Raw genomic sequence first — 57,671 nt, forward strand, 5'->3', positions numbered from 1 at the left:
CCTCAAGATGAGATATCCCATTCGAAAGAAGTAAGACCCCTTGAAGACGACGAGGTAGATAGGGCAGAGGTGGAAGTGCAGTAATGTATGGAGCTGACTGTTACTAATCGGTCGAGGGTTTGACCTGGAACGGTCGATCGCAAAGCAGTAGGAAGAAGGATGTTACGTGTGTGCAGTTTTGAAGGTACATGATCAGATGGCCCAGTGGCTCAGTTGGTTAGAGCGCCGCCCTGTCACGGCGGAGGTCACGGGTTCGAGTCCCGTCTGGGTCGTTCACACAAAGCATGAACGACCAGTGGTTCAAGAATTGCAGAGTGTGTCAAAAATAATGGGATCTTAGCTCAGCTGGGAGAGCATCTGCCTTACAAGCAGAGGGTCACAGGTTCGAGCCCTGTAGGTCCCATTTTTTTAAGCCGATGTGGCTCAATTGGCAGAGCAGCTGATTTGTAATCAGCAGGTTATCGGTTCGAGTCCGATCATCGGCTTTGTATTGAGAAATCAATACAATATCGTACAATTGAATATGCGATATTTTGGATGGATTCCCGAGTGGCCAAAGGGGACAGACTGTAAATCTGCTGCAAATTGCTTCGGTGGTTCGAATCCACCTCCATCCATTATCACTTAAAGGTGATGTTAATACTATCGCGGGATGGAGCAGTCTGGAAGCTCGTCGGGCTCATAACCCGAAGGTCGCAGGTTCAAATCCTGCTCCCGCAATCTTGCCCAGATAGCTCAGTTGGTAGAGCAGAGGACTGAAAATCCTCGTGTCACTGGTTCGATTCCGGTTCTGGGCATATGGGGTATTAGCTCAGTTGGTAGAGCACTTGACTTTTAATCAAGTTGTCCGGGGTTCGAATCCCCGATGCCTCATTTTCAACCGTTTTCATATTATATGAAAACGGTTTTTTTGTATTTAATAGCAATAATTGGTTCAGCGGACCAATTCTGATTTACGCGACAGTCGCCAAGATCTCATGGTTTGGCGACTGTCGCAATAACGAGTAACATTCGCGAAGTGCATTTAAAAAGATGTCAGTGTTAATTAAAGGTTTGCTCGATATCACGCATCCCGAAAGTTTCTTTTGTGGATCCATTCAAATTTATAATCTGAAAGGGTGTATAGATTTGTAGATCCTGTACATTTATTATGCAGGAACATACGAAAAAAGCCCTCCCGATCGACAGATATGACGGGAGGGACTTCTTTTCTGCATGAAAGGAAGAATCAGGTTAAAGAGATTTCATCGATCTTTTTCAGTTCTTCTTCTGTAAATGGTGCGGCATCCATTAAATTGTCTGTAAAAGTAATGGGTCTGCAGGAGAGATGATAAAAGATGAAAAAAATGATATCAGAACAAACAGAAAAAACATATTCTATCCGGGAGATTTCAAAGATGTTTGATCTTCCGGTTTCAACGTTGCGATATTATGAGGATGAAGGAATATTAACAAAAGTTGGAAGGACGAAAGGAAATCAGAGAGTCTATTATGAGATGCACATAAATCGTCTGGCAACTATCTGCTGTTTTAAGCGGGCAGGGATGACAATCGGAGATTTGCAGAAGTTTTTTCAGTATGAGGAGACAGAGGACGAATCTATCGATGATATTGTGAAATTGCTGGAAGAACGAAAAAAGTCTGTGGAACAACAGCTGAATGAACTGGAAAAAGATTATATGCATGTACAGAAAAAATTGCATTTTTATTCGGATATCCGGGACGCATTGAAAAAGGGTGAAGAAAAACCACGGTGGGAAGAATATAAATAAAAAATAATCGTTAAAAATACTTTGAAAATCAAAAAAGAATTCATTGACAAAACACTGTTTGTGTATTATACTTTGAAAGTCAAAACATTGGAAACTAAAATTATTGATAATAAGAAACATGTGTAAAGGAGAATAACGATGTTAGAAGAAATGAAAGAGATGATCGCGGAACAGTTGAACTGTGAGGAGAGCAGTATTACAGAAACAACTTCATTTAAGGATGACCTGGGTGCAGATTCTCTAGATCTGTTTGAACTGGTGATGGCACTGGAAGAAAAATATGAAGTTGAGATCCCGTCTGAAGAACTGGCTGAACTGACAACAGTTGGAGCAGTTATGGAATATCTGAAGAATAAAGGTGTGGAGGCATAATCCACACCTTTTCTGAAAGCAGGGAAGGAGACAGAAGCAGATGAAGACGAAAGTAACAGAACTTTTACAGATTGAGTATCCGATTATTCAGGGGGGTATGGCCTGGGTGGCAGAACATCATCTGGCGGCGGCAGTATCTGAGGCAGGCGGATTTGGTCTGATCGGTGCGGCAAGTGCACCTCCGGAAATTGTGAGGGAAGAGATCAGAAAGGCAAAAGAACTGACTGATAAACCATTTGGTGTAAATATTATGCTTCTGAACCCGAATGCTGATGAAGTGGCAAAAATCGTAGTAGAAGAAGGAATTCAGGCGGTCACCACAGGTGCCGGAAATCCGGAGAAATATATGCCGATGTGGAAGGAAGCTGGTGTTAAGGTGATTCCGGTTGTTGCATCAGTAGCTATGGCAAAGAGAATGGAACGATATGGTGCGGATGCGGTAGTAGCAGAGGGCATGGAAGCCGGAGGTCACATTGGAAATCAGACAACGATGGCGTTAATTCCACAGATTGTGGATGCGGTAAATATTCCGGTAATTGCTGCAGGTGGAATTGGAGACGGACGCGGTGTTGCTGCTTCTTTTATGCTCGGAGCAGAGGGAGTGCAGATGGGAACCCGTTTTGTAGTGGCAGACGAATCGATTGTTCATGATAACTATAAAGACAGAATCGTGAAAGCAAAAGATATTGATTCTGTAGTAACCGGTCAGAGTACAGGACATCCGGTTCGGTGTCTGAGAAATCAGATGACGAAGGAATATATCAAAAAGGAACAGGAAGGTGTACCGTTTGAGGAACTGGAACGGATGACACTTGGTTCTCTTCGGAAAGCAGTTATGGACGGGGACATTTTAAACGGTACAGTGATGGCAGGGCAGATTGCAGGTCTGGTGAGTAAGAGACAGAGCTGTAAGGAGATTCTGCAGGAAATTATGACTGAAGCTGAGAAATTGTTGCATTGCTAAAATGAAAAACAGGAAAGTATCGTTATCGTGGCACTCATCAAAGTTCCGTGCGAACACGGCCTTTGACTCGTTGCTTGAGTAAATTACTTTCGGTGATGGCATTTTGCTTTGTATATCTTGGAACCCTGGTATCATAAAATAAGAAAAATAAAAAGTGGCGATAGAAATAACAGGTATGGGAATCTGATTTTGTCGCCACAAAAATTTAAATAAATACTTTGAAAATCAAATTATAGAAGGAGACATTCATGGGTAAACTGGCATTTGTTTTTCCGGGACAGGGCGCGCAGTATGTGGGAATGGGTAAGGAGTTTTACGAACAGATTTCTGTATCCAGGAAGGTGTATACAATTGCGTCAGAAGTGACCGGATTGAACCTTCCGGGACTTTGTTTTGAAAAAAATGAGCAGATTGATATTACAGAATATACGCAGATTGCCATGTTAACGACGGAAGCGGCAATTCTGGCAGCTTTACAGGAAAAGGGTGTGAAGGCAGATGTAGCTGCCGGGTTAAGCCTTGGAGAGTATGGAGCGATTCTGACTGCAGGAGCCATGTCTTTGGAGGATGTGTTCCGTGTAGTAAGACAGAGAGGCATCCTGATGCAGGAAGCAGTGCCTACAGGTGGTGCTATGTGTGCAGTTCTTGGAATGGACGGAGAAAAGATTGCGAAAATCTGCGACGAGACGGAAGGCATCGTTTCGGTAGCCAATTATAACTGTCCGGGACAGATTGTGATTACCGGAGAGGAAGGTGCAGTGGCAGTGGCGGCTGAGAAGCTGAAAGAGGCGGGGGCGCGAAGATGTATCCCGTTAAATGTCAGCGGGCCGTTTCACTCAGCAATGTTAAAAGAAGCCGGGGAGAAACTTGGAAAAGTGTTGGAGCAGGTGGAACTGAGAGCATTTTCCACACCGTATGTCACAAATGTGACAGCAGAATATGTGACAGAGCCTTCTGAGATCAAGGAACTGCTTGGCAGACAGGTGTATTCTTCTGTGAAGTGGCAGCAGAGTGTGGAACGGATGATTGCGGATGGTGTGGATACGTTTATCGAGATCGGACCGGGAAGAACACTGACGGGATTTTTGAAGAAAATCAATAAAAATGTAACTGGATTACACATTGAAAAAGTAGAAGATCTGGACGCGGTTGTAAAGATGTTGGGTGAAAAACAGTAAGTAACTGTTCAGTACCCTCACAGTTAACTGCTGAACAGGTACAAATAATCAAAGTTTACAGGAAATATGAAAAATGAACTTTCGGTGAAAGGAGCAGCGATGGAGAAAAAAGTAGCACTGGTGACAGGAGCAAGTCGGGGGATAGGAAGACAGATCAGTCTCACTTTGGCAAAAGAAGGAATGTTTGTAGTTGTCAATTACTGCGGATCGGAAGCGAGGGCAAAGAATGTGCTGGAAGAAATCCGGAAAAATGGTGGCGACGGCGTTCTTTATCAGTGTGATGTGGCGGATTATCAGCAGACAGAAGCAATGGCAAAGGAGCTGATAAAAAGTTACGGGCATGTAGATGTGCTGGTAAATAATGCGGGAATTACCAGAGATAATCTGATCCTGCGAATGAGTGAAGAAGAGTTTGATGCGGTCGTGGAAACCAACCTGAAGGGATGTTTTCATACAATCCGCCATCTGTCGCGGTATTTCCTGAAACAGAAAAGTGGGAAAATCATCAACATTGCATCAGTGTCCGGTGTGTTGGGAAATGCAGGACAGGCAAATTATGCAGCATCGAAGGCAGGAATTATCGGACTTACAAAGACGGTGGCGAGGGAACTGGCAAGCAGAGGCATTACGGTCAATGCGGTAGCCCCGGGATTTGTTCATACGGAGATGACAGAAGTACTTTCAAGTCAGGTGAAAGAGGCAGCAGTAGCACAGATTCCACTGGGAAGATTCGGAGAGACACAGGATATTGCCAATACGGTGGCATTTCTTGCGTCTGAAAAAGCAGATTATATTACCGGACAGGTTATCTGTGTAGATGGCGGTATGGCGATGTAAAGAAAGGAGAGACTATGAGACGAGTTGTGGTGACCGGAATGGGTGCTGTGACACCGATTGGGATCGGTGTGGATACGTTCTGGGAAAATGTTAAGAAAAAGACACTGGGATTTGGTGAGATTACCCGGTTTGATACGACGGATTATAAAGTACATATTGCTGCGGAAGTGAAAGACTTTGCAGGGAAAGACTATATGGACTTTAAGGCAGCAAAGAGAATGGAGTTGTTCTGCCAGTATGCGGTGGCTGCAGCAAAGGAGGCGTTTGAACAGGCGGGACTGGATATGGAAAAAGAAGATCCGTTTCGCGTGGGATGTTCCATCGGATCGGGAATCGGAAGTCTGCAGGCAGCAGAGACGGCATGCCTAAAAATTGCGGAGAAAGGACCTTCCAGAGTAAATCCACTTCTGGTTCCACTGATGATCTCCAACATGGCAGCAGGGAATGTTTCGATTCAACTGGGACTGAAAGGAAAAAGTCTGAATGTGGTAACCGCGTGTGCAACGGGAACACATTCCATCGGAGAGGCATATCGCAGTATCCAATGTGGAGATGCGGATGTGATGCTGGCGGGCGGTACGGAAGCAAGTATCTGCCCGGTCGGTGTGGCTGGTTTTACCGCATTGACAGCACTTTCTACGGTAGACGATCCGGAGAAGTGTTCACTTCCATTTGACAAAAACAGAAGTGGATTTGTCATGGGAGAGGGATCCGGAGTGGTTGTTCTGGAAGAATTGGAGCATGCGAAACAGCGTGGCGCGAAGATTCTTGCGGAGGTTGTCGGATATGGTGCAACCAGTGATGCGTATCATATTACTTCGCCGGCAGAGGACGGTTCCGGGGCTGCGAAAGCGATGGAACTGGCACTGGAAGAAGCGGGAGTGAAAAAAGAGGAACTGATGTATATCAATGCACATGGAACTGCGACACATCACAATGATCTGTTCGAGACGAGAGCAATCAAAAAACTGTTCGGAGAGCATGCGTACGAGATGAAGGTGAATTCTACCAAGTCTATGGTAGGCCATTTGCTGGGCGCTGCAGGGGCTGTGGAATTTATTACCTGCGTGAAAGAGATTCAGGACAGATTTATTCATGCAACGGCGGGATATACGACACCGGACGAGGAAATGGACTTGAATTATGTGGCAGGTGACGGTGTGGAAGAAGATCTGGAATATGCACTTTCGAATTCGCTGGGATTCGGTGGACATAACGCGAGCATTCTTGTGAAAAAGTGGGGAGAGTAAAAAATGGAATTTGAAAATCTTCTGACATTGATAAAAACGGTTTCCGAGTCAGAATTGACTTCCTTTACCATGAAAGACGGCGATCTGAAGATCTCCATGGGAAAAGAAAAACAGGTGGTCGTGGAGCAGACCGGGATGCAGGTGATGCCTGCAGTGGCAGGAAACGCAGATACAGTATCGACCGGTTCTGGCAGTTTTAATGGGAAACAGGAGCAGCAGGAGGAATGCCAGCCGGAAGGAAAGACAGTAAAGGCTCCTCTGGTGGGAACCTTTTATGCGGCTTCGGCACCGGATGCGGAAGCATTTGTCAGCGTGGGTGATACAGTGAAAAAGGGACAGACTCTGGGAATCATCGAGGCGATGAAGCTGATGAATGAGATTGAGAGTGAGTACGACGGAGTGGTAAGAGAGATTCTGATTGAGAACGGACAGATGGCAGAGTATGGACAGCCTTTATTTGTTATCGGGTAATGACTGAAAATACATGAAAACCATATGTTTGTGTGCAGGAGGTAACAGAGTTTATGTCAGTGTTAACAACAAAAGAAATCATGGATATTATCCCACACCGGCATCCGTTTCTTCTGGTGGATACCATAGAAGAACTGGTACCGGGGGTACGGGCAGCAGGAAAAAAATGTGTGACATATGATGAGTATTATTTCCGTGGACACTTTCCACAGGAGCCGGTGATGCCGGGAGTGCTGATCATTGAGGCACTGGCGCAGGTGGGTGCGGTATGTATCTTAAGCTGTGAGAAGTTCAAAGGAAAGACTGCTTATTTTGGTGGGATTAACAACTGTCGATTTAAGAAAAAGGTGGTTCCGGGGGATGTTTTGATGCTGGAGACGGAACTGATCAAACAGAAGGGACCGGTTGCGATTGCAAAAGCAACAGCTACGGTAGATGGAAAAGTGGCAGCAACGGCAGAACTTACGGTAGCCATTGGATAGGAGAACAAACATGTTTCGGAAAATATTGATTGCAAACAGAGGAGAGATCGCAGTGCGGATCATCCGTGCCTGCAGAGAGATAGGAATCGCTACGGTAGCAGTTTATTCGGAGGCAGACCGGGAAGCACTGCATACCCAGCTGGCAGATGAGGCTGTTTGTATCGGACCGGCAGCGGCGACAGACAGTTATCTGAATATGGAGCAGATTCTGAGTGCATGTATCGCAACAAAAGCGGATGCGATACATCCTGGATTTGGTTTTTTGTCAGAGAACAGCCGGTTTGTGGAAATGTGTGAAAAATGTAATATTACGTTCATCGGACCGACTGCGGAGATGATGGACAAGATGGGAAATAAATCGCAGGCAAGGTTGACAATGATAGAAGCTGGTGTTCCGGTGGTTCCGGGAACAAAAGAACCGGTCTATGACGCAAAACGGGGAGCAGCTATGGCAGAAGACATAGGATACCCGGTGATGATCAAGGCATCTTCCGGAGGCGGTGGAAAAGGGATGCGGATTGCCTTTGGACCGGACGACTTTGAGGAGAACTTTCAGGTAGCCCAGTTAGAGTCAGTACGTGGATTCGGAGATAACACCATGTATATCGAAAAATATGTGCAGGAACCGAGACATATAGAGTTTCAGATCATGGCAGATAAGTTTGGAAATGTTGTGCAGTTCGGAGAACGGGACTGTTCGATCCAGAGAAATCATCAGAAGATGATCGAAGAATCTCCCAGTGTGGCACTGACACCGGAACTTCGCAGACAGATGGGTGATGCGGCAGTGCGTGCAGCAAAGGCTGTACATTACGAAAGTGCCGGTACCATTGAATTTTTACTGGATAAGGAAAAAAATTTTTATTTTATGGAAATGAATACACGGATCCAGGTGGAACATCCGGTGACAGAAATGGTTTCCGGCGTGGATCTGATGAAAGAGATGATCCGGGTGGCAGCAGGGGAACCACTCTCAGTAAAACAGGAAGATATTCACCTGCAGGGACATGCGATGGAATGCAGGATCAATGCAGAGGATCCTGCTCATCATTTTCGGCCGTGTCCAGGAGTCATCGAAGCAATCCATCTGCCCGGTGGAAATGGTGTACGGATCGATACGGCAGCCTATAACGGGTATGAGATTCCGCCATTTTATGATTCTATGATAGCGAAAGTAATTGTGCATGGAAGAACCAGACAGGAGGCCATCGATAAGATGCGCAGTACGCTGGGAGAACTGATCATAGATGGTGTGACAACCAACGTGGATTTTCAGTATGAGATATTAGATAATGAGGATTTTCAGGCGGGAGAGATCACAACGGATTTTATCCCGATGCATTTTAATCTGTAGGACAGAAAACCTGTCCGGGCAGACAGGAGGTTTTAACTATGGCGAAATTAAAACATATGTTTAAAAAGACGGCAGTTCTGTTCCGGGACAGAGAAGACAGGAATCAGGAAAAAAAAGAGCCATCGGCACCGGAAGGATTGTGGCTTAAGTGTCCGAAATGCGGAGAAGTAGTATATCGGGATGATGTAAAAGCACATGGATATGTATGCCCGAAGTGCGAGGGATATTTCCGGATCGGAACCAGAACTAGGATCCGCATGGTTGCAGACACGGGAACATTTCAGGAGTGGTTTACCGATCTGGAAACGGAAAATCCGCTGGAATATCCGGGATATGAAGAAAGGATTGCAGATCTGCAGGAGAAGACAAAACTTCATGAAGCAGTTACTGTGGGAAAATGCATGGTGAATGGTCTGGAGACAGTACTTGGTGTCTGCGATGCCCGTTTCCTGATGGGAAGCATGGGGTATGTCGTAGGTGAAAAAATTACGAGAGCTTTTGAACGGGCGACGGAAGAAAAACTGCCGGTGGTACTGTTTACCAGTTCCGGTGGTGCCAGAATGCAGGAGGGAATCGTATCTCTGATGCAGATGGCAAAAACCTCTGCGGCGATCCGGAAACACAGTGAAGCAGGTCTTTTTTATCTTCCTGTACTGACCGATCCGACCACCGGCGGGGTGACGGCAAGTTTTGCGATGCTTGGAGATGTGATCCTGGCAGAACCGGGGGCACTGATCGGATTTGCAGGACCGAGAGTGATCGCGCAGACCATCGGACAGAAACTGCCGGAGGGATTTCAGAGGGCAGAATTCCTGGTGGAAAAGGGAATCATCGATGGTGTGGTTAAACGGCAGGAATTAAAAGAGACTGTGTGGAAACTTTTGAATATTCATCAGGATGCGTTGCAATATATCCACTATGGAGATACGCAAAATGTGGAAAACCTGCCGGAAATCAGGAACAGTCGTGGAAAAGCAGCGGGATGCGATAAAAAAGAACTGACTGCGTGGGAACGGGTGGAAATCTCAAGGAGTAAGGAACGTCCTACAACACTTTCCTATGTGCAGCAGGTCTTTGATGATTTTCTGGAACTTCACGGTGACCGGTCGTTTCGGGATGACGGAGCGGTGATCGGCGGAATTGCCATGTTTGGCGGACAGCCGGTGACGGTGATCGGGCAGCAGAAGGGAAAGAATGTAAAGGAAAACATTTACCGAAACTTCGGTATGGCGTCTCCGGAAGGCTATCGGAAAGCGCTTCGTCTGATGAAGCAGGCAGAAAAATTCGGTCGGCCGGTAGTTACCTTTGTGGATACACCGGGAGCGGCCTGCGGCATCGAGGCAGAAGAACGGGGACAGGGAGAAGCCATCGCCAGAAATCTGCTGGAGATGTCCGGAATCCAGACACCAATGGTCAGCATTCTGATCGGAGAAGGCGGCAGTGGTGGTGCGCTGGGACTGGCAGTGACGGATGAAGTCTGGATGATGGAAAATGCAACATATTCCATTCTGTCACCGGAGGGGTTTGCCTCGATTTTGTGGAAAGATGGAAAACGGGCGAAAGAGGCTTCTGAGGTGATGAAGATCACGGCGAAAGATCTGAAAAAATTGCAGATTATTGAAAAAGTGATCAGGGAACCGGAACCGGCGAATGAGGAGAATCTTCCGGAGATTGCAGAAGAGATCAGAGAAGATCTGGATGGGTTTTTGCGGAAAAGTTGTCAGAAGACGAGAGAACAGATTGTGGAAGAACGGTACGAAAGATTTCGTCGGATGTAGGAGAAAAGATGAAAACATTGAAAATAGGAGAACTTACAGCCAGAATTCCTGTGATCCAGGGAGGTATGGGTGTCGGAATCAGTCTTTCCGGGCTGGCGGGAAGTGTGGCAGCCTGCGGCGGTGTAGGAGTGATTTCCACGGCACAGATCGGGTATCGGGATCCGGAGTTTGAAAAAGATCCCATAAAAACCAATCTGCGGGTGATCGGAGAAGAGATCCAAAAAGCCAGAGAGATTGCCAAGGGCGGGATCCTGGGTGTGAATATCATGGTGGCAACGAAGCAGTATGCGGAGTATGCAAAAGCAGCCGTGAAAGCCGGGATTGACCTGATTATTTCCGGTGCAGGACTTCCCATGGAACTGCCAAAACTGGTTGCGGGAAGCAAGACGAAGATTGCACCGATCGTATCCACGGTGAAGGCGGCGAGAGTGATCTGCCGCTTTTGGGATCATCATTACCAGCGGATGCCGGATCTTGTGGTGATCGAAGGACCGAAAGCCGGAGGACATCTTGGATTTTCCAGAAAGCAGCTGGAGGAATTTACCCCGGTAACCTATGATCAGGAGATCAGGGGAATTCTTGCCGAAGTGAAAAAATATGCGGACAAGTATGGAAAAGAGATTCCGGTGGTTGTGGCAGGAGGGATCTTTACCAGAGAAGATATGCTTCATGCAATGGAACTGGGAGCCGACGGCGTACAGATGGGAACCCGGTTTGTGACAACCTGGGAATGCGATGCCTCCGAGGCGTATAAACAGACCTATCTGCATGCAAAGAAAGAAGATATTGTGATCGTGGACAGCCCGGTAGGAATGCCGGGACGGGCGATACGAAACCGGTTTTTGGAGGAAAAAGAAAGCAGGCGAGAGTCAATTAAAAAATGCTATCAGTGTATCGCTACCTGTAATCCGGCGAACACACCATACTGTATCACCAGAGCGCTGGTGCATGCAGCAAAGGGTGAGACGGATGATGCACTGCTGTTTTGCGGGGAAAACGCATGGCGATGTGAAAAGATGGAGCATGTGGCGGATATTATGGCGGAATTTGCGTGAGAGAGAAAAACGAATAAGAAATATAAGAACAGTAAGACGTGTGGAAAAGAAAAAAATATTTTCCACGCGTCTTTTTTGAAAAACAGAGATTTCATTGCCGGAAATCTGGAAACGAAATATAATAAAAACAGTGAAGATTTACATCTGTGAAATGAAAAAAGGAGCATAACTGCAAAAAATCAGGCAGTTATGAATATATGGGTGAAAAAAGAACAGGAGGATAAAATTATGCAACGTATTGGGTTAGACAAAAACTGGGATTTTTATGAGAGTGATGAGAGCATGAGCTTCGTATTTGCCACACCGCCGAGTCAGAAGGTGGATCTGCCGCATGATTTTATCGTGGGAAAACCGAGAAGTGCAGATGCACCGGGTGGACCGGCAAACGGATATTTCGGAAACGGGGAAGGTGTGTATAAGAAGACGCTGGATATCCCGAAAGAGTGGGAAGGAAAGAAGGTCATTCTGGATATCGACGGGGCGTACATGAATCTGGAAGTGCTGTTGAATACGACATTGCTTGCGATGCATCCAAACGGCTATATTCCGTTCCAGGTGGATCTGACACCGGCGCTTCGTTTTGATGGGAAGAAAAATAAACTGAAACTGATCACCCAGAGCAGACAGCCGTCAACCCGTTGGTACAGTGGCGGCGGACTCTACCGTGATGTATGCCTGTGGGTGGGAGGTCCGATTTGTGTGGAGCCGTGGAATGTGTTCGTGACCACACCGGAAATCGGTGAAAAAGAAGCGGTGGTAAATGTAGATGCCGTGATCACCGGAACCGATATCGAAGAGACCGTGGACTATCGGTGTGAAATCCTGGACGCCGGTGGAAAAGTTGTCGGAAAAGTGGAGAAAACCATGCAGGTATGTGGAAAACAGAAGGAGAATGTACAGGTGACTGTGGAAAATCCTTCGCTTTGGGATCTGGAACATCCGTATCTGTATACCTACCGTATTACCGTCAGCAAAGACGGAGAAGTTACGGATCAGGCGGAAGATACTTTTGGTATCCGAAAGATTGAAGTGGATGCGGTCAACGGATTCCGGCTGAATGGAAAGAAGATGAACCTGAAGGGCGGCTGTATCCATCACGATAACGGATTCCTTGGTGCGTGCGCATACCCGAAAGCGGAAGAGAGAAAGATTCAGATTCTGAAAAAAGCCGGCTATAATACCGTCCGCATCAGTCATTATCCGCCGTCCATGGCGATGTTAAAGGTATGTGACCGCGTCGGTATGCTTCTGATGGATGAGGCATTTGATGTATGGCGGCTTGGCAAGATGCCGTTGGACTATCATCTTTATTTTGAAGAGTGGTGGGCGAGAGATATCGAATACATGGTACGCCGTGACCGGAATCACCCGTGTGTGATCACATACTCGATCGGAAATGAGATCACAGAGCGTGATGGTGGAAACGACGGAGCAGAGTGGTCGAGAAAACTGGCTGCAAAAGTCCGCGAATTTGACAGCACCCGTTTTGTGACTTCTGCAATCTGCGGCGTATTTCCGGAGCCGGAAGTGGAAGATGATGAGGATGACAGCGCCGGAACCAACTTTGACCTGAACTTGATGCAGGATAATTCGGTGTGGAATAAGGCAACAGAAAATTACTGTAAACCGCTGGATATTGTGGGATATAACTATCTGAGAGATGTTTATGAGGAGAGCCATGAACTGTTCCCGGAACGTGTGATGATCGGAACGGAGACACATTCATTTACCACTTACGATTACTGGAAAAAAGTAGAGGAACTGCCGTATGTGATCGGTGACTGCATCTGGGCAGCTGTGGATTATATGGGTGAAGTCGGTGTCGGTAAGGTATACTGGGAAAATGCACATGAGGACTTTAATTTTATGGCACCATACCCGTGGAGAACATCCTGGCAGTCGGATATTGACCTGACCGGAGAACAGCGTCCGCAGTCGGTGTACCGTGAAATCATGTGGGGAAATACGAAGAAGTCCGGTATTTACACCACGCATCCGAAACACTTCGGAGAGAACTTCCGGGGAACAGACTGGCATTGGTATGATGTCAATGACTGCTGGTGTTTTGCGGATGAATGGCTTGGAAAACCGGTGAAAGTGGATGTATACGGAGCAGGAGATGAGGCGGAATTCGTTCTGAACGGAAAGAGCCTGGGAAGAAAACCAATCGAGAAACTGATGGCTTCCATGGACATTCCTTATGAACCGGGAATTTTGGAAGGAGTTGTCTATAAAGACGGAGCTAAGATCAGCAGAAGTACACTGGTAACACCGAAAGAGGCAGCGGTACTGGAACTGGTTCCGGAAGAGGAGAGTTTTGTGGCAGACGGCAAAGACCTGAGTTATGTTCGCGTGACGCTGAAAGATGCAGACGGAAACCGCCTGACACAGGATGAACGGGAGATTCAGGTAGAGACAGACGGTGTGGGAACTTTCCTGGCAGTGGGAAGCGGCAATCCATGCACGGAAGACCAGATCACAGATACCAAATGCCATCTGTATCGCGGAACTGCGATCGTGATCCTGAAGAGCAAAGAGGCAGGAGAGACGAAGATTACGGTGAAAGCGGACGGCGTTGCGGCTGGAAGCTGTGTGGTAGAGGCAAAATAAACATTCACAGTTCCTGAAATACATGTTATACTGATTATAATTTCTGTTTGGAAATGAAAAAGAATCAGAAGAAAGATGATATGGAACGTAATACAAAGGCGTATGAACCCATACTTGGGTTTGTACGTCTTTTTTGCGATTTTGTTGTAGTTAAGCGGAAAAGAAGGGAGAACAATTATGAAACTGGAAAATTATGAGATGCATCTGCCGAGTTATTCGATCGGCGATAAGATTTATGAAAAGATCGGACCGGTCTGAGAGTCTTACGGAAAGACGGTTCTGGTGATCGGAGGAAAGAGAGCGCTGGAAGCGGCTTATGAAAAGATTCAGAAAGCAGTAGACCGGACCAATCTGGTGAGAAAAGTATCTTCGGTGTTATCTGTATGTATTATTATCGGTCTTCTGGCAGTGTATGTGGCATTCTTATATGGCACCTTTCAGCTGGCAAATGTAGCCGTGTTTGTACAGCATGCAAAATCATTTGAAAAACCGAAGGATGCCGTAAAGAGTATGGCAATCGGTGGAGTGGTAAATGCGATCCTGATGGTGATGGTCGTTCTCGGAATCATGACCGTATATCTGGAGCCTGAGATGAGCCGGCAGAGTGTGCCGACATTATTTATGGTGCAAAATGGTGTGGGGAAACGTTTTATGACACCGCTGATCTCTGTCCTGATCATCCTTGGTGCGGTGTCAACGGCTGTCAATATGGTAGCCGCCATGGTGCAGAGGATATGTCATGGTCTGGAAAAGAAAACACAGCAGACAAAACAGGAACAGAAAAAGACAGTTACAAAGATGCAGATATTGGTTGCACTGGTATGCTGTGTGGCGGATTTTGGAATTGCCCAGTTCGGACTGCTGACATTGATTCAGAAAGCGTACAGCATACTGGCTTACCTGGCAATTCCGGTGATACTGGTTCCGTATATAGTACATATGGTGGTTACACGGATGGATACCAGGAATGAAAGGATTACAGAAGAAAAATCCTGATAACTATTCAGTAGGTTGTAACTGTGAAGGGAATGAACAACTACAAATCCTGGTAATCTGTGAGATAAAATTCAAGTAAAAAAGATATGAAAAAGGGCTGTTATCAGAAATTGGTAGCAGTCTTTTTGGTAGACAGATTGATAAATTCTATTATAATATATTTTATAGAACAGCAGTCTGGAGGAATAGCGTGGAGAGATTAATTTTAAGTGAGCAGGGTTACCGGGAACAGATGGAAAATGTTGTGAAACCGTATCTGGATATCCGCAAGTCCGTGCTGTGGCCGGAACGGGAAGAGGGGAAGAAAATCTACTGTGAGAGGTATCTGGCGGACAGTCCGAAGGGTGTGGTGATGATTTCCCATGGGTTTACGGAAACTGCGGAAAAATATAAAGAAGTGATTTATTATTTTGTGAAAAAACAGTATCATGTGTATCTGCCAGAGTACTGCGGGCATGGAAGAAGTTATCGGCTGATACCGGATAGTTCGCTGATTTATGTGGACGATTATCAGCGGTATGTGAACGATTTTCTGTATGTGGCAAAGATGGCAGCAAAAGAAAACCCTGGACTTCCGGTATTTTTATATGGACATTCCATGGGTGGAGGTCTTGCGGCAGCGGAGGCAGCGCAGGAGCCGGAGCTTTTCACGAAAGTGGTGCTTTCCTCTCCGATGATCCGTCCTGCAACCGGAAATATCCTGTGGCCGGTGGCAAAACAGATCGCTTTCGGTGCGTGCCAGCAGGGAAAAGGAGCGGAATATGTAGTCGGACAGCATCCGTATGAGGGACGGGAAAATTTTGAAACCAGTTCTTCTACCTGCAAGGTGCGGTTTGAATATTATCAGGATAAAAAAGAGAAAGAACCGTTGTTTCAGACAAACGGGGCGTCATACAGCTGGCTGTACCAGGCAGGGCGGCTGAACAGATATCTGCAACGGAAAGCGTGGAAGCAGATCCAGGCTCCTGTGCTGATCTTCCAGTCGGCAGAGGATCATCTGGTGTCAAAGCCGGAACAGGTACGGTTTGTGGTAAAACTTGCCAGACGGGGACTGACCTCGGGAACTATGATCATTGTACCGGGGACAAAGCATGAAATCTACGGATCCGGAAGCCGAATCCTGCGGGGATACTGGAAACGGATTTTTGCATTTCTGGAAGAGCCGCAGGTGGGAAAGGATGGTTCGGGAAAATAATAAAGATACAGGGTAACTATTCAGCAGACAGTATTGCTAATACGAGGGAAAAAGAAGATGGCAGTCATAGGAATTGATCTTGGAACAACCAATTCACTTGGTTGTGTCTACCGAAACGGAAAAGCGGAATTGATACCGAACGCATACGGCTCTTATCTTACACCGAGTGTGGTCAGTATGACGGAGGACGGAAAACTGATTGTGGGACAAACGGCGAAAGACCGGCTGATCACCTATCCGGAACGGACAGTTTCTTCTTTTAAGAAAGATATGGGAACCGGGCGCAGCTGGAAGCCTGGAGAAAAAAGTTTTCTTCCGGAAGAACTGAGCAGTCTGGTGATCCGGTCAATCGTGGAAGATGCACAGAATTATCTGGGCGAAGAGATTGAGGAAGCGGTGATCTCGGTTCCGGCGTATTTTCATGATGAACAGAGAGTGGCGGTAAAACGTGCCGGAGCACTTGCAGGGATCCATGTGGAACGGATCGTCAATGAGCCAAGTGCAGCGGCACTGGCATCTTATTTTACAGCAAATGAAGAACAGAATATGCTGGTGTTTGACTTTGGTGGAGGAACGCTGGATGTGTCACTGGTGGATTGCTTTGATACAATGGTAGAAATTGTGTCTGTGGCGGGAAATAACCGACTGGGCGGGGATGATTTTGACCGATTGATTGCGGAGCATTTTCTACGGGAACATGGAGTTGCAAGGCAGCAGCTGCGTGCGCAGGAATACGCGGTGCTTCTCAAACAGGCGGAACGATGCAAAAAGCTGCTTTCCGAGCAGGAAGAGGTCGTGATGCATGCGATGGTGGGGGATCAGGTTTATGAGAGTACCTATACGATGGACCGGTTGTTTGAGGAGAGTAAAGCTTTGTTAAAAGAGATCCGTCAGGTCATCGGAAGAGCATTGAAAGACGGGAAAATGACGATTCATGATGTGGATCTGGTGGTCATGGCAGGAGGATCCAGCAAAATGCCGCTGATTCAGAAGTATATCCGCCATCTGTTTCATAAAGCACCTATGGTGCAGGGAAACTGTGACGAGCTGATCGCGCTGGGACTTGGGCTTGTGTGTGGTGTGAAAGAGAGAAAAGAAGAGATAAAAGATTATATTCTGACGGATATCTGCCCGTTTTCTCTCGGCGTTGCCACGATAAATGAAGCAGACCCGGACCGGGCATATATGGCAAATATCATCAATCGCAATACGGTACTGCCGTGTTCGAGAGTACGCAGATTCTATACGGCATCGGATCAGCAGGATTATGTAGTTGTGGAGGTACATCAGGGAGAAAATACTTACGCGCAGGATAATCTGCTTCTTGGGAAAATCGAGATATCGGTTCCGCCAAAACCAAAGGGAAAAGAAGCGGTGGATGTCCGGTTTACCTATGATATCAACGGGATTTTGATGGTGGATACCCGGGTGGTATCTACCGGTGTGGTAAAAACACATATTATTTCTCAGAAAATTCCGGAAGCGGAACTGGAAGAACGTGTTCGGGAGCTGGAGAAACTGAAGGTGCATCCGCGGGATCTGTCGGAGAATCAGCAGATGATGGAACGGCTGGAAGCGTTGTACCAGGAAGTATATCCGGAACAGAAAGAACAGGTGCAGCAGATGATCCGTACGTTTGAGGAATTTCTGGACGGACAGAATCCAAGACAGATCCAGGGATACCGAAGGTATCTGGAGAAAGCGGTCAGTATGCTGGAATATTATGATCCGTTTGAGGAAGAATTCGATGCATCGGAGTCTGACTGGGATCTGTGGGACGAAGAGGAAGCACAGGATCCGGACAATGAAGAAACGGACGAGGAGAAGTACTGGAAAAAGGAAGGGGATGATCATTCGTGGACCAGCTGACAGCATACCGGATCTTACAACTGATGCCGGGAAGCACAAGAAGAGAAATTCGGGAAGCGTATGCACGACTGGCGAAGGAATATCACCCGGAAGAACATCCGAAGGAATTTAACCAGATTCAGGAAGCCTATCAGCTTCTGACCGACCGGGGGGAAAACTGGTCGTCAGATGCGGTGGATGACTGGTTTTCAGACGGAGAAAAGACGGAATCTGAATGGGAATCAGAAGAAACGTGTGAATCTGATACACGGTGGAAAGAGGAAGAAGAACAGGAAGAAAGCGAAGAGTCGGAAGAATCGTTTGACGAGGATTTTGAAGAGAGTGATGCAACAGAAGAATCCTGGAAAAGGACAGAAAAAGACGCAGAAGATCTACAGGAAAATGAGAAGTCGAAGGCTCAGCAGAAAAAAGAAACTCTTGAACAGGAGAGAAAAAATACAGAGGCATATCAGGATATCAGTCAATGGGAATTCCGATTTGATGCGTTTGAAGAAGCGGAGCGCCGGGAACAGTGGAAACGGGAAGCGGAAACACAGCGAAGAAAAATGGACTGGCAGAGAGAACAGGAAAAATTGCAGGAGCAGACCCGCCGGGCAATCCGGGATTCGCTGTATGAACTGGAACTGATCCTTGAAGATAGAAGGCGAAGAAATCGGACGGAACTGTATGAACCGTTCTTCTTCCGTAGAGAAAACAAGGCAGTGATGCTGCAGGAAGCATATGTCAGCGGACTGATTGATCTTCTGGAAAAATATCCGGTGAAGAGGAAAGTGTACCTGACGCTGCAAAAGATTTATTCCGGATCCGGTGCAGAGTCAGCGAAGGTGCTGATTCGTTATCTGGAACAGAAGAATAAAAAAGAGAATCCAAATGTATGGGGTGCGGCGGCATTTGCTGCGATTGGAATCGGTCAGTTACAGGGAATCTGTGGAGAAGAGTGGAAGTCCTCTTTTTCGACTATGCTTATGCTGATCGTTGTGATTCTGGGACTGGGAATATTATACGCAGGTCTTCGAACACATTACAGCGTGGGAATTTCTCAGATCTGGATTGCCGGGATCCTGTTCTGGCTGTCGTTTCTGGGATTGATTACGACCATATCCGACAATTTGTTTTGGGATGCAGACACCGGAATTTTTCTTGTGGTAATGGTTTGGTTCGAATCTATCATCTGGATGGTGATTCTTGGAATCAGGGCGATTGTGCTGAAGATAAAGAACCGGCGATAACAGGTTATAAAAAACAGAAAGAAAGGAAAATAAAAGTATGAGATTAGAGATGCATGCACATGACTGTGAAGTCAGCCCGTGTGCGGTGATTAAAGCAAAGGAACTGGTAGACGGATATAAAGAGGCCGGATATGACGGAATCGTGATCACCAATCATTTTGACAAGGGGATCATGCACCTGTGGGGTGAGACGACAGAGGAGCATTATCAGACTTATCTTCGCGGGTATGAGCTGGCAAAAGAAGAGGGAGAACATGTAGGTCTGAGGGTGATCCTCGGTATGGAGATCCGTCTGGAATGCGGACCGGAGGATTATCTGGTATACGGCGTGACAAAGGATTTTATCCGGGAGCATATGGACATCTGTGGCTGCAGTCTGCAGGAATTATATGAGATCTGTGAGGAAAATGGATGTGTCCTGATACAGGCTCACCCTTTCCGGGAATACTGTCAGATACAGAATCCGAAGTATCTGCATGGTGTGGAGAGAAACTTTAATTCCGGACATGACAACCATAATGAAAAACTGGACGCATGGCTGAAGGAACCGGGAAGAGAGCACCTGATCATAACCCGGGGAAGCGACTGCCATGAGATTCCTCAGGTGGGACTGGTAGATTTTGTGATAGATGAGGATGTGCGGGATAGTAGGGAGCTGGCAGAGGTTTTGAGAAAACTGGCATAGAAGAGAAAAAACTTCGGTTTCTGCATATATGAGCAATGGGCAAAATAAACGTAACTGTGTGTAATGAACAGTTACAAAATAATAAAAAAAGAGGAAAGCATACATGCATTTTGATACACATGTATGCTTTTTTTGTAACTTGTATATACTAAAGAAAGCAAAGATTATCGTAAAAAAGCATATAAAACACATGAAAAAATAGTTAAATCGCACAAAAAAATGACAAAAATGACAAAATAACCACTGTGGTCGCGTGACCACATATAGCGACATGGACAACAAGACGATGGTGAAATAAAATAAATACATCAAAAGTACTAGTGCGGATGTAAAAAACCAACTCTTGTTATATAAAGTGCACAAAAAGACAAGGAGTGGAAGAGATATGGGCAAGAAACCAGTTACAAGAAAAGACATTGCGGAATTATGTGAGGTTTCTATATCGGTAGTATCAAGAGCATTAAATAATAGCGGATATGTGGAGGAAAGTAAGCGAAAAAAAATCATAGCAACAGCAGAAAGGTTAGGTTATGTTCCTCAACCGGTAGCCATGAGCTTACAGGAACGGAGAACAAAACAGATTTTGTATTACTGTAAAGATCTGAGCAACGGATATTATATTGATATGTACAGAGGAATGTGTCAGGCAGCAAACGAAAGAGGATATCTGGTAACCGTAAATGGTGTGATGGCATTTGAATGCATCAAGGATACCATGGTGGATGGAATTATAATGCCGAATGAAAATATGACAAGCTACTATATGAAAAAAGTTGGAAAAAATTATTATCTGCCGATAGTAAGTGCATCTTTTTGTAATGTAGCAGACATCCCGAAGTCGGTACCGCTGGTGGAAGTGGATATGTACAAGGCGATGGAAATTGCTTTGAACTATCTAAACAACATGGGTCACAAAATCATAGCCTATGGATTTCCATATGATATGAATAACCCCAATTCTCGATATCTGGCATATAAAAATTATATCAAGAAGGTAATCGGAAATAGTCGATGGGAAAAATACGTATTGGCGATTCATAAAAATGAAATGAAAAATGATCCCAGAATCGCCCCATTTTCTGAGGATTTACCGGGACATAGTATGTATCAGGAAGAAGATTTCTTTGGAAAAGGAAAGGTTGCAGCACAGATTTTTATGGAACGAAAGCTGGATGCGACTGCAGTCATTTGTTTTAATGATGAATTTGCAATTGGAATGATAAGAGGATTTCAGGAACTTGGAGTCAAAGTACCGGATCAGATTTCTGTGATGGGAATAGACGGAACAGGGATCAGGAAGTATCTTTCCCCTACCCTTACCACAATTAATATGTTTCCGCAAAAACAGGGACAAGAATGTGCCAATATTCTGATTGACATGATTGAGAAAACTAATAGAAGATATATGGTGCATATTAAACCTAAATTGCAGCTGGGAGAAAGTGTAAAGAATCTACGTGTTTAGAGAACGCAGGAGGTCAGTGTATGAAGAAAAGAAATATGATTAAGAAAGGTTTAGCATGTGTTATGGCAGCAACCATGACGATTGGACTTGCAGCTTGTGGAGGATCCAACGGAGGTGGCGATGATGTTTCAGAGGCAGATTTTTCAGATCCGGAAAGCATCAAAGGTACAATTACAGTAGGCGGATGGCCGTCTGGAGATGATGGATTTGAAGCAGCTATGGAAGGATTCCATAAAGTATATCCAAATATTGAAGTAGAAATGCAGTTTACAGATACAACAGCACATCATCAGGCTTTGCAGACAGCTCTTTCAGCAGGAGATGGTGCTCCGGATGTTGCCATGGTTGAAGGTGCTCATGTGGCTGAGTATCGTGAATCCTCAGCGTTAACAAACCTGCTGGAGGAGCCATATAATGCAGGAGAACTGGAAAAAGATTTTGTGAAATTCAAGTGGGATCAGTGTAAATCAGCAGATGGAAGCGCTGTTCGGCTGATTCCGTGGGATGTAGGACCATGTACATATTTCTATCGTACTGATATTTTCGAGGAATGTGGACTTCCGACAGATCCGGATGAGGTTGCTGAACTGATGAGCACATGGGACGGCGTACTGGAAGTAGCAAGAAAAGTAAATATTCCTGGAAAACGCTGGCTGTTACCGGATGCTTCTTATCTGTATTTTGAACTGTTTTGTAACAGAGATTATTATGATGAAGACCTGAATCTTCAGATTGAAAGAGATGGTGACCTGGATTGCCTGAACGCAGTCATCAAGATGCGTGAAGAAGGTCTGGATATGAACGTTGATATGTGGAGTACAGAAGCAACTGCAGCATACGGAGATGGAAGTCTGGTATCTGTGTGCACTGGTGGATGGTTCGGTGGATTCCTGAAAACCGATTATGCTCCGGATGCATCCGGCAAATGGGGTGTTGCTAAAATGCCTGGTGGAGTAAAGGCTTCCAACTGGGGTGGATCTTTCCTGGTAATTCCGGAACAGAGCAAAAACAAAGCAGCAGCATGGGCATTTGTTAAATATATGTTGGCAACCAAAGAAGGACAGAACGATATCTTCCAGGCCGTAGATTACTTCCCGGCATACACACCGGCATATGAAGATACAGAAATCTATGATGCAACAGATGACTACTTCAGTGGTCAGCAGCCGAAAAAACTGTGGGCAGAACTGGCCAAGGAACTGAAGCCTGTAAATACAACTATGATGGACACTACAGCTGAAGGATGTATCTATAGCTCTGTAAATGCCGGCCTGGAGCAGGGTCTGGATGCAGAAGGTATCCGTGACCTGGTAAAATCAGATATTGAAAAAGCGACAGCAGAGGTAAAAGAACAGCAGATTCAGACCTTGAAGGATGCAGGTGTTTGGGACAAATAAGTGAATCAGTACAATTAAAGATTTCATATCGGCCGCTGTATCGGAACCGTCCGGTCGGCGGCTGATTTTGAATAGAGATACTGATGAACGGAAGGAGGATCACTTTTGAACACAACAAAGAAAAAAGGGTTTGTTTATACGTTAAAAAAGAATAAAGTGGCATATGCATACGTCGCACCGTTTTATATTTTATTCGCTATCTTCGGTCTGTTTCCTATTGTAGCCGGATTTGGTCTGAGCTTTTTCAGATGGGATGGCATCGGTCCGATGCATTTTAATGGTGTTACAAATTATATTAATTTGTTTAAAGACAGTCTGTTCTGGAAAGCTTTATCAAACACACTGTTAATCGGTATTCTGGCACATATTCCGATCCTGCTTGGAGGTCTTGCACTGGCTTATATCCTGAACTCCAAACTGGTAGAAGGTGAAAACATCTTTAAGACCATTTACTTCATGCCTATGGTAACCAGTTCTGTTGCTATTTCTATTATTTTCCAGAATTTGTTTGGAAATAACTATGGTATCATCAACTGGTTTTTAAGTTTGTTTGGACAGAAAGCTATCAACTGGCTTGGCGGAGACGGAAGTCTGATCAAAGTTGCCGTAATCGTGATGTTTGCATGGAAATGGGTAGGATGGAACATGGTTATCTATCTGGCCGGTATGCAGGGTATCAGTGGTGATATCTATGAAGCAGCCAAGATCGACGGTGCTTCCGACACAAGAGTTATGTTCAGCATTGTTATCCCGCTGTTAAAACCAATCATCGTATTTACAATCGTACAGTCCAGTATCGGTATGTTCAACCTGTTCACAGAACCGTTCATCCTGACAAACTCCAGCTGGACCGGTGGCGTAAATAATGGTGGTTTGACATTGATGATGTATCTGTTAAATAAAGCACCACAGGGTGGTAACTCTTATGGATATGCATCTGCATGTGCATATGTAATCACAATTATGATCGTAATTATCTCTGTATTCGTTAATAAATTTTCAGAGGAGAAAGATGAGGGAAGGAGGAAATACGGTAAATGAAAACACTTTTAATTGGAATCTTAATAATAGCCGTTGTTTTAGCAGTAATTTCCAAAATCCATCCGATAGGAAAGAAAGTATCCCTGTATATTGTACTTGGATTTATCGCATTGATCATGTTGATTCCGTTCTACATGATGTTCGTTATGGCAACACATACAACCAGTGAAATTTATTCTTTTCCTCCTGCAATGTGGTTCGGAACGAATATAGTAACTAACCTGAAAAATATGATTCAGGCAGTAAACTTCCCGCTGTCCTTCCTGAATAGCTGTATTGTGACTTTTGGAAATGTTATCCTGGTATTATTTTTCTGTTCTATCGGAGGATATGCTTTCGCAGTATATCAGTTTCCGGGAAGAAAAGTTCTCTTTGCAGTACTGCTGGGAACTATGATGGTTCCGTGGACAGCAGGTATTATTCCATGGTTTATCATGATGTCAAAACTTGGCTGGCTGAATAGCTTCCAGGCGTTGATCATCCCGAGTTGTGCCAATGCGTTTGGCATTTTCTGGATGAGGCAGTATTGTCAGAATAATGTACCGGTATCATTGGTAGAAGCAGCGCGAATCGACGGATGTAGTGAGTGGACAATCTTTTTCCGTGTTATTGCTCCGATCCTGAAACCTGCTTATGCTTCTCTGGGTATTATGCAGTTCGTAAACGTATGGAATGACTTCATGCAGCCTCTGATGATCCTGAGAAGACCGGAAAAAATGACTCTGCCGCTGATGCTGAAGACCATGGTTGGTGACCGTGGTACCGACTACGGCGCACTGATGTTTGCAAGTACCTGCGCGGTTCTGCCGCTGTTGATCGCATTCTTAAGTGCATCCAAGTTCTTCATGTCAGGTCTGACATCCGGCGCAGTAAAAGAATAATAACTAGACATAATGTATTGATAAAAAGTGAGGTAATCTTATGGAAATTGTAAATGGCGAAAGACTGGTATTGGGGACCTGTTATTACCCGGAACACTGGGACGAAAGTCTCTGGCGTGACGACCTGAAAAGAATGCTGGAAAACGGCATCGAAGTAATCCGAATCGCAGAATTTGCATGGAGCAAGATCGAGCGGTACGAAGGTGTATTCAACTATGATTTCTTTGACAGATTTCTGGATGTAGCTGCTGATATGGGTATGAAAGTGATCTTTTGTACCCCGACAGCTACGCCGCCGGCCTGGCTGACCGAGAAATATCCGGAAGTTCTGAATGCAAACATGGACGGTGTTCTGTACCGTCATGGCGGAAGAAGACATTACAACTACAACTCTCCGAAATACCAGGAACTGACCAGAATCATTGTGGAAAAATCTGCATCTCATTATGCAAAACATCCGGCAATCATTGGATGGCAGATCGACAACGAGATCAACTGTGAGAAAAATGAGTTCTATTCTGAGAGTGATACCATCGCTTTCCGCAAATTTCTGATGGAAAAATACGGAAGCATTGATGCACTGAACGAAGCATGGGGAACCAACTTCTGGAATCAGACATACAACAGCTTTGAGGAAGTGTATGTGCCAAGAACCACTCTGAGCAACAACACCAACCCTCATGAAGTATTGGATTATACCAGATTCGTATCTGACAGCGCATGCAAATTCGCAAAACTGCAGAGCGATATCATTCGTAAATACATCAAACCGGGTGATTTTATCACCACCAACGGTCTGTTCGGCAACCTGGACAACCAGAGAATGACAAACGAGAGTCTGGATTTTATCACATATGATTCTTATCCGAACTTTGCTTATTGTCTGGATGCGTACAACAAGGATAACTTCCTGAAAGACCGTATGTGGAGCCGTAACCTGTCTGAGGTTCGTGCGGTATCCAAAAACTTCGGTATCATGGAACAGCAGTCCGGAGCAAACGGATGGAACACCGGTATGGCAGCTCCGACTCCAAAGCCGGGACAGATGACCCTGTGGACCATGCAGAGTGTGGCACATGGTGCAGACTATGTCAGCTATTTCCGCTGGAGAACCTGTACTTACGGTACCGAGATATACTGGCATGGTATCCTGGATTATTCCGGAAGAGACAACCGCAGACTGGCAGAAGTTAAATCGGTTCATGAGAAATTCCAGAAACTGTCTGAGCTTGCAGGCTCCAAGTATGAAGCAAAAGTTGGTTTCCTGAAAGACTATGACAACACATGGGACAGCCAGCTGGATGTATGGCATGAAAAAGTAGAGTGGAAGAGCCAGCTTGGCATCTTCGAAGCTGCACAGAGAACCCATACACCGATGGATTATATCTATCTGCGCGACGATGTAACCGCAGAAGACCTGAAACCATATAGCGTACTGTTCTACCCGCATCCGGTACTGATCTCAGAGGAGAGAAAAGTCGTACTGGAAGAGTATGTAAAGAATGGCGGCTGCCTGGTTCTGGGCTGCAGAAGCGGATACAAAGATATGTACGGCCGTTGTGTCATGGACAAACTGCCGGGCAAATTTGCCGAGATGAGTGGTGTGGATATTCCGGAATACACACTGGTATCCCCGGACAACAAAGATATCGTGATCGACTGGGATGGCACGAAGCTGGAAGCTGCTGTATTTAACGATCAGCTGGCAGCAGTGGGTGAACATGCAGAAGTTCTTGGAAGATACGAGAACTGCTATTATGCAGGAGAACCTGGACTGATTAAGAATACTTACGGAGAAGGAACCGTATATTACTTCGGCGCAGCATTCTCAGAAGAAACAGCAGAAGTATTTCTGGAGAAACTGGGTGTGAAAGATCCATACAAAGCAAAACTGGAGATCCCGGAAACCTGCGAACTGGCTGTAAGAAAGAAAGACGATACCGAGTATTGCTTCGTTCTGAACTACAAAGACGCAGAAGCCGAGATCCAGGTCAAAGAAGAGATGACGGATCTGTATACAGGTGAAAAAGTGAGCGGTACGGTTGTGCTGAAACCGTTTGAGGTAAGAGTACTGAAATAAGGGTGTGAAAAGAGGCGGTGGAAAGAAAATCCATCGCCTCTTGAAAAATGAGATAGACAAAAAAATCAGCAGGTGTTAATATAACTGCAAAGCATACTATTTCCATTCATTGAGGAATTCAATTATCATTTCTAAAAACATATCTTGATGCCATATTCGGAGAAGTCTCAATGCTTTTATATATTTCCAGAAGATAACAAATACACCGATTACAATATCAGAAGAAGAGGAAGAAATTGATGTGTGTCAGGCAGTAGATGAAATGATCGAAGACGGAAGAAAAATTCGTAGAAGAGATGGAAAAAGTCATGAAAGATATTCCTGTTTTGACGGAAACGTTGTACACTGGGTTATAAGAGAAGCTGTACAAATGTAGTAGTTATCGGGAGGTAGAAAGTTATGGAGTTTCAGGCAAAATGGATCCGGACTTCGGAAGAGACCGGTGGGGTGTGTCCGGTTTTTCGAAAGGGATGGAAAACAGAAAAGGAAGTAGAACGTGCGACGTTATATCTGACAGCGCTGGGTGTGTATGAGGCACATCTGAACGGAAAAAGAGTTGGAAATTATGTGCTGGCACCGGGATGGACGGCTTATGATAAAAGATTGCAGTATCAGGAATATGACATTACAGATCTGGTGGTAGAGGAAAATGAACTTATTGTAACACTTGGGAAAGGGTGGTTTCGCTCCCCGATGCCCGGATGGCAGGACACACCTGACAAGCTGCAAAGAATGGGTCGTCCGGGAGGTATTCTTGGAGAAGTGCATATTGTATACATGGATGGAAGCGAAGAAGTAATCGTAACGGATCAGAGCTGGACATGGGGAGAAAGCAGGGTTCGTTTCAGTGAGATTTACGACGGGGAGTTCTGTGATGCCACTTTTGTGACAAAAGAGTGGAATACAGTAAAAGAATTCGCATGGTCAAAAGAGATTCTGATCCCGCAGGAAGGGGAAGAGATCCGGGAGCAGGAAGTGGTGGCAGCAAAATCTGTTTTCCGCACCCCGGCGGGAGAGCTGGTCGTGGATTTTGGACAGGAGATTACCGGATATGTGGAATTTACCGTAGATGCCCATGCAGGTGACCGGATCCATATTCTTCACGGAGAAGTGTTGGATGCAGAAGGAAATTTCTACAATGCAAATTACAGAAGTGCAAAAGCGGAGATAAATTATATCTGCAGCGAGGGAACACAGACCTGGCATCCTGCGCTGACGTTCTTTGGTTTCCGATACCTTTTGCTGGACGAATTTCCGGGAGAAGCAACGCCGGAACAGTTCCGGGGAATCGCAGTATATTCCAACATCCGAAAAACCGGTGAAATCCGGACTTCGGATCTGGCTCTGAATCAGCTGATCTCCAATATTTTCTGGGGTCAGAGAGACAACTTCCTGGATGTGCCGACCGACTGCCCGCAGCGCGATGAACGACTTGGCTGGACCGGGGATGCGCAGGTATTTACCAAAACAGCAAGCTATAATTTTGATGTGGAACGGTTCTTTACGAAATGGCTGCACGATCTGGCAGCGGATCAGATGGAGGACGGCGCAGTAGGTCATGTGGTTCCGGATTATCTGGTTGGCGGAAATGCCAGCGCTGCTTGGGCGGATGCGGCGACGATCTGTCCGTGGCAGATCTACCAGACTTATGGCAATTCACAGATCTTAAAAGATCAGTTTAACAGCATGAAAAAATGGGTGGATTATGTGACGAATCACACAACAACCCCAAATCTGTGGACCGGTGGAGAACACTTCGGTGACTGGCTCGGGCTGGATGCACTGCAGGGAAGCTATAAGGGATCGAGCAGAGAAGAGTTTATTGCGTCTGCATTCTATGCACATTCCACAGAACTTGTAATAAAGGCAGGACGTGTGATCGGAGAAGATGTAGCGGCTTATGAAAAGCTTCATGAAAAAATTGTGGAGACCTTCCGAAACACGTATCCGGAGTACCGGACACAGACGGAACATATTCTGGCGGTACAGTTCGGGCTGGCAGAAGACTGTCAGAAAACAGCGGATGCACTGGCACAGATGATCAAAAAAGACGGCTGTCAGATGCGGACAGGATTCGTCGGAACACCGTATATCCTGCATGTGCTGAGCGATTATGGACATACGGATCTTGCCTATACGCTGTTATGCAGAAAAGAATACCCATCCTGGCTCTATGCCGTAGGAAAAGGTGCGACAACCATCTGGGAACACTGGGATGGCATTATGGAAAACGGAGAATTCTGGAGTACAGATATGAATTCATTTAATCACTATGCATATGGATCTGTGGCAGACTGGATTTATGAGCAGGCGGCAGGCATCCAGACGGTGGAGGAACATCCGGGATTTGAAGTGGCACGGATTCAGCCGAAGCCGGGAAATCAGCTGAAATGGCTGGGAGCATCGATTGAGACCAGACATGGAAAGATCAGTTCCCGGTGGACGCACACAGACGGTGCGATTCGGTACGAGATTGTAACACCGGTTCCGGCGCAGATTGTGATCGGAAAAAAAGAATATGCTGTGGGGCCAGGAAGCTACATTTTCTGGGAATAACAGAATAGAGTAAAATGTGAGAAAACGGATTGCTGTATCAATAAAAACTGCAGCAGTCCGTTTTTGTTGTGTTACATATCAGAAATTGGTCCAGTGGATTAATTTTGATTATTATATCCTTGCGCAGAAACCGGATTTGAGATAAAATGTTTAAAAGGTTTAAAATAAACCATTGCAAATTGAACTGTTAAAACAGTTACGAGGAACAGACAGGGGGCTTCTACATGAATGTAAAATCCATAGATATCGCCAGGGCACTTGGCATCTCTAAATCCACTGTATCTCTGGCATTGAATGGAAAACCGGGCGTGAGTGAACAGACACGACAGGAAGTCCTCGCATGTAAGAAACAGCTGGAAGAGCATGGGGCAGTGCCGACGGGAATGTTTTCGAGACAGCCGGAACAAAGAAAAAGACAGCAGATCAAGATTGTCAAAATTACAAATGGAATGAAAAATATACAGGGAGCTGAGCTGGATCTCTGGACAGATGTGAATCAGGTATTTGAGAAAAATCTGCAAGCAAATGGATATTCGCTTGGATTACTGTATGCAGATTTCAGGGAGGAAGATCAGTCCCGCATGATTGCCGAATGTAATGCGGATGATGTGGCGGGTGTAATTATTTTCGGAACGGAATTAAAACAGGAAAACAGTCCGTTGCTTGACGGAATCCGAAAACCGCTGGTGATTTACGATGCGGCGCCGGACATTGAAAAATATCCGGTGATTCTGATCGATAACCGTCAGGGAGTAGAACTTGCGGTGAACGAACTTCTGGCGAAAGGAAATACAGATATTCAGTATCTGTGTAATCCATTACCGATGTATAATTATCTGAGCCGGCGCAGAGGTTTTCAGGAAATTATGAAACAGAAGGGGCTGGGAGATGCTTCTGATCGTATCATCAATACGGGAAGCAGTATAGAAGAAGTTCATCAGATGATGCGAGAGTATCTAAAAACAGCAAAGCTGCCTCAGGCATATATTATGGAGAGCTATCATGTTTCCATGGGAACGATTATGGCAATGCATGATTTGAATATTCGTATTCCGGAAGATGTGAGTCTGATCGGTATTGATGCTCTGCCAAGTTTTCTCACCGGAGGCATTGATATGACAAGTATCCGTGTCCCCCATACAGAAAGAGCATACTGGGCAATACAGTTGTTATTGAAGGAAATAGAACATCCGGTAAAAGAAAAATGTAAGTTGTATACAAATTGTGTGTTTGTAGATGGTGAAACAGTTAAGAAAAGATAAAAGAGAACAGCAAGTGAAAAAGTTCAGATTCCGTGTGGGAAGCTGAACTTTTTTCTTACTTTACAGGAAATTGCTTTCCTGTAAAGTAAGAAACGCTCCGCGAGGATGTACCGAGGCACGTACTTAGTTCTATGGACAATGAGCAAAGACATATATTTACAGGAAAAGTTGAAAATAAAAATGAAAAGGTTTAAAATATAAACAAAAATAAACATGAATTTAAATAAAAGAGGAAGAATATGAGAAGATACAATTATGAAAAACAGGTGGAAAAATGGGATGTTCTGGAAGTGACTGTAGAAGGTCATTCTGATAAGAACCCATTTGTAGATTATGAGATTCAAGGAATCTTTACAGGAAAACATGAGACAGTAACTGTGGACGGATTTTATGACGGAGAAGGTGTGTACAAAGTAAGATATATGCCGTCTTTCGTGGAATTATATACATTCGAAGTGACAGGGAGCGCGATAGACGGGGAAGTGCTCACCGGGAAATTTCAGGTAACACCGGCGAGCGAGGAAAATCACGGACCGATCCGTGTGGCAAATACCTATCATTTTGCCTACGAAGACGGAACGCCGTATTATTCCATCGGCACAACCTGTTATGTGTGGGATCTGCAGTCAGATGAAACGAGTGAAATAAGATAAGTAACCTGTTTGTGGAAAAGTTACATAATAGTGAGCAATCAGAGAATGATACAGACAGAAAAATACTGGAAGTAAGAAAAAGTATCCGCAAAGTACTTCGCTATGATGAAGTTTATATTCCAAGGAACTCCTTATGTGTGGGCAGAGCGCGGTTTCAGATGCTGCAGTCAAAAGGTATTTTGCCCCTGAAAAAGAGGCGTCATTGCTTTTATGTGAAGAACATCACAGAGAGCAATGGCGCTTTTTGAATTGGCAGGAAAAAGGCCTTTTCTTTGTTATTAAGTAGTCACATCAGATATACCAGATGTAGTGACATAGAAAGATGAAACACGATATGTTGATAAAAAATATTGTTACATGAGAAAAGTTCGTTAAAATAACGACAAATAGCGCTAAAATAAAATATTTATTGTGCAAAATAATAAAATAAAGTATAATAGTGATAATGACATCTGTATAAAATGCAAAAGTGAACGGCAGCAATATGGAGGTTGAAACTGCGGTTTGCGCAAAACTGTTCAGAGGGGAAACTGAACAGGTACGGAAAGTTATCGAAATCAAAAAAGAAAAGGGCAATGAAGTGAAAGGAGGAAACTACATGCTGGATCAATCTTATTACCAGAAAACGGATGAGATTATCGAACACTACGGCCGCAAGGCAGCTTCCCTGATTCCGATCATGCAGGATATTCAGGCAGAATATCGTTATCTGCCGGGAGAACTGCTTACTTATGTGGCGAAAGAGATCGGAGTCAAAGAGGCAAAAGCCTACAGCGTGGCAACATTCTATGAAAACTTTTCCTTTGAACCGAAAGGAAAGTATGTGATCAAAGTCTGCGACGGAACTGCCTGCCATGTAAGAAAATCCATGCCGGTAAAAGAAGCTCTGATGAAAGAGCTGGGACTCAGTAATAAGAAACACACAACGGATGATATGTTATTTACCGTAGAGACCGTATCCTGTCTGGGGGCCTGTGGACTGGCGCCGACTCTGACGGTCAATGATGAAGTACATCCTAAGATGACGCCGGAAAAAGCTATTGAGCTGTTAAATGAATTGAGAGGAGAAAGCGTATGAGTATAAATTGCCGTGAAGATCTGTTGAACAGACAGGCAAAGGTAAATGAAGAAATCAAATCGTATACCTGTCGCGTTCTTGTCTGTTCCGGTACCGGCTGTATCGCATCCGGTGCTCAGAAAATTTATGAAGAAATGGAAATTCTGTGTCGGGATATCGATGGTGTTACCGTAGAGATGCAGAAAGATGTTCCGCATATCGGTGTGATCAAAACCGGTTGTCAGGGTCTGTGTGAACTGGGACCTCTGATGCGTATCGAACCATATAACTATCAGTATGTACATGTACAGCCGGAAGACTGTAAAGAGATCGTGGAGCGCACGATCCTGGAAGGACAGCCGGTAGAGAGACTGTTCTACCGTGATCATGAGACCGTCTGTCCGCATCCGGACGATATTCCGTTCCTGAATCAGCAGACACGTATCGTTCTGGAAAACTGTGGAAAGATCGACGCAGAGTCGATTGACGAATATATCGCAGCCGGTGGATATCAGGCACTGGCCAAAGCACTTGGCTCCATGACCCCGCAGGATGTTATCGAAGAAGTTACAAAATCAGGACTTCGTGGACGTGGCGGTGCGGGATTCCCTGCAGGAAAAAAATGGTCACAGGTAGCTCGTCAGAAAGAAAAAGTACGATATGTGGTGTGTAACGGTGATGAGGGTGATCCGGGTGCGTTCATGGATGGCTCTGTAATGGAAGGTGATCCGTATAAGATGATCGAAGGTATGACCATCGCCGCTTATGCAGTAGGTGCAGAAGACGGATATATCTACGTGCGTGCAGAGTATCCATTATCCGTAAAACGTCTGCGCATGGCGATCGAACAGGCAGAGGCAAATGGTCTGTTAGGTGATCATATCCTTGGTTCGGATGTGAACTTCCATCTGCATATCAACCGTGGTGCAGGTGCTTTTGTATGTGGTGAGGGATCGGCTCTGACGGCATCCATCGAAGGAAACAGAGGTATGCCGCGTGTAAAACCACCGCGTACCGTTGAAAAAGGTCTGTGGGAAAAACCGACCGTGCTGAATAACGTAGAAACATATGCCAATGTACCGAAGATCATTCTGGAAGGTGCAGACTGGTTCCGTACCATCGGTACCGAGGGAAGCCCGGGAACAAAGACATTCTCTCTGACCGGTGCCATTGAAAATACCGGTCTGATCGAAGTACCTATGGGAACAACGCTTCGTCATATTATTTATGATATCGGCGGCGGACTCAAGAGTGGTGCTGCTTTCAAGGGCGTACAGATCGGCGGACCGTCCGGCGGATGTCTGATCCTGGATCAGCTGGATGCGCCTCTGGACTTTGATTCGGTAAAGAAACTGGATGCCATCATGGGATCCGGTGGACTGGTAGTCATGGATGAAAACACCTGTATGGTAGAAGTAGCCCGTTTCTTTATGAACTTTACCCAGCGTGAAAGCTGTGGAAAATGTGTTCCGTGCCGAGAGGGAACCAAACGTATGCTGGAGATCCTGGAGCGGATCGTAGACGGCAAGGGTGAGATGTCAGATCTCGATGAGCTGGAAGAACTGGCGCACATGGTACAGAGTATGGCTCTGTGCGGTCTTGGAAAGAGTGCACCGCTTCCGGTCATCAGTACCCTGAACCGGTTCCGCGACGAATACGTTGAACATATCCGTGATAAAAAGTGCCACGCAAAAGTATGTACGGCTCTGCGTCAGTTCCATATCAATTCCGAGTTCTGTATCGGCTGTGGAAAATGTGCGAAGAACTGTCCGGCGGGAGCGATTACCGGAGCTATCAAGCATCCGCATCAGATCGACAATAATCTGTGTATCAAGTGTGGTGCCTGTAAAGATAACTGTAACTTTAATGCAGTATATGTGGAAATGTAGGAAGGAGGGTGTCTTATGAGTCATATGATCATCGATGGAAGAAAAGTTGAATTTACGGATGAGAAAAATGTCCTGTCAGTGATCCGAAAGGCGGGTATCAATATCCCGACACTGTGTTACCACTCCGAGCTTTCCACATTTGGTGCCTGTCGTCTGTGTACCGTGGAAGATGACAGAGGAAAGATGTTTGCATCCTGTTCGGAAGAGCCGAGAGACGGCATGGTGATCCATACCAATTCCGGACGTATCAGAAAATACAGAAAACTCATCGTGGAACTGCTTCTGGCAGCACACTGCCGTGACTGTACCACCTGTGTAAAGAGTGGAGAATGTGTTCTGCAGGAACTGGCACATCGTCTGGGGGTTGAAAATGTCCGGTTCCAGAATACGAGAGAACAGAGAGAACTGGATCTGAGTTCCCCGTCTCTGGTGAGAGATCCGAATAAATGTATCCTTTGTGGAAACTGTGTCCGCGCCTGTGAAGAACTGCAGGGTATCGGTGCTCTTGGATTTGCATTCCGTGGTACCGAAGCGATGGTTATGCCGGCATTTGACCGGAAGATTTCCACAACGGACTGTGTAAACTGTGGTCAGTGTAGAGTATTCTGTCCGACCGGAGCTATTTCTATCCGAACCAATATGGATGAAGTGTGGGAAGCTCTGGCAGATCCGAATGTGCGCGTGGTAGCTCAGGTAGCACCGGCTGTCCGTGTTGCAGTGGGAGATCATTATGGTCTGACCAAAGGAAAAAGCGTGATGGGCAAGATCGTCAATGCCCTGCACCTGATGGGATTTGATGAAGTATACGATACTTCCTTCAGTGCGGATCTGACGATCATGGAAGAGAGTGCGGAGTTCCTTGACAGAATCAAAAAAGGAGAAAAACTTCCGTTACTGACTTCCTGCTGTCCGGCATGGGTCAAATTCGTAACCGATCAGTACAAAGATTATATTCCGAACCTGTCCACCTGCCGTTCTCCGCAGGGAATGCTTTCCGCAGTCATCAAAGAGTATTTCCGTGATCCGGAGCATGCAAAGGGGAAGAAAACTGTTATGGTTTCCATCATGCCATGTACTGCGAAGAAGGCGGAAGCTGTTCGTCCGAATAGTTTTACCAAGGGAGAACAGGATACAGATATCGTTATCACAACCACAGAGCTGCTTCGTATGATCGACAACTTTGGTATCAAATTCTCGCTTCTTGAACCGGAAGCCTGTGATATGCCGTTTGGATTTGGTTCCGGCGGCGGTGTGATCTTCGGTGTAACCGGTGGTGTGACTGAGGCGGTTCTTCGTCGTCTGACCAAAGACCACAGCAAGGAAGCGATGCATGAGATCGCAGAAAGCGGTGTCCGTGGAGACGAAGGTATCAAAGAGTTCTCTGTAGATTATCAGGGAACCGAAATCAAGATCTGTGTAGCCAGTGGGCTTGCCAATGCGAGAAAAGTTATGGATCAGGTAAAGAACGGAGAAAAAGAATATCATCTGATCGAAATCATGGCCTGTCGTCGTGGCTGTATCATGGGAGGCGGACAGCCGACCAGAGCCGGTGACAGAACAAAATCACTCCGTGCGAAAGGTCTGTACAACGCAGATAATACAACGATCATCAAGAAATCCGATGAGAACCCGCTGGTTCAGGAACTGTACGCCGGATTATTAAAAGGCAAAGAACATGAACTGTTACATAACGAAAGTTATGAATAAACTGGTATCATAATATTATAGGAAAACTCCTGGAACTATTCCGTATTTGCATAGGTAGATGTAGGCGGAACTATTGAATTCTGACAGGGTGAATGCTATCATTTTTAAGAGTACTATCAAAAAGAAAACCTATGAAAAATGTATAACGGAAGATCAGGAGGAAAAATGAGAGGACTGTATTCATCCAAGACAGAAATCAGACACAAAATATTTACGGAGATTGCCCGTATGGCATACGAAGAGCAATCTCCGGAGGAGGTACTGGAAGAACTTCCATATAAGATCATCCCGGGAGAGGTTGCAACTTACAGAGACAGTATTTTTCTGGAGCGGGCAGTCGTTGGTGAGCGTCTGCGTGTGGCAATGGGAATGTCGCTGAGAAAAATCACAGAGCATGCGCCAATCTCCAAAGGTGTGGAACCCAGTATTATAGAAGAAAAATATTACGAACCGCCGCTTATCAATGTGATCAAATTCGCCTGCAATGCCTGTCCGGAGAAGAGAGTCATGACAACAGAAGGATGTCAGGGCTGTCTGGAACATCCATGCGTGGAGGTCTGTCCGAAGAAGGCTGTCCATATGGAAGGTGGAAGATCTCATATTGATGAGTCTTCATGTATCAAATGTGGAAAGTGCGTGGAAGCCTGTCCGTATAATGCGATCATCAAACAGGAGCGTCCATGTACAAAAGCATGCGGAATGAATGCGATTGGTTCCGATGAATATGGAAGAGCGGAGATCGATCAGGAGAAATGTGTATCCTGCGGTCAGTGTCTGGTAAGCTGTCCGTTCAGTGCCATTGTGGATAAGGGGCAGATTTTTCAGACGATCATGGCGATAAAGAGTGAGACACCGGTTTATGCGATTCTTGCGCCGGCGATCGCAGGTCAGTTCCAGGATATGAAAAATACAAAGATCCGTGGCGCTTTTCAGGCACTGGGATTTACCGATGTGAGAGAAGTTGCGATCGGAGCGGATCTGTGTACGGTGGAAGAAGCAAAGGATTTTCTGGAAGAAGTTCCGGAAAAACTGCCGTTCATGGCAACATCCTGTTGCCCGTCCTGGTCTATGATGGCGAAAAAACTGTTCCCGGAACAGGCAAAATGCATTTCCATGGCGCTGACGCCGATGGTTCTGACTGCGCGACTGATCAAACAGAAAGAACCGGACTGCAAGATCGTCTTTGTTGGTCCGTGTGCAGCGAAAAAACTGGAGGCAAGCCGGAAGAGTATCCGCAGTTATGTGGATTTTGTATTGACATTTGAGGAAGTTGCCGGAATGTTTGATGCGAAAGGTGTGGACTGGAAGGATATTCCGGAAGGCGAACCTTTATTCCGTGCAAGTGCAGATGGACGCGGTTTTGCAGTCAGCGGAGGGGTTGCACAGGCTGTCGTACATGCGGTAAAACGGATCGATCCGGAACGGGAAGTCAAAGTGGTCAATGCAGAAGGTCTGCAGAACTGCAAGAAGATGCTCCAGATGGCGAAAGCCGGTAAGTACAATGGCTATCTGCTGGAAGGAATGGCATGTCCTGGAGGATGTGTGGCCGGAGCAGGTACGCTGCAGGTGGTAAAGAAAGCAGCAGCAGCGCTGGAAAAGATGAAAGGTGAAGCGTCCTTTACAGAATCTTCCGACTCCAAATATCAGTCAAGACTGGAGAGTCTGGAAAAGTTTGATGTGGAATAACATACAGATACTACAGCTACAGAGAGCAGAATTTTCTGCTCTCTGTATTGAAAAGAAGCAGGCACAGAAAGTGCAGATATAAGGGAGTGAGTGGAACATGAACAGAATTGCCGTGATTGGAATTATCGTGGAAGAACCACAGGAAGTCGAGAAACTCAACCAGCTGCTTCATGAATATGGAAGTTATATTATAGGAAGAATGGGGATTCCCTACCGGGAGAGAAAGATCCATGTGATCAGCATCGCGATGGATGCGCCACAGGATACGATCAATGCCCTGACCGGCAAGATCGGAAGACTGGAAGGAATCTCGGCAAAAGCAGTTTACTCGAAATAGGAGACATGCATGAACAGAGACATACTGAGTAAGATCGAACAAGAGCAGATGATCAGCCGTGAGGAGCTGGAAGAACTGCTGACGACAACCGATCAGGAACTGATCGAGGAACTGTACCGGCGGGCGAGAGCGACAGCCGGGAAATATTATGGAAAAGAGATCTACCTGAGGGGGCTGATCGAATTTACCAATTATTGCAAAAATAACTGTTATTACTGTGGAATCCGCTGTGGCAATGAAAAAGCGGAGAGATATCGGCTGACCATGGATCAGATCCTCTCGTGCTGTGAAAGCGGATGGGAACTGGGTTTTCGGACCTTTGTACTCCAGGGAGGAGAAGATCCTTATTATACCGATGAGCGGATTTGTACGATTACAAAAGAAATCAAGAAACGATATCCGGACTGTGCGGTGACGTTATCGATCGGAGAGAAAGAACGGGCAAGCTATCAGGCGTATTTTGACGCGGGGGCTGACAGGTATCTGCTTCGGCATGAGACGGCAGATGAAGTGCATTATCAGAAACTTCATCCGTCACAGATGTCACTGGCACACAGAAAAGAGTGTCTGAGGGAACTGAAGGAGATCGGATATCAGACAGGGTGTGGCTTTATGGTAGGATCGCCGGGACAGACGCTGGATACCTTATATGAGGATCTGGTGTTTATCAAAGAACTCCAACCGGAGATGGTGGGAATCGGACCGTTTATTCCCCATCAGGATACCCCATTTGCAGAAGAAAAGGCAGGAACGCTGGAAGATACCTTACGGCTTCTGGCAATCATCCGGCTGATTCATCCGATGGTACTGTTGCCATCCACCACTGCACTCGGAACGATCCATCCGATGGGAAGAGAAAAGGGTATTCTGGCAGGAGCCAACGTGGTGATGCCAAACCTGTCACCGATTCAGGTGAGGGACAAATACCAGCTGTATGACAATAAAATCTGTACGGGCGAAGAAGCGGCAGAGTGCCGCGGCTGTCTGGAACGGCGCATAGCTGCGATTGGTTATCAGTGTGTGACAGATCGCGGAGACAGTGCAATGTGCCGATGAAAAACAAGAAAGAAATACTAATTGGGAAGATTGCGGAAATCTGTCTGCGGGATCCGAATGGAATCACAGAAGACCCGGCAGCCTGACCAAAAAGAAAGGAAGAGAGACGTTATGTATAATCCGAAATCGTTAAAAGCCGAGGAATTTATCTCAGATGAAGAGATCAGAGAGACCCTGGCTTATGCAGATGCAAATAAAGATAATATAGAACTGATTGACCAGATCCTTGCGAAAGCAAAGGAATGCAAAGGACTGACACACAGAGAGGCTTCTGTGTTGCTGGCCTGTGAGATGCCGGACAAGATTCAGGAAATGTATGAACTTGCGGCAGAGATTAAAAAAGAATTTTACGGAAACCGGATCGTGCTTTTTGCACCGTTGTATCTGTCCAATTACTGTATCAACGGCTGTGTATACTGTCCGTATCATAAAAAGAATACACATATCGCCCGGAAAAAACTGACCCAGGAAGAGATTGTAAAAGAAGTGACAGCTCTGCAGGATATGGGACATAAACGACTGGCGATCGAGGCAGGAGAAGATCCGGAAAACAATCCGATCGAATATATTCTGGAATCTATCAAAACGATTTACAGTATCAAACATAAAAACGGAGCCATCCGCCGTGTGAACGTAAATATTGCGGCGACCACCGTGGAAAATTATCGAAAATTAAAAGAAGCCGGAATCGGAACTTATATTCTGTTCCAGGAAACATATCACAAAAAGAGCTACGAAGAACTGCATCCGAAGGGACCGAAACACAACTATGCATATCATACCGAAGCCATGGACCGTGCGATGGAAGGTGGTATCGATGATGTGGGTCTTGGTGTGCTGTTTGGACTGGAGCTTTATCGTTATGAATTTGCGGGGCTTTTGATGCACGCAGAACATCTGGAAGCTGTACACGGTGTGGGACCGCATACGATCAGTGTACCACGTATCAAACATGCGGACGATATCGATCCAACGGTATTTGATAACAGTATCAGTGATGACATTTTTGCAAAAATCTGCGCGCTGATCCGTATCGCAGTGCCGTATACCGGTATGATCATCTCTACCAGAGAGAGTCAGGCAGTTCGTGAAAAAGTACTTCCGTTGGGTGTCTCTCAGATCAGTGGTGCGTCAAAGACGAGTGTTGGTGGATACGATACACCGGAGACGGAAGATGAAGTGACTTCCGCACAGTTTGATGTCAGTGACCAGAGGACATTGGATGAGATCGTACGGTGGTTAATGGAGATGGGAGATATCCCGAGTTTCTGTACTGCCTGCTACCGCGCCGGAAGAACCGGCGACCGTTTTATGTCCCTGTGCAAGAGCAAACAGATCCTCAACTGTTGTCATCCGAATGCACTGATGACATTGATGGAGTATCTCCAGGATTATGCTTCACCAAAGACAAAAGAAATCGGTATGAAACTGATCGAAAAAGAACTGGACAATATCCCGAGTGAGAAAGTCCGCAGAATCGCAGAAGAACACCTGCGGGATATCGAAAACGGACAGAGAGATTTCCGGTTCTAAAAAGAAAAAATGGCTGTCACAGCCGGGGAATATGACACAGCAGACAACAACTGCAAAGGCGCAGGGTTTGTTTGCTGTGTCTGTTATGTTATGGAGACAATGAGCCAAAGACCATAATGGAAGAACAGAAATAATCATAATGAAATTAGTTTACATAAAGTGAAAAATAAATATCGAAGTGACAAAAAAGAAACAAAAGGAGGAACACAGATGGGTACAACATTACAGGAAACGCCTTCCGGCAACCGGCTTCATATAGGTATATTTGGAAAAACAAACAGCGGAAAGTCTGCCTTTATCAATGCATTTTCCGGACAGTCTGTCTCCATCGTGGCAGACGTAAAGGGAACCACCACCGATCCGGTCTACAAGGCGATGGAGATCGCACCGCTTGGTCCGTGCGTGTTGATCGATACGGCGGGATTTGACGATGAGGGAGAACTGGGAGCCATGCGGATGGAAAAGACGGCGCTGGCTGCACAGAAAACGGAACTGGCACTGATAGTATTTGCATCCGAAGACATGGAAAAGGAACTGGAGTGGTTTCGGTATTTTCAGGAAAAAAAGACACCGGTGATTCCGGTGGTAAGTAAAAGCGATCTTCGTTCAGATGAAGAAAATCAGGAATTTGCAGAAAAACTCAGAGAACAGACGAAAGAGAAAGTCTGCATCGTGAGCGCAAAAACCGGTGCGGGAATCGCAGAACTGAAAGAGTGGATGATCCGTATGGTTCCTGAAGACTTCGGCGGCCGGACGATCACCGGGGATCTGATATCCGAGGGAGAGGTTGTCCTCCTGGTAATGCCCCAGGACATCCAGGCACCCAAAGGTCGCCTGATCCTCCCACAGGTACAGACGATGCGGGAACTGCTGGATAAAAAATGTATTGTTTTAAGTACCACCACCGACAAACTGGTGGAAGCCCTGGATCAGCTGAAAAATCCCCCAAAACTGATCATCACCGATTCTCAGGTCTTCGACTACGTCTATGATCACAAACCTACAGAAAGCCTGCTCACCTCTTTCTCTGTCCTCTTCGCCGACTACAAAGGCGACCTGGACTACTACAAAGAGGGAGCCAAAAAACTGATGAACCTCTCCTCCGATTCCCGGGTCCTGATCGCCGAATGCTGCACCCATGCACCACTGAAAGAAGACATCGGCAGAGAAAAGATCCCGCGGATGCTGAAGAAAAAATACGGCGAAACCCTGAAAGTAACTGTCGTAAGCGGCACCGACTACCCCAAAGACCTGACCCCATATGATCTGATCATCCAGTGCGGCGCCTGCATGTTCAACCGCAAATACGTCCTCCACCGCATCCAACAGGCAAAAGACCAGGGCGTGGCAATGACCAACTATGGCGTAGCCATCGCTCAATTAAAAGGTATCTTGGACAAAATTGTCTGCTAAAGTAAAAACAAAAATACTTTTACAAGTCGATCACTGAAAATTTATCTTTCGATGGTCGATTTGTTTATTTGAGGGTAACTATTTAGTAGCCATTGTCCCGCGAGGTGTTTTGACATGAATATGTCAAAATCCCGAGACATACAAGTCAAAATGCCATCACCGAAGGTGATTTTTTATGCATTTTGGCTCGTAACTGTGAAGGTACTGAACAGTTACATTTGAGGAAAGAAATTTTATTATTATATTACCATGTAGCGTACCTTTTCGTGTTCCAATACACAGCTCGAAGAAGCCGGATGACAGGACAGTCAGAAAGGCGAGCAACACTTTGTGGGCGGTTAGAGGCGATTTTGAGATCCGACACCTACGTAGACTTTCGCGAGTGTCAGCTGACACTCGTGAATATTAGTCGGAGTTGGTGGCTAGCTCAAAACGCCTCTGCCCACGTTGCCGCCTTCTGACTGTCCTGCCATCCGGCTTCTCCGGGCGTCCGGATGCATTTCCCTCCTACTTGTAAATAAGCCCCCTTTTTGATACAATAAATAAAATAAGGCTTTTTATGCCCTTCAATCGGAACAAACAAGGAGAAAAAACATGAAAGTAGTAATACTTGCAGGTGGTTTCGGCACCCGCATCAGCGAAGAAAGTGTACTGAAACCAAAGCCCATGGTAGAAATCGGCGACAAACCGATTCTCTGGCATATCATGAAACTTTATTCCTATTATGGATACAACGAATTCGTGATCTGCTGTGGATACAAACAACATATGATCAAAGAATGGTTTGCAGACTATTATCTGCACAGCTGCGACGTGACATTTGATTTTACCCGGGAAAATAAAATGACTGTGCACAACAACATCTCCGAACCATGGAAAGTAACCCTGGTAGATACCGGATTAAACACAATGACCGGCGGAAGAATCAAACGGGTCAGAGAACACCTGAACGGAGAATCATTCTTCCTGACCTATGGGGACGGTGTGGCAGATATCAACATTGCTGAACTGTTAAAATTCCATCAGGAAGGCGGGCGCATGGCAACATTGACTTCCGTACAGCCAATGGGACGATTCGGCGCGCTGGATCTGCGGGAAGATGGAGAAATCACAAACTTCAAAGAGAAAAAACAGGAAGACAGTGGATGGATCAATGCCGGATTTATGGTACTGGAACCGGAGATCCTGGATCTGATCGAAGGAGACGCGACTGTATTTGAGAAATATCCTCTGGAAGAGGCAGCCAGAAGAGGACAGCTGGATGCATATCGGCATAATGGGTTCTGGCAGTGCATGGATACAATGAATGAGAAGAAGAAACTGGAAGAAATGTGGAGAAGCGGAAATGCTCCATGGAAAGTGTGGGAGTAAGAGACATGAATAACCTGGCATTTTTTAGAGGAAAAAAAGTATTTCTCACCGGACATACCGGATTCAAGGGATCCTGGCTTTCCCGGATCCTGATTCTTTCGGGAGCCGAGGTGACCGGATATGCGCTGGAAGCACCGGTGGAGGCGAAACTTTTTGATACCTTACATCTGGGAAAAAATATGCACTCCGTGATCGGAGATATCCGCGACCGGGAAAAACTGATCCGTACCATGCAGGAAGCACAGCCGGAGATCGTGTTTCATCTGGCAGCGCAGCCGATCGTGCGGGAATCGTATAAAGATCCGGTGGGAACGTATGAGACAAATGTAATGGGAACAGTAAATATTCTGGAAGCGGTGCGCCAGACAAAAAGTGTAAAATCGTTCCTGAATGTGACAACGGATAAAGTCTATAAAAACAACGAGTGGGAGTGGGGCTATCGGGAAATCGATGAGTTGGATGGGTACGATCCCTATTCCAACAGCAAGTCCTGTTCCGAACTGGTGACCCACAGCTATGAAAAATCCTTCTTAAAAGAAGCCGGTGTGGCGGTGTCCACGGCGAGAGCGGGCAATGTGATCGGCGGCGGCGATTTCGCTCCGGACCGGATCATCCCGGACTGCGTGCGGGCAGTCGCAAAAGGGGAAAAAATAGCGGTACGGAATCCACATTCCACAAGACCGTACCAGCATGTGCTGGAACCGCTTGGTGCGTATCTGATGATCGCGCAGGCACAGTATGAAAATCCGGCGTGTGTCGGTTCCTATAACGTTGGGCCGGGAGATGAGGACTGTATCACCACCGGTCAGCTGGCAGATCTGTTCTGTAACTCCTGGGGAGGGGAGGCAGCGTGGGAAAATCTGTATCAGGGAGGGCCGCACGAGGCGAATTTCCTGAAACTGGACTGCTCGAAGATCCGTACGGCATTTGGCTGGAAACCGCACTGGCAGGTGGCGCAGGCAGTGAAAGAGACAGCCGTGTGGTATCAGGCATGGCTTGAGGGAAAAGATATGGAAGCATTCACGGATGAACAGATCCGAAAATATTTTACTTTACAGGAAAGAAAATAGAAAAGGATAAATGTGAAAAAGGAAGAAAAATATGAATAATAATCGAGAGATTCTGTGCGGGGCGGCAGCTTTGCTGGTGTCAGCAGGATTCTTTGGAGCATCTTTTCTGATACCGGAACTGTCGGATCACATCAACCGACTGGGCAATGGAAATCTGCTTGTTTATGCTGCCATGTTATTGATATTCTGCCTGGTATTTCTGGGGGGCATGCTTCTGACAGAACGGTGGGAGACAGGCACATGGCTAAGCAGAAAAAATAAAAAAGTCAATGAACTGGTATTTGCAGTATTGATTTTATCGCAGATGATCTTTTACGCCATCGGAGTATCCATGGAAACCGGTCAGGTAGGAAGCGTATCGGAAAAATATGGCTGGCACACACAACCGTTGCCACTGATGAGTCTGCTGTTTCTGGCAGAACTGGTTGTATTTTTCCGGGTGTATGCAAACATACAGATCAGAGAAGAAAAGAATGACTGGATGGTATGGCTTATATATGCAGTTTTGACGATTCTGATATTTTATTGCATGGATACGCCGAATATTTTCGGGCGCTCGGAGGCGGGGGATCATTTTCACGCTCACGCGTATTATAACTCTGTATACAATGTATATCAGGGCTTGCCTTATACAGATACAATGACGAGTATCTATGGGCATTATGGGCTGTTATTTAAGATACCGATGAAACTGGTGGGCGGAGATTTCCGGATGTTCGTGCTGATGATCGCGGCACTTGGAACACTGGCACACGTCTGTGCATTTCTGGTGCTGGAACTGACGGTGGAAAGCCGGATCCTCCGGGCACTTGGCGCAGTTGCTGCGGCATTTCCGGTACTCGGGATGCGGGGCGGTTATTACTGGCAGGTATGGCCGCATCGGATGATCTTTCCGATGATCCTTCTGTTGTATGCGGCGATTTTAATGAAAAAACAGTGGTGGAATAGGTGGACCGGTCTGGCCGGATATCTGATCTGTCTGCTGGCGATCCTCTGGAACACGGAAACCGGCGTGATTCTCGCCGTGGCATGGATGGCACTTTATATTTCACGGTGTCTTGCCGGGGGAGAATGGAGAATCGGGCGTCTGGCACGAACCGTACCGGTACACGCGGTCTGTGTGACGGCATCATTTTTCGGAGCCTATGGACTCGTGAATCTCTATAATTTGTCCAAACACAGTCCGGCCAATACACTGGGCGAATTCCTGATTCCGTTATTGTCGGATTCTTATATGGTGGACATCCTGCATCTGGATCTGCCGATGTATCCGAGTGCCTATATGGGTGTGATCGTCCTGTTTCTGATCGGGACAGTAATGGGAATCAGTACCTGGTTTTATCCGAAACAGAAAAATGAAGGACAGGTGCAGCTGCTCTTTTTCCTGAGTATCAGTGCACTGGGAAGAATGACGTATTATGTCAATCGACCATCCTATCATAATCTCGACTGCGTCAGCCTGTCGGCAGTGATCCTGCTGGCATATCTGGGGCAGAGGGGAATGACATTTGTTAAGGAAAGAAAATGGAAACATTGGGAAGAGATGGATCTGGCGGGAGTCGTGAACGGTACACTGGGACTTGCCTGTGCAGCCGCAGTGCTTGCCATGAGTACAGGAACGGTGCTGCAGTTTTCCCAGAACAGTAAGATCAAAGAAAATTATCATAATGTGGGCGAACTGGAGGCATTTGTACAGGAAATTGCAGAAGTGGTTCCGGAAAACACGCATGGTTTCGGGTTAAATGTGGCAGAAATCTACAGTCTGCTTCACTGGAATACCCAGTGCTTTACCATGGATTTCAGCGATATGGCGGTGATTCCGGAATCCTTACAGGAGTTACAGGAACAGCTGACAGAGGCGGATGCACCGTATGTATTTACCAGTCGGTCGTCACTGCCTATCTGGGAGAGGAATGATCCGGAGACTTACCAGTGGTTTAGTGAAACGTATGAGCTGGATCAGACCTTCCCGTACTATGAGGAAGAATTTCAGTTTTACCGGAAGAAATAAAAAGGAAACGAAGTAACTATTCAGCAGCCATTATCCCGCGAGGTGTTTTGGCATATTTATGCCAAAATCCCGAGACATACAAGCAAAAATGCCATCACCGAAGGTGATTTTAAATGCATTTTTGCTCGTAACTGTGAAGGTACTGAATAGTTACGAAACGAATATAAAAAAGGAGCAGAAAACATGTTTGAAGAAATGACAGAACAGCAGGCGAGAGAACAGATTCTGGAGATGACAAAGGAATACTGCGAAAAATATCACAATCAGAAAAAACCGTATGAAAAAGGAGACCGGATCCCGTATGCATCTCGTGTGTACGATGCGGATGAGATGGTAAATCTGGTAGATAGTTCTCTGGAATTCTGGCTGACTTCCGGCCGGTTTACAAAAGAATTCGAATCGGAATTCGCAAAATATCTGGGGGTAAAATACTGTTCGCTGGTTAATTCCGGATCTTCTGCAAATCTGCTGGCATTTATGGCACTGACTTCTCCACTGTTAAAGGAGAGACAGATTCTTCCGGGAGATGAAGTGATCACGGTGGCAGCAGGATTTCCTACAACCGTAGCTCCGGTGATCCAGTATGGAGCAGTACCGGTGTTTGTGGATGTGGCAATCCCGCAGTATAATATTGATCCCAATCTTCTGGAACAGGCAGTTTCAGAAAAAACAAAAGCAGTGATGCTTGCACATACCCTGGGCAACCCTTTTGATCTGAAAGCGGTAAAAGATTTCTGTGACCGTCACAATCTGTGGCTGATCGAGGATAACTGCGATGCGCTGGGTTCCCGTTATACGATCGACGGAGAGAGCAGACTGACCGGAACCATCGGAGATATCGGAACCTCCAGTTTTTATCCGCCACATCATATGACAATGGGAGAGGGCGGAGCCGTCTATACAAAGAATCCGCTGCTTCATAAGATCGTGCGTTCTTTCCGTGACTGGGGAAGAGACTGCGTGTGCGCACCCGGACAGGATAATCTGTGTGGCCATCGTTTTGACCGCCAGTACGGGGAACTGCCGTTGGGATATGATCATAAATATGTATATTCGCATTTCGGATATAACCTGAAAGCAACGGATATGCAGGCGGCTGTGGGATGTGCCCAACTGCGCAAGTTCCCGTCCTTTGTAGAACGCAGAATTCATAATTTCAATTATCTGAAAGAAGCATTGAAAGGAACTGAAGACAAACTGATCCTTCCGGAAGCATGTGAGAATTCCGAACCGAGCTGGTTTGGATTCCTGATCACCTGCAGGGAAGGCGTGGACAGAAATCAACTGGTACAAAAGATCGAAGAAAAAGGTGTACAGACCCGTATGCTTTTTGCGGGAAATCTGATCAAGCATCCCTGCTTTGACCAGATGCGTGCGACAGGAAAAGGCTATCGTGTAGCAGGAAGTCTGGAAAATACAGACCGGATCATGACGGATACGTTCTGGATCGGTGTCTATCCGGGGATGACGGATGCGATGCTGGATGCAATGGCAGATGCGATCAAGGAAGCACTGGAATAATATTTGAAAACGCGCAGCTAAAGGCACAGGAATGAGCTCTGGAACAGGGGATAACCGCGAGTTGACATAATATGAAAAACTGGAAAGCTGCGGCGGATTACAGGAAGGAAGAAGTATGATACTGGACGAAAAACTGAGATGGTTTGGTTTCTGGCTGCTGGACAGTCTGAAAGGAAAACAGATAAGAACATATTATGATCAGATTCAGCGGGCGTGGCAAGAGGGAACATCGATTCGGGAGACCGAAGAGCGGATTCGGGCACTGATCGCCCATGCGGTGAAGACAACAGAATTCTATAAGGATTACCCGGAAGATATTGAACTGACAGATCTTCCGGTAGTCAACAAAGATACGTTTCGACAGAATTATGAGAAGTTCCTTTCGACAACCTATAAAGATGCACCGGATAACAGGGTGATGTGTACGAGTGGTTCTACCGGAACTCCCCTTCGCATGATCCAGAACCGGGACAAAATCCGTCACAACACGGCGGGTGGTATATTCCTGGGAGCAGCAGCCGGATATTATATCGGTATGAAAGAGGCTTTTATCCGTGTGTGGGTCAATAATGTAAAGAAAAGTAAGTTTCAGCTTTTTCAGGAAAATCTGATCATGATGGACAGTTCCCGGATGGATGAGCAGGCACTGGAAAGGATGTTCCGGGTGATCGAGAAGAAAAAAGTAAAATGTCTCGTCGGCTATTCGTCAGCACTTGGGGAACTGAGCAATTATATTCAGAAAACAGGAAAAGATTGTAGCCGCTGCAAGGTGAAAGCGATTATTCCGATTTCTGAGACGATGCCGGAACCGGTGCGCCGGACACTGGAAAAACAGTTTGACTGCCCGGTACGTGCCTGGTATTCCAATGAAGAAAACGGAATTATGGGATTGCAGAATGAAGATAATGAGGGGTACCGGATCGACACCGAAACGTATTATTATGAAATCCTGAAGATGGATTCCGATGAACCGGCAGAGCCGGGAGAACTTGGAAGAATCGTGATCACGGATCTGTTTAATTATGCGTTTCCGATTCTCCGCTACGATAACGGGGATACGGCGGTGGCAACCAGAAAAGAGAAAAACGGCAGATACAGGCTGTATCTGGATGAACTTTACGGACGTCGAAGCGATCTGATCTACGACTGTGAAGGAAAGGCGGTAACACCGTATATTATTACCAATAATCTGTGGGATATCGAAGGGGTAAAACAGTATCGTTTTATCCAGGAAGATGTGAAAGACTATACCATCTGGTTAAACGGAGATCCGCAGAAGATGAATCAGGAAGAAATTCTCGGACGGATCCGCCCGTATCTGGGTGAAGAAGCCAGAATCAGGGTGGAACTGGTGGATGAGATCCCGGTGCTTGCTTCCGGAAAGCGCAAATACATAGAAAACCGGTGCGAAAAGTATAAGAATCAGACCGGTTTCTGCGGATAATAGGGAGAAACAGGTGGAAAAGAAAGAACAGAAAAAACGGATCGCTGCAAACACCCTGTATACCATGGGCGGGCTGATCTTTATGAACGGCGTTTTGCAGCTGATCATTACGCCGTTGCTCAACCGATATATGGGAGCAAAGCAGCTGGGAGAACTTTTGTATATTACAGGGTTGGTTGCGATTATCTGTCCGTCCGTCGGACAGGCGTTAAATACCAGCCGTTTGGTGGTGCGAAGATCACATGAGGTAACCAATGGAGACTACGACTGGATCCTGTTGCTGTTTGGCATACTGGGAAGCGGTGTGGCACTTTTTATGTCAAGAGACAGTATCAGCGGAATCCCTGTGGGGATCGGGGTGTTTGCCCTGTTTCTGCTGACGGTTTTCCGGTACTACGGGGATGTGGAATATCGACTGAATCTGAATTATCAGAGGTATTTTATTTATTATCTGCTGATCGGTATCGGATATCTTGCGGGATTTGTGATTTACCGTATCACAGATCGGTGGTTGTGGATCTATCTGGTCGGTGAGGTGGCTGCTCTTTGTTATGTGGCAGTTACAGGATCTGTATTTCATAAGTTTTTTCAGCGGAGCGGACATTTTTTTGTGGCGCTGGAGAGGGGATTTTTCCTGACATTGTCGTACCTGATCACAAACACCACAATGAATATGGATCGTCTGGTGATAAAGCAGATTCTTGGCAACGAACAGGTAACGATCTACTATGTGATTTCCCTGATCGGAAAGACCCTGGTGCTTCTGATCGCACCGATCAATACGATCGTGATTTCTTATCTGACAAAACGCAGAGAACTGTTAAACAGAAGTCAGTTTGGAAAGGCAGTGCTTGCGGGAGGCGGTGTGGCAGGTGTCTTTTTCCTTGGCTGCCAGGTGGGAACACCGCTCTTTGTCTGGCTGTTTTACCATGACCTGTTTCCGTCCATCAAAGGACTGGTCACGGTGGTCAATCTGGCACAGGTGCTGGGATTGTTTTCCGCATTTTTATTTATACTTGTTTTAACATTTACGGATGAAAAATGGCAGCTGTGGATACAGCTTGCACACTTCGTGATTCTGCTGACCGCATCGGTGCTGGCAGCAAAAAATTATGGGATGATCGGATTTGCCTGGGCATGCCTGGGAGCAAATACGCTTCGGGTTGTGGCAGTGATCGCACTGGGGATCTGGAAGGCAAAACCGGCGAAGAAAGAAGGGGAATGAAAAGATGCAGACAGGTGAAGTTCTTAGAAGAGTGGTGTTCAATCTTCTGGATGCTGCAAAAGGCGGTAGGCTGAAAAAATTAAAAGAAGTCAATAAAAGAGAGATCGTGGAAGGTGTGACGCCGGAATATATGGAGCGGAGGATCGATCTGCTTCTGGACTATGTAAAAAAACATTCTCCGTATTATAAAAAACATCCGGAATGGACAAAACTGGAAGATTTCCCGGTGATGACCAAGGGAGATTTTCTTGAGCATTATGAGGAAGTGCTGGTGGAGAACAGCAAAGAACAGGGTAATCTGTACCGGCTGAGTACCAGTGGTTCTACCGGAACGCCATTTACCGTTCTGTGTGACGGTGACAAGATGAACCGGGTCAATATGAACTTTATTTCCTGTATGGAACTGAACGGTTTCCGTCTGGGAATGAAGCGTGGGGAATTCCGTGCGTGGATAAAGGGGAAAAATACCATAAGTATGTGGAAATCTTTCAAAAATAATCTGGTCATGGTGGATATCTCCAACATGGGAGATGATTCTCTGGAAAAGATCTGTAAAGATATCGAGAAAAAGAAGATCCAGGTACTGGTGACCTATTCGAGTGCACTGACTGCATTGACCGGTTATATCCGACGGACGGGAAGAGATATCAGTAAGTGGAAGGTAGAGATGGTATTTTCCATGGGTGAGGCACTGCCGGATGCAACCTATGAACTGACAAAAGAAATATTCGGATATTCTCCGGTGCGTTCTTATGGAAATAATGAAAACGGTTTTATCGCAATTCAGCTGGGCGAGGATAGGGAATATACGATCGACCTGTATAACTTCTACCCGGAAGTGCTGAAGATGAACAGCGATGAGCCGGCAGAACCGGGAGAACTGGGACGGCTGGTAGTTACAGATTATTATAACAAAACCTTCCCGATGGTGCGTTACGACACCGGAGATACGGGAATTATGCGGATGTATCAGGATGAAAAAGGGCGGATGCATGGAAAATATGTGGAAATCTACGGCCGCCGCGGTTCTCTGATGTATAATTGTATGGGCGAGCCGCTGTCGATCCATGTATTTATGAACACGCTGTTAAAGTTTGAGGGTGTGGTCTATCAGGCAAAATGCATCCAGTGGGGACAGAAAGAGTATGAACTGCTGGTCAACGCAGACCGGAAAAAACTGGTGGAAGAGGATCTGATTGCCGCTTACCGGCATTATCTTGGAGAGGAAGCGGAGATCCGGATCACTTATGTGGACGAGATCCCGATTCAGGCTTCCGGAAAATTCATGGTCTGCGAGAATAAATGGGATGGAAGGAAGTAGAGGATATGAAGCAGAAAGTGTCTGATTATATTGCGGATCGTCTGGCACAGGAAGGGATCTGCCAGGTATTTACAGTGACGGGCGGCGGCGCGATGCATCTGAACGATTCTCTGGGACATCACCCGGGGCTGTCCTGCCTCTACCAGCATCATGAACAGGCGGCAGCGATGGCGGCAGAAGCTTATGCGAGGGTAGACAACCGGATGGCGGCGGTCTGTGTGACTTCCGGTCCGGGTGCGACGAATGCCATTACCGGAGCCTTGTGCGCGTGGATGGATTCCATTCCGATGATTGTCCTGTCCGGGCAGGTGCGATATGATACTACGGTACGTCACAGCGGTTTAAAGATCCGTACGATGGGAGTGCAGGAATATGACATCACGCCGTCCGTAGAACCCATGACAAAATATGCCGTCATGGTGACGGATCCGCTTACGATCCGGTATCATCTGGAGCGGGCGATCTATCTGGCAAAAACGGGTCGTCCGGGACCGTGCTGGCTGGATCTTCCGCTGAATATACAGAGTGCCATCATAGAAACCGATGATCTGAGAGCGTACGATCCGAAAGAGGATGAGAAAGAACTTCCGGCTCCGGTGACAGAAGAGATGGTGAAGAAGATTCTGGAAAAACTGAAACAGGCAGTGCGTCCGGTGATCTTTGCAGGTCATGGGATTCGACTGGCAGGTGCATATGACAGCTTTCAAAGGCTGGTGGAGCTGCTTGGGATCCCGGTAGTGACCGGAATGAGCAGTATCGATCTGATGGAATCTGCACATCCGCTGTATGTGGGAAGAAACGGAGGAACGGGAAATCGTCCGGGAAACTTTGCAGTGCAGACCTGTGATGTATTATTTTCCATCGGAAGCAGACAGAGTTTTTTACAGACCGGATTTGCCTATGAAAAATGGGCGGCACATGCGTATACGATTCTCAATGATATCGACGGGGAGGAACTGAAAAAAGAGACACTTCACGTGGATCTTCCGGTGGTGGCAGATGCAAAAGAGCTGATCGAAAAGTGTATCCACATGCTCGAAGAAGCAGGGTGCAGCCGTGCACACCCCTGGTTTGCAGATGAGAAAGAATCCTCCTGGAGAGAGAAGTGCCGTCACTGGAGGGAAAAATATCCGGTAGTGACGGAAGAAAAATACAAAGAACCGGAACCGGGACGAACAAATATTTATGCATTTTATGACAGTTTGTCAAAAGTGCTTCCGGAAGGGGAACAGATCCTGGTCAGTGTGGGAACCTCACGTGTGGCGGGAAGTCAGGCAATCTATCTGAAAAAAGGTCAGAGATTTTACACCAATGCCGTGACTGCATCGATGGGTTACGGGCTCCCGGCGGCGATTGGTGTATGCGTTGGATCCGGGGAAAAAGAAGTAATCTGTGTGAACGGGGAAGGGTGTATGCAGATGAATCTGCAGGAGTTACAGACCATCCGGCACCATAACCTGCCGATCCGGATCTTTGTGATCAATAACGAAGGATACCATTCCATCCGTCAGACCCAGACGGCTTATTTTGGCGGTCATCTGGTGGGTGTGGGTGAGGAGAGCGGGGATCTCAGCTTCCCGGATCTTTCCCGACTGGCACCGGCGTATGGATTTGCTTATAAAGAATGCAGAAACAGTGTGACACTGGAAGAGGATCTGCGGGCGGTCATGGAAGTTCCGGCACCTGTGATCTGTCAGGTTTTTGTGTCGAAACTCCAGAAGACGGAGCCGAAACTGGCATCCAGACAGCTTCCGGATGGAACCATGGTGTCGGCATCACTGGAAGATATGTATCCGTTTCTTTCGAGAGAAGAGATGGAGGAGGAAGGCGTATTATGGAAAGAGTGATCGTGACAGGAGCGACCAGTATGATCGGAGAAGCGCTTATTGAGGAATGCCTGAAACATGGAATCTCTGTATGTGCGGTGATCCGGAAGGATACGGCAAGAAAAGATCGTCTGCCGGAAGATCCGCATCTGGAACTGGTGGAATGCAGTCTGGAAGAACTGGCAGCACTGCCGGAAAAAGTGACAGGATCTTTTGATACGTTTTACCATATTGCCTGGGGGTATACCGGTGCGGCAAGAAATAAAAGTACCAGGCTACAGAGTAAGAACATTGATTATACCCTGGATGCGGTAGAGGCAGCTGCAAAGCTTGGCTGTAAACGATTCATCGGAGCGGGTTCCCAGGCGGAATATGGACCATTGGATCAGGAAATGATCGGCCCTGATGCGCCGGAACATCCGACAACTCCGTATGGGGTAAGCAAACTGGCAGCGGGAAAACTCTCGAAACTTTTATGCAAAGAGCTTGGAATCGAATGGATCTGGCCGCGGATCTTCAGCGTATATGGAATCTATGATAAAGAAAGTACCATGGTAATGACGGCAATTCATCAGTTCCTTGCAGAAGAAGAAACAGCATTCACCCCGGGGGAACAGGAATGGGACTATCTGTACAGCAAAGATGCAGGACGGGCTTTTTATCTAATCGGGGAAAAAGGAAGAGACGGTTCGATCTACTGTGTGGGGAGTGGAAAGGCGAAACGGCTGTATGAATATATTTACCAGATCCGGGATGTGGCAAATCCGAAGGCTACTCCGGGGATCGGGAAAAAGTCCTATGGTGTACAGCCGGTGATGCACCTGTGCGCGGATATATCGAGTCTGAAAAATGATACCGGTTTTGAACCGGCGTATGAATTTTCCAGCGGAATCCGGGAGATGGTCCGCTGGATGAAGGAGAAAGACAAATGAAAAAGAAAATCTCTGTGGTGATACCCACATACAATGAAGAGGGGAATGTAAAACCGCTGGCAGAATCCATTGTCGCAGTGATGGAGACAGAACTTCCGGAATACCGGTATGAGATTCTGTTTATCGACAACCATTCTAAGGACAGAACGCGGATGTATCTGCGGGAACTGTGCGCAAAGAATAAGAACATAAAGGCAATCTTTAATGTCAGAAACTTCGGTCAGCTGCGCTCTCCGGTCTACGGACTGAAACAGGCAACCGGGGACTGTGTGATTCGGATGTGCGCGGACTTCCAGGATCCGGTAGATATGATCGTAAAGTTCGTAAGAGAGTGGGAGAAAGGATCCAAAATTGTCATTGCCATCAAAAAAGCGAGCAAAGAAAACCGGATGATGTACTGGATCCGTGGATGCTATTATAAACTGATCCGGAAAATAACAGATATTGATCATATCGAACAATTTACCGGCTTTGGACTATATGATAAAGCATTTGTGGATGTGGTGAGAGATCTTCATGATCCGATGCCATATCTGAGAGGAATCATTGCGGAACTGGGATTTGATTATACGGCGATTCCTTATGAACAGCAGAAGAGAAAAGCGGGAAAGAGCAAAAATAATTTTTACAGTTTGTACGATTATGCGATGATCGGGATTACTTCGTATTCGAAAGTAGTTCTCCGGATGGCGACGTTTCTTGGATTTTTTGTGGGAGGTGTCAGTGTGGTGGCAGGGATTATTTATTTTATCCTGAAAATGCTGTACTGGGATCGATTTACCGCAGGCATGGCACCGTTACTCATCGGAATGTTCTTTCTGGGAGCAACGCAGCTGTTTTTCATCGGTCTGCTGGGAGAATATGTGCTGAGCATTAATACCCGTGTGCTGGATCGTCCGCTGGTAGTAGAGGAAGAAAGACTGAATTTTGAAGAGAAAGAGGACAGTGAAAATGAAAGCAAAACTGGCAAAGCGTAAAACAGGATTCTGTATGCGGATGAAAGAAAGCTGGAAGGAAATGAAATTGTGGGATGCAGAAGAACTCAATAAGCTGGACTGGGTGATCTCAGCACTGATCCTGATTTTTCTGTTTTTTACCTGTGCCTATGGAGATCTGATGCTGACGGGAAACAGGTCATTTCTGATGTATGAACACTTTACAGATTTTTATAAGGCAAGCTATGAGCAGTCCCACGGATATTATGCCAATTATCTGCCGAGTACTTTTCTGGCATATGCGATCTGGAATCTGCCGTTGTATCTGACCGGTCATGCGCCACAGGCGATGCTGACAAACAGTTTTATCAATAATATGTGGTATAAACTGCTTCCGGTGCTTCTGTATTATGCGACTTCCCATCTGATCTACCAGATCGGTGTGGAAGCAGGGTTCGGAGAAAAGAAAGCAAAGCTTTGTAAGTTTGCATTTCTGGTATTCCCGATCGGGGTGTTCAGTCAGTTTATTTTCAGCCAGTATGATATCTTTACCGTATTTTTCATGGTACTGGGCCTGTATTTTTATGTGAGAGGCGGCTTATGGAAGTTCGCACTGTCTTTCGGTGTTGCGGCAACATTCAAATATCACGCACTGCTGTTCTTCCTGGTACTGCTGGTTTTACGGGAGAAAAAGATCCGCAACCTGATCAAATATGCAGTGGTTATGGCAGTTCCGCTGATGATCGAAGTGCTGCCGAATATCGGAAATATTTATTTCAAGCGCAATGTTCTGGGATTTGGCGTTTTGAAATTTGTGCAGAAACCATTCACCATTGGCTTCTTTGACGGAATCAATCTTGTGGCGGTAACAGCAGCTTTCATGCTGGTGTGGGCGTATCAGAAAAAGACAAAAGACAACCGGGAAATGTTTTCCTGGGGCATTTTCTTCTGTGTGGGAATGAGTTTTGCAATCTTCGGATTCTCTTCCTGGAACCCGCAGTGGCTGCTGATGCTGGTGCCGTTTCTGGTGTTAAATATTTTCATGAATGAAAACGGCAATCTGCTGGTGATGGTGACAAATGTGCTGATCGTTGCACTGTATATCTTCTGCAGCCAGAACCTGGTAGATGAGCAGATAATGAATTACGGAATCCTGAAATACATCCTTCCGGGACAGCAGTTTGCGGTGAGAATGTGGGATCTGTATATGTTCCATGATGAAAAAATGCTCTGCTCTGCGATGTGGGTGGTGCTTCTGGTCTATGTGGTCTTCGGGCATCCGAAATACCATATCCGGAAAGGAACCGAGATCGCAAAAGGGCTGGTATGGCAGATCCGTGCGGCATTTCTGGTCAGTGTGTTTGCATTTGTGATTCCGGCATCGATCTGTGCGCTTGGCATGTTCCAGGGGAAAATTGTTCTGTTGGATAACAGCCGTCAGGATCTGGAACCGGACAATATCATTCAGGTAGATGAAAGCTCTTCAGTGAGCCAGGATCTGACGATGGAGGGAAGTGTACTGTCGAATCTGAAGATCCGTGTCTATACCGGAGAAAAGAGCATTTCTGATACACTTACAGTGGAACTGATTGACAAAGAAACCGGGGATGTGGTATATCAGGGAGAAAAAGAGACGGACGGTTTTACGACCAATTCGGCGCTGTATTCTTTCATCGGCGAGAAAGTTTCGGTGGAAAAAGGAAAAACGTATGAGCTGCGGATCAGCAGCGAGGCGGAAGAAGGATCCGGTATCGGTCTGTATTGTGTGACAGCAGACAGTGAAACACAGCTTCTGGCAGAGACAGAGGCCAGAGATGAACTTCCGGCAAGCCGGCTGCAGATGCGTGTGACAGGGGAACAGTAAAAGCGGCCTGCAACAAAATGACAGAAACAGGAAAATTCAAG

At 46.2% G+C, this 57,671-nt stretch carries 45 protein-coding genes, 7 tRNA genes and 1 rRNA gene; all 53 read left to right on the forward strand.

Features of this window, described 5'->3' with window-relative positions:
• Positions 1-127: ribosomal RNA gene (locus FYJ57_RS00005) — 23S ribosomal RNA — on the forward strand; the annotation flags it as partial.
• A gap of 71 nt (positions 128-198) precedes the next feature.
• Positions 199-272: transfer RNA gene (locus FYJ57_RS00010), tRNA-Asp, on the forward strand.
• Positions 273-330: 58 nt separating this feature from the next.
• Positions 331-403: transfer RNA gene (locus FYJ57_RS00015), tRNA-Val, on the forward strand.
• A gap of 9 nt (positions 404-412) precedes the next feature.
• Positions 413-485: transfer RNA gene (locus FYJ57_RS00020), tRNA-Thr, on the forward strand.
• Positions 486-535: 50 nt separating this feature from the next.
• Positions 536-617 (forward strand) — tRNA-Tyr (locus FYJ57_RS00025).
• A gap of 29 nt (positions 618-646) precedes the next feature.
• Positions 647-720, forward strand: a tRNA-Met gene (locus FYJ57_RS00030).
• Between the two features lie 4 nt (positions 721-724).
• Positions 725-797, forward strand: a tRNA-Phe gene (locus FYJ57_RS00035).
• A gap of 3 nt (positions 798-800) precedes the next feature.
• Positions 801-873 (forward strand) — tRNA-Lys (locus tag FYJ57_RS00040).
• A 464-nt stretch (positions 874-1,337) separates the two neighbouring features.
• Positions 1,338-1,772, forward strand: coding sequence for a MerR family transcriptional regulator (locus tag FYJ57_RS00045; protein WP_235904292.1), 435 nt, complete (start codon positions 1,338-1,340; stop codon positions 1,770-1,772).
• A 138-nt stretch (positions 1,773-1,910) separates the two neighbouring features.
• Positions 1,911-2,144, forward strand: a complete 234-nt coding sequence (gene acpP, locus FYJ57_RS00050; RefSeq protein ID WP_022171315.1) for an acyl carrier protein — start codon at positions 1,911-1,913, stop codon at positions 2,142-2,144.
• A 40-nt stretch (positions 2,145-2,184) separates the two neighbouring features.
• A complete protein-coding gene (gene fabK, locus FYJ57_RS00055; RefSeq protein WP_022171316.1) occupies positions 2,185-3,108 on the forward strand; it encodes an enoyl-[acyl-carrier-protein] reductase FabK in 924 nt (307 codons plus the stop codon).
• Positions 3,109-3,356: 248 nt separating this feature from the next.
• Positions 3,357-4,286: an ACP S-malonyltransferase gene (gene fabD / locus FYJ57_RS00060; protein ID WP_118576313.1), complete on the forward strand. Its 930-nt coding sequence runs from the start codon at positions 3,357-3,359 to the stop codon at positions 4,284-4,286.
• A gap of 66 nt (positions 4,287-4,352) precedes the next feature.
• Positions 4,353-5,123: a 3-oxoacyl-[acyl-carrier-protein] reductase gene (fabG, locus tag FYJ57_RS00065; protein ID WP_227338496.1), complete on the forward strand. Its 771-nt coding sequence runs from the start codon at positions 4,353-4,355 to the stop codon at positions 5,121-5,123.
• Between the two features lie 14 nt (positions 5,124-5,137).
• Positions 5,138-6,373 (forward strand): beta-ketoacyl-ACP synthase II, encoded by a 1,236-nt coding sequence (fabF, locus tag FYJ57_RS00070; RefSeq protein ID WP_154431065.1) that lies wholly within the window; start codon positions 5,138-5,140, stop codon positions 6,371-6,373.
• Positions 6,374-6,376: 3 nt separating this feature from the next.
• The gene (gene accB / locus FYJ57_RS00075) at positions 6,377-6,844 is read left to right on the forward strand and encodes an acetyl-CoA carboxylase biotin carboxyl carrier protein (protein WP_154431066.1); all 468 of its coding nucleotides are present in this window, start codon (positions 6,377-6,379) and stop codon (positions 6,842-6,844) included.
• A gap of 53 nt (positions 6,845-6,897) precedes the next feature.
• Positions 6,898-7,326, forward strand: coding sequence for a 3-hydroxyacyl-ACP dehydratase FabZ (gene fabZ / locus FYJ57_RS00080; protein WP_154431067.1), 429 nt, complete (start codon positions 6,898-6,900; stop codon positions 7,324-7,326).
• Between the two features lie 10 nt (positions 7,327-7,336).
• Positions 7,337-8,680, forward strand: coding sequence for an acetyl-CoA carboxylase biotin carboxylase subunit (locus FYJ57_RS00085; RefSeq protein ID WP_154431068.1), 1,344 nt, complete (start codon positions 7,337-7,339; stop codon positions 8,678-8,680).
• A 38-nt stretch (positions 8,681-8,718) separates the two neighbouring features.
• Positions 8,719-10,458: an acetyl-CoA carboxylase carboxyltransferase subunit alpha gene (locus FYJ57_RS00090; protein ID WP_154431069.1), complete on the forward strand. Its 1,740-nt coding sequence runs from the start codon at positions 8,719-8,721 to the stop codon at positions 10,456-10,458.
• An 8-nt stretch (positions 10,459-10,466) separates the two neighbouring features.
• The gene (locus FYJ57_RS00095) at positions 10,467-11,513 is read left to right on the forward strand and encodes an NAD(P)H-dependent flavin oxidoreductase (protein WP_154431070.1); all 1,047 of its coding nucleotides are present in this window, start codon (positions 10,467-10,469) and stop codon (positions 11,511-11,513) included.
• Positions 11,514-11,741: 228 nt separating this feature from the next.
• Positions 11,742-14,123 (forward strand): glycoside hydrolase family 2 protein, encoded by a 2,382-nt coding sequence (locus tag FYJ57_RS00100; protein WP_205839871.1) that lies wholly within the window; start codon positions 11,742-11,744, stop codon positions 14,121-14,123.
• A gap of 282 nt (positions 14,124-14,405) precedes the next feature.
• Positions 14,406-15,119: a hypothetical protein gene (locus FYJ57_RS15205; protein ID WP_235904293.1), complete on the forward strand. Its 714-nt coding sequence runs from the start codon at positions 14,406-14,408 to the stop codon at positions 15,117-15,119.
• A 190-nt stretch (positions 15,120-15,309) separates the two neighbouring features.
• Entirely contained in the window at positions 15,310-16,314 is a 1,005-nt protein-coding gene (locus FYJ57_RS00110) for an alpha/beta fold hydrolase (RefSeq protein WP_321070712.1), read from the forward strand.
• Between the two features lie 57 nt (positions 16,315-16,371).
• Positions 16,372-18,183 carry an Hsp70 family protein gene (locus tag FYJ57_RS00115; protein ID WP_154431072.1) on the forward strand — a complete coding sequence of 604 codons (1,812 nt, stop codon included), beginning with the start codon at positions 16,372-16,374 and terminating at the stop codon, positions 18,181-18,183.
• Positions 18,171-19,412 (forward strand): J domain-containing protein, encoded by a 1,242-nt coding sequence (locus FYJ57_RS00120; RefSeq protein ID WP_154431073.1) that lies wholly within the window; start codon positions 18,171-18,173, stop codon positions 19,410-19,412. Before FYJ57_RS00115 ends, FYJ57_RS00120 begins: the two co-directional genes overlap by 13 nt.
• A gap of 37 nt (positions 19,413-19,449) precedes the next feature.
• Positions 19,450-20,097: a PHP domain-containing protein gene (locus FYJ57_RS00125; protein ID WP_154431074.1), complete on the forward strand. Its 648-nt coding sequence runs from the start codon at positions 19,450-19,452 to the stop codon at positions 20,095-20,097.
• A 385-nt stretch (positions 20,098-20,482) separates the two neighbouring features.
• Positions 20,483-21,562 (forward strand): LacI family DNA-binding transcriptional regulator, encoded by a 1,080-nt coding sequence (locus tag FYJ57_RS00130; RefSeq protein WP_154431075.1) that lies wholly within the window; start codon positions 20,483-20,485, stop codon positions 21,560-21,562.
• A gap of 20 nt (positions 21,563-21,582) precedes the next feature.
• Entirely contained in the window at positions 21,583-22,959 is a 1,377-nt protein-coding gene (locus FYJ57_RS00135) for an ABC transporter substrate-binding protein (protein WP_154431076.1), read from the forward strand.
• Between the two features lie 105 nt (positions 22,960-23,064).
• Complete coding sequence (locus tag FYJ57_RS00140; protein WP_117523182.1) at positions 23,065-24,000, forward strand: carbohydrate ABC transporter permease; 936 nt, start codon at positions 23,065-23,067, stop codon at positions 23,998-24,000.
• On the forward strand, positions 23,997-24,881 hold the full coding sequence (locus FYJ57_RS00145; RefSeq protein WP_117523180.1) for a carbohydrate ABC transporter permease: 885 nt from the start codon (positions 23,997-23,999) through the stop codon (positions 24,879-24,881). The genes FYJ57_RS00140 and FYJ57_RS00145 overlap by 4 nt, the downstream gene beginning before the upstream one ends.
• A gap of 40 nt (positions 24,882-24,921) precedes the next feature.
• A complete protein-coding gene (locus FYJ57_RS00150; RefSeq protein WP_154431077.1) occupies positions 24,922-26,961 on the forward strand; it encodes a beta-galactosidase in 2,040 nt (679 codons plus the stop codon).
• Positions 26,962-27,202: 241 nt separating this feature from the next.
• Positions 27,203-27,337 carry a hypothetical protein gene (locus tag FYJ57_RS15615; RefSeq protein ID WP_262525537.1) on the forward strand — a complete coding sequence of 45 codons (135 nt, stop codon included), beginning with the start codon at positions 27,203-27,205 and terminating at the stop codon, positions 27,335-27,337.
• A 23-nt stretch (positions 27,338-27,360) separates the two neighbouring features.
• Entirely contained in the window at positions 27,361-29,517 is a 2,157-nt protein-coding gene (locus FYJ57_RS00155; RefSeq protein WP_154431078.1) for an alpha-L-rhamnosidase, read from the forward strand.
• Between the two features lie 224 nt (positions 29,518-29,741).
• Positions 29,742-30,779 carry a LacI family DNA-binding transcriptional regulator gene (locus FYJ57_RS00160; protein ID WP_154431079.1) on the forward strand — a complete coding sequence of 346 codons (1,038 nt, stop codon included), beginning with the start codon at positions 29,742-29,744 and terminating at the stop codon, positions 30,777-30,779.
• Positions 30,780-31,018: 239 nt separating this feature from the next.
• Positions 31,019-31,432 (forward strand): DUF5060 domain-containing protein, encoded by a 414-nt coding sequence (locus tag FYJ57_RS00165; RefSeq protein ID WP_154431080.1) that lies wholly within the window; start codon positions 31,019-31,021, stop codon positions 31,430-31,432.
• 598 nt (positions 31,433-32,030) lie between these two features.
• The gene (locus FYJ57_RS00170) at positions 32,031-32,510 is read left to right on the forward strand and encodes a complex I 24 kDa subunit family protein (protein WP_022399207.1); all 480 of its coding nucleotides are present in this window, start codon (positions 32,031-32,033) and stop codon (positions 32,508-32,510) included.
• Positions 32,507-34,378 carry an NADH-quinone oxidoreductase subunit NuoF gene (locus tag FYJ57_RS00175; RefSeq protein WP_022171336.1) on the forward strand — a complete coding sequence of 624 codons (1,872 nt, stop codon included), beginning with the start codon at positions 32,507-32,509 and terminating at the stop codon, positions 34,376-34,378. The genes FYJ57_RS00170 and FYJ57_RS00175 overlap by 4 nt, the downstream gene beginning before the upstream one ends.
• Positions 34,379-34,393: 15 nt before the next feature.
• On the forward strand, positions 34,394-36,085 hold the full coding sequence (locus FYJ57_RS00180) for a [FeFe] hydrogenase, group A (protein WP_154431081.1): 1,692 nt from the start codon (positions 34,394-34,396) through the stop codon (positions 36,083-36,085).
• Positions 36,086-36,250: 165 nt separating this feature from the next.
• Positions 36,251-37,771 carry a 4Fe-4S dicluster domain-containing protein gene (locus FYJ57_RS00185; protein WP_022171338.1) on the forward strand — a complete coding sequence of 507 codons (1,521 nt, stop codon included), beginning with the start codon at positions 36,251-36,253 and terminating at the stop codon, positions 37,769-37,771.
• Positions 37,772-37,868: 97 nt separating this feature from the next.
• The gene (locus tag FYJ57_RS00190) at positions 37,869-38,108 is read left to right on the forward strand and encodes a TM1266 family iron-only hydrogenase system putative regulator (protein WP_022171339.1); all 240 of its coding nucleotides are present in this window, start codon (positions 37,869-37,871) and stop codon (positions 38,106-38,108) included.
• A 9-nt stretch (positions 38,109-38,117) separates the two neighbouring features.
• Positions 38,118-39,164 carry a [FeFe] hydrogenase H-cluster radical SAM maturase HydE gene (hydE, locus tag FYJ57_RS00195; RefSeq protein WP_154431082.1) on the forward strand — a complete coding sequence of 349 codons (1,047 nt, stop codon included), beginning with the start codon at positions 38,118-38,120 and terminating at the stop codon, positions 39,162-39,164.
• A gap of 111 nt (positions 39,165-39,275) precedes the next feature.
• Positions 39,276-40,697 carry a [FeFe] hydrogenase H-cluster radical SAM maturase HydG gene (gene hydG / locus FYJ57_RS00200; RefSeq protein ID WP_154431083.1) on the forward strand — a complete coding sequence of 474 codons (1,422 nt, stop codon included), beginning with the start codon at positions 39,276-39,278 and terminating at the stop codon, positions 40,695-40,697.
• Positions 40,698-40,907: 210 nt separating this feature from the next.
• Positions 40,908-42,110 carry a [FeFe] hydrogenase H-cluster maturation GTPase HydF gene (gene hydF, locus FYJ57_RS00205; protein WP_154431084.1) on the forward strand — a complete coding sequence of 401 codons (1,203 nt, stop codon included), beginning with the start codon at positions 40,908-40,910 and terminating at the stop codon, positions 42,108-42,110.
• A 594-nt stretch (positions 42,111-42,704) separates the two neighbouring features.
• Positions 42,705-43,481, forward strand: a complete 777-nt coding sequence (rfbF, locus tag FYJ57_RS00210; protein WP_154431085.1) for a glucose-1-phosphate cytidylyltransferase — start codon at positions 42,705-42,707, stop codon at positions 43,479-43,481.
• A complete protein-coding gene (gene rfbG / locus FYJ57_RS00215) occupies positions 43,463-44,551 on the forward strand; it encodes a CDP-glucose 4,6-dehydratase (RefSeq protein WP_235904294.1) in 1,089 nt (362 codons plus the stop codon). Before rfbF ends, rfbG begins: the two co-directional genes overlap by 19 nt.
• Before the next feature lie 31 nt (positions 44,552-44,582).
• Positions 44,583-46,562: a hypothetical protein gene (locus FYJ57_RS00220; protein ID WP_154431086.1), complete on the forward strand. Its 1,980-nt coding sequence runs from the start codon at positions 44,583-44,585 to the stop codon at positions 46,560-46,562.
• Positions 46,563-46,745: 183 nt separating this feature from the next.
• A complete protein-coding gene (gene rfbH, locus FYJ57_RS00225; protein ID WP_106491136.1) occupies positions 46,746-48,083 on the forward strand; it encodes a lipopolysaccharide biosynthesis protein RfbH in 1,338 nt (445 codons plus the stop codon).
• A 115-nt stretch (positions 48,084-48,198) separates the two neighbouring features.
• Positions 48,199-49,527 carry a phenylacetate--CoA ligase family protein gene (locus tag FYJ57_RS00230; RefSeq protein ID WP_154431087.1) on the forward strand — a complete coding sequence of 443 codons (1,329 nt, stop codon included), beginning with the start codon at positions 48,199-48,201 and terminating at the stop codon, positions 49,525-49,527.
• Positions 49,528-49,540: 13 nt separating this feature from the next.
• Positions 49,541-50,752: a lipopolysaccharide biosynthesis protein gene (locus FYJ57_RS00235; protein ID WP_154431088.1), complete on the forward strand. Its 1,212-nt coding sequence runs from the start codon at positions 49,541-49,543 to the stop codon at positions 50,750-50,752.
• Positions 50,753-50,756: 4 nt separating this feature from the next.
• The gene (locus FYJ57_RS00240; RefSeq protein WP_154431089.1) at positions 50,757-52,073 is read left to right on the forward strand and encodes a phenylacetate--CoA ligase family protein; all 1,317 of its coding nucleotides are present in this window, start codon (positions 50,757-50,759) and stop codon (positions 52,071-52,073) included.
• 5 nt (positions 52,074-52,078) lie between these two features.
• Positions 52,079-53,920, forward strand: coding sequence for a thiamine pyrophosphate-binding protein (locus FYJ57_RS00245; protein WP_154431090.1), 1,842 nt, complete (start codon positions 52,079-52,081; stop codon positions 53,918-53,920).
• Positions 53,908-54,831 (forward strand): NAD-dependent epimerase/dehydratase family protein, encoded by a 924-nt coding sequence (locus FYJ57_RS00250; RefSeq protein ID WP_154431091.1) that lies wholly within the window; start codon positions 53,908-53,910, stop codon positions 54,829-54,831. The genes FYJ57_RS00245 and FYJ57_RS00250 overlap by 13 nt, the downstream gene beginning before the upstream one ends.
• Positions 54,828-55,808: a glycosyltransferase gene (locus FYJ57_RS00255; RefSeq protein WP_154431092.1), complete on the forward strand. Its 981-nt coding sequence runs from the start codon at positions 54,828-54,830 to the stop codon at positions 55,806-55,808. The genes FYJ57_RS00250 and FYJ57_RS00255 overlap by 4 nt, the downstream gene beginning before the upstream one ends.
• Entirely contained in the window at positions 55,783-57,630 is a 1,848-nt protein-coding gene (locus FYJ57_RS00260) for a glycosyltransferase 87 family protein (protein ID WP_118709787.1), read from the forward strand. The genes FYJ57_RS00255 and FYJ57_RS00260 overlap by 26 nt, the downstream gene beginning before the upstream one ends.
• Positions 57,631-57,671 lie beyond the last annotated feature (41 nt).

It is taken from the genome of Oliverpabstia intestinalis, from assembly GCF_009696065.1.
Taxonomy (GTDB): domain Bacteria; phylum Bacillota; class Clostridia; order Lachnospirales; family Lachnospiraceae; genus Oliverpabstia; species Oliverpabstia intestinalis.

Excerpts from the sequence above, each read along its gene's own strand:
- hydE (WP_154431082.1), top strand. The coding sequence starts at position 38,118 with ATGAACAGAGACATACTGAGTAAGATCGAACAAGAGCAGATGATCAGC.
- FYJ57_RS00095 (WP_154431070.1), top strand. The coding sequence starts at position 10,467 with ATGAAAACATTGAAAATAGGAGAACTTACAGCCAGAATTCCTGTGATC.
- FYJ57_RS00250 (WP_154431091.1), top strand. The coding sequence starts at position 53,908 with ATGGAAAGAGTGATCGTGACAGGAGCGACCAGTATGATCGGAGAAGCG.
- FYJ57_RS00170 (WP_022399207.1), top strand. The coding sequence starts at position 32,031 with ATGCTGGATCAATCTTATTACCAGAAAACGGATGAGATTATCGAACAC.
- FYJ57_RS00085 (WP_154431068.1), top strand. The coding sequence starts at position 7,337 with ATGTTTCGGAAAATATTGATTGCAAACAGAGGAGAGATCGCAGTGCGG.
- FYJ57_RS00180 (WP_154431081.1), top strand. The coding sequence starts at position 34,394 with ATGAGTCATATGATCATCGATGGAAGAAAAGTTGAATTTACGGATGAG.
- FYJ57_RS00165 (WP_154431080.1), top strand. The coding sequence starts at position 31,019 with ATGAGAAGATACAATTATGAAAAACAGGTGGAAAAATGGGATGTTCTG.
- rfbG (WP_235904294.1), top strand. The coding sequence starts at position 43,463 with ATGGAAAGTGTGGGAGTAAGAGACATGAATAACCTGGCATTTTTTAGA.
- fabZ (WP_154431067.1), top strand. The coding sequence starts at position 6,898 with ATGTCAGTGTTAACAACAAAAGAAATCATGGATATTATCCCACACCGG.
- FYJ57_RS00045 (WP_235904292.1), top strand. The coding sequence starts at position 1,338 with ATGAAAAAAATGATATCAGAACAAACAGAAAAAACATATTCTATCCGG.
- FYJ57_RS00155 (WP_154431078.1), top strand. The coding sequence starts at position 27,361 with ATGGAGTTTCAGGCAAAATGGATCCGGACTTCGGAAGAGACCGGTGGG.
- FYJ57_RS00185 (WP_022171338.1), top strand. The coding sequence starts at position 36,251 with ATGAGAGGACTGTATTCATCCAAGACAGAAATCAGACACAAAATATTT.
- accB (WP_154431066.1), top strand. The coding sequence starts at position 6,377 with ATGGAATTTGAAAATCTTCTGACATTGATAAAAACGGTTTCCGAGTCA.
- rfbF (WP_154431085.1), top strand. The coding sequence starts at position 42,705 with ATGAAAGTAGTAATACTTGCAGGTGGTTTCGGCACCCGCATCAGCGAA.
- FYJ57_RS00255 (WP_154431092.1), top strand. The coding sequence starts at position 54,828 with ATGAAAAAGAAAATCTCTGTGGTGATACCCACATACAATGAAGAGGGG.
- FYJ57_RS00125 (WP_154431074.1), top strand. The coding sequence starts at position 19,450 with ATGAGATTAGAGATGCATGCACATGACTGTGAAGTCAGCCCGTGTGCG.
- FYJ57_RS00230 (WP_154431087.1), top strand. The coding sequence starts at position 48,199 with ATGATACTGGACGAAAAACTGAGATGGTTTGGTTTCTGGCTGCTGGAC.
- FYJ57_RS00190 (WP_022171339.1), top strand. The coding sequence starts at position 37,869 with ATGAACAGAATTGCCGTGATTGGAATTATCGTGGAAGAACCACAGGAA.
- fabF (WP_154431065.1), top strand. The coding sequence starts at position 5,138 with ATGAGACGAGTTGTGGTGACCGGAATGGGTGCTGTGACACCGATTGGG.
- fabK (WP_022171316.1), top strand. The coding sequence starts at position 2,185 with ATGAAGACGAAAGTAACAGAACTTTTACAGATTGAGTATCCGATTATT.
- FYJ57_RS00245 (WP_154431090.1), top strand. The coding sequence starts at position 52,079 with ATGAAGCAGAAAGTGTCTGATTATATTGCGGATCGTCTGGCACAGGAA.
- FYJ57_RS00115 (WP_154431072.1), top strand. The coding sequence starts at position 16,372 with ATGGCAGTCATAGGAATTGATCTTGGAACAACCAATTCACTTGGTTGT.
- FYJ57_RS00135 (WP_154431076.1), top strand. The coding sequence starts at position 21,583 with ATGAAGAAAAGAAATATGATTAAGAAAGGTTTAGCATGTGTTATGGCA.
- FYJ57_RS00090 (WP_154431069.1), top strand. The coding sequence starts at position 8,719 with ATGGCGAAATTAAAACATATGTTTAAAAAGACGGCAGTTCTGTTCCGG.
- FYJ57_RS00100 (WP_205839871.1), top strand. The coding sequence starts at position 11,742 with ATGCAACGTATTGGGTTAGACAAAAACTGGGATTTTTATGAGAGTGAT.
- hydG (WP_154431083.1), top strand. The coding sequence starts at position 39,276 with ATGTATAATCCGAAATCGTTAAAAGCCGAGGAATTTATCTCAGATGAA.
- fabD (WP_118576313.1), top strand. The coding sequence starts at position 3,357 with ATGGGTAAACTGGCATTTGTTTTTCCGGGACAGGGCGCGCAGTATGTG.
- FYJ57_RS00130 (WP_154431075.1), top strand. The coding sequence starts at position 20,483 with ATGGGCAAGAAACCAGTTACAAGAAAAGACATTGCGGAATTATGTGAG.
- hydF (WP_154431084.1), top strand. The coding sequence starts at position 40,908 with ATGGGTACAACATTACAGGAAACGCCTTCCGGCAACCGGCTTCATATA.
- rfbH (WP_106491136.1), top strand. The coding sequence starts at position 46,746 with ATGTTTGAAGAAATGACAGAACAGCAGGCGAGAGAACAGATTCTGGAG.
- FYJ57_RS00220 (WP_154431086.1), top strand. The coding sequence starts at position 44,583 with ATGAATAATAATCGAGAGATTCTGTGCGGGGCGGCAGCTTTGCTGGTG.
- FYJ57_RS00145 (WP_117523180.1), top strand. The coding sequence starts at position 23,997 with ATGAAAACACTTTTAATTGGAATCTTAATAATAGCCGTTGTTTTAGCA.
- FYJ57_RS00175 (WP_022171336.1), top strand. The coding sequence starts at position 32,507 with ATGAGTATAAATTGCCGTGAAGATCTGTTGAACAGACAGGCAAAGGTA.
- acpP (WP_022171315.1), top strand. The coding sequence starts at position 1,911 with ATGTTAGAAGAAATGAAAGAGATGATCGCGGAACAGTTGAACTGTGAG.
- FYJ57_RS00160 (WP_154431079.1), top strand. The coding sequence starts at position 29,742 with ATGAATGTAAAATCCATAGATATCGCCAGGGCACTTGGCATCTCTAAA.
- fabG (WP_227338496.1), top strand. The coding sequence starts at position 4,353 with ATGAAAAATGAACTTTCGGTGAAAGGAGCAGCGATGGAGAAAAAAGTA.
- FYJ57_RS00240 (WP_154431089.1), top strand. The coding sequence starts at position 50,757 with ATGCAGACAGGTGAAGTTCTTAGAAGAGTGGTGTTCAATCTTCTGGAT.
- FYJ57_RS00150 (WP_154431077.1), top strand. The coding sequence starts at position 24,922 with ATGGAAATTGTAAATGGCGAAAGACTGGTATTGGGGACCTGTTATTAC.
- FYJ57_RS00260 (WP_118709787.1), top strand. The coding sequence starts at position 55,783 with ATGAAAGCAAAACTGGCAAAGCGTAAAACAGGATTCTGTATGCGGATG.